Here is a 55060-nt window from a genome sequence, read left to right as displayed (position 1 = left end):
GATCGATGCCAAAGCGCCGATCAGGATCATGTTGGCGTATTCGGCCAGCATGAACATGGCGTAGGCCATGCCCGAATATTCAACCATGTGACCGGCCACGATCTCCGACTCACCTTCGACCACGTCGAACGGGTGGCGGTTCGCTTCGGCCAGGCCCGAGACCAGGTAGATGACGAACATCGGCAGCAGCGGCAGCCAGTTCCACGAGAGGAAGTTCACGCCTTTTTCAGCGAAGTAGCCGATCTGCTGGCCGCCGACGATGTCGATGAAGTTCAGGCTGCCCGACACCATCAGCACGATCACCATCACGAAACCCATCGGGATTTCATACGAGATCATCTGTGCCGAAGCGCGCATGGCGCCCATGAACGAGTACTTCGAGTTCGAGGCCCAGCCGGCGATGATGATGCCGTAGACTTCCATCGAGGTAATCGCCAGCAGCAGCAGCAAGCCGGCGTTGACATTGGCCAGCACCGCTTCCGGGCCGAACGGCACCACCGACCAGGCGGCCAGGGCCGGCATGATGGTCATGATCGGACCGATCACGAACAGGCCCTTGGCGGCCTTGGACGGGATGATGATCTCTTTGAACAAGAGTTTCAGCGCATCGGCGATCGGCTGCAGCAGGCCCAGAGGCCCGACGCGGTTCGGGCCGACGCGGATCTGGATCCAGCCGATCAGCTTGCGCTCCCACAAGGTGGCGTAAGCAACCAGGCCCATCAGCGGCAGCAGCACGCACAGGATCTTGATCAGGGTCCAGAAGAACGGCCAGGTCACGCCCAGCAGGTTCTGCCCGCCGGTATTGATGACGTTTACGAATTCAGGCAGCGCCATCAGATGTTCCCCTCTGCTTTTTCTACGGTGATGTCACCGAACATGCCGCCAAGCTGGGCGGTCGAGGCATGCGCCGCCGACACTTTCACCACATTGGCTGGCAGGCCGGCATGAATCGCGGCCACCAGGATGGCACTGCCCGCGCCTTGCGCGACCTTGACCTTGTCGCCGGCCTTGATGCCCAGCTTGCCAGCCAGTTCGGCCGACAGATGGGCTTGCGGCGTGGCGCCGTCGGCCGTGCGCAGCAACGGTTCGGAGCGGCGTACCAGTGCGTCGGCAAAGTAGATCGGCACGTCGGCGATGCGCTGCAGTGCAGGCGAAGCCGGTGCGTACGAAGCCGCTTGCGGTGCGTTCTTGGCGATGTTGTTCAGCTGTGCCGACAGGTCGGTCACGCCGACGCCAAACGCTTCGTCGCGGATCGCTTCCGAAGTGTCGTAGTCGAAACCTGGCAGGCCGAGGATATTGCCCAGGACGCGCAGCACTTTCCAGGCCGGGCGGGTTTCGGCCAGCGGTTTCACGGTGCCATTGAAGCTTTGCGCGCGGCCTTCGCAGTTCACGAACGTACCCGAGGTTTCGGCGAACGGCGCGATCGGCAACAACACGTCGGCGTAATCCATGCCGTGCTTGAAGGCGGACATGGCAACGACCATGTCGGCGCTGTCGAGTGCGGCGCGGGCCGCCTGTGGATTGGCGGCATCGAGTTCCGGCTCGGCGTGCAGCAGCACGTAGGCTTTTTTCGGTGCGGCAAATGCGGCTTGCACATTCGTGCGCGGCTTGGCAACCAGGTGCGCGCCGACCGTGTTGGCCGCTTCCGTCAGGTAACCCAGGGTAGCGCCAGTCTGTTCGGCGATCCATTGCGCGGCAGCGTGCAGCTGCGACGCTTGCGGGTGCTGCGTTGCCGCATTGCCCAGCAGGATGGCGCCATGGTCGCCGGCCATCAGGCTGGCGGCGATATTGACGGCCACATCGGATGCGTTGACGGCATCGAAACCGGCAGGAGCTGCAACTTCTTTGGCTTTCGCCACCGCAACCACCACTTCCGACAAGGCAGCCAGCCAATCACTTGGCGCTAGAATCATCTTGTTGGCGATATTGATCAGCTGCTCGTCGTCGGACGCGTGCAGGATCGACAGCTTGGCACCGCCCTTGACGGAGGCGCGCAAACGCGTGGCCAGCAACGGGTGGTCCTTGCGCAGGAACGAGCCGATGACGAAGGCGCGCTTGATCTGGCCAAATTCGTTGATCGGCATGCCCAGCCAAGGTTTCACGCTCGCGTCGAGCGCGAAGTCGGTCTGGCGCAGGCGGAAGTCGACGTGCTCGGAACCGAGGCCGTTGACGACTTTTTGCAGCAGTACCAGTTCTTCCACGGTCGAGTGCGGCGTGGCCAGCGCGGCGATGGCGTCAGCGCCATGTTCATGCTTGATGTTTTTCAGGCCGTGCGCCACGTATTCCAGCGCGGTTTGCCAATCGACTTCTTTCCACTCGTTGCCCTGCTTCAGCATTGGCGAGGTCAGGCGTTCGGAACTGTCCAGCGCTTCATACGAGAAACGGTCCTTGTCCGAGATCCAGCATTCGTTGACGGCTTCGTTTTCCAGCGGCAGTACGCGCTTGACCTTGCCAGCTTTCACTTGCACGATCAGGTTGGCGCCCAGGCCGTCATGCGGGCTGACCGATTTGCGGCGCGACAGTTCCCAGGTACGGGCGCTGTAGCGGAACGGCTTCGAGGTCAAGGCGCCGACCGGGCACAGATCGATCATGTTGCCCGACAGTTCGGAGTCGACCGTCTGGCCCACGAAGGACACGATTTCCGAGTGTTCGCCGCGGCCGATCATGCCCAGCTCCATCACGCCGGCCACTTCCTGGCCAAAGCGTACGCAGCGGGTGCACTGGATGCAGCGCGCCATCTCTTGCATCGAGACCAGCGGGCCGGCTTCCTTCGGTTTCACGACGCGCTTGTCTTCCTTGTAGCGCGATTCGCTCTTGCCGTAGCCGACTGCCAGATCCTGCAACTGGCATTCGCCGCCCTGATCGCAGATAGGGCAATCGAGCGGGTGGTTAATCAACAGGAATTCCATGACCGACTTTTGCGCCTGCACAGCTTTATCGCTGGCGGAGCGCACGATCATGCCGGCACTGACCGGGGTCGCGCAAGCGGGCAAAGGCTTTGGAGCCTTTTCCACTTCGACCAGGCACATGCGGCAGTTCGCTGCGATCGACAATTTCTTGTGATAGCAGAAGTGCGGAATGTAGGTTCCCAATTTGTTGGCGGCGTCCATCACCATGCTACCAGCAGGGACTTCGACTTTTTTGCCGTCTATTTCGATTTCAACCATGGTGATCGTTACCTGACGCAGCTTAGATATATGCGGGCACTAAGCAATGCTTGTGCTCGATATGATATTCAAATTCTTCACGGAAATTCTTAATGAAGGCCCGTACCGGCATGGCAGCCGCATCGCCCAGCGCGCAAATGGTGCGGCCCTGGATGTTGTCGGCGATCGAGTTGAGCATGTCCAGGTCGTCTGGACGACCCTGCCCCTGCTCGATGCGATGCACCATGCGGTACATCCAGCCTGTGCCTTCACGGCAAGGCGTACACTGGCCGCACGATTCCTCAAAGTAGAAGTAGGACAGGCGTTCCAGCGCCTTGACCATGCAGCGTGTTTCGTCCATCACGATGACGGCACCCGAACCCAACATCGAGCCGGCTTTGGCGATCGAGTCGTAGTCCAGGTCGGTCTGCATCATGATGTCGCCGCGGATCACCGGCGCGGACGAGCCGCCAGGAATCACGGCCTTGATCTTTTTGCCACCACGCATGCCGCCTGCCAGTTCCAGCAGTTTGGCAAACGGCGTGCCCAGCGGCACTTCGTAGTTGCCCGGCAATTCCACGTCGCCCGAGATCGAGAAGATCTTCGAGCCACCGTTGTTCGGCTTGCCCATCGCCAGGTATTTCTCCGGACCGATGTTCAGCACGAACGGCACGGCCGCAAAGGTTTCCGTGTTGTTGATGGTGGTCGGCTTGCCGTACAGGCCAAACGAGGCCGGGAAAGGCGGCTTGAAGCGCGGCTGGCCTTTCTTGCCTTCCAGGGACTCGAGCAGCGCGGTTTCTTCGCCGCAGATGTAGGCGCCATAACCATGGTGCGCATGCAACTGGAACGAGAACTCGCTGCCCATGATCTTGTCGCCCAAGAAACCGGCGGCGCGCGCCTCTTCCAGCGCTTCTTCGAAACGCGCGTATTCGGCCCAGATCTCGCCGTGGATATAGTTGTAGCCGACGGTGATGCCCATCGCGTAAGCGCCGATGGCCATGCCTTCGATCAGGGCATGGGGATTGTAACGAATGATGTCGCGGTCCTTGAAAGTGCCCGGCTCGCCTTCATCTGTATTGCAGACGAGGTATTTCTGGCCCGGGAACTGGCGCGGCATGAAGCTCCACTTCAGGCCGGTCGGGAAACCCGCGCCGCCACGGCCGCGCAAGGACGAAGCCTTGAGGTCGGCGATGATCTGTTCCGGCGTGATCTTCTCTTCCAGAATGCGGCGCAGGGCCGAATAGCCGCCGCGGTTCACATAATCTTGCAAATGCCAGTTCTTGCCATCCAGATCCTTCAGGATCAATGGATCGATATGGCGGTTGTGGAGTGACGTCATTTCTTGAGTTCCTCCAGCATGGCGTCGATCTTCTCGTTCGACATCCAGCTGCACATGGTTTTATTACTGACCAGCAAGACAGGCGCATCGCCGCAAGCGCCCATGCACTCGCCTTCGACCAGCGTGAACTGGCCGTCCGGGGTGGTTTCGCGGAAATCGATGCCCAGTTTCTGCTTCAGGTATTCCGCAGCGCGCACGCCGCCCGACAAGGCGCATGGCAGGTTGGTGCACACGGTGATCTTGTGCTTGCCGACCGGTCTCACGTTGTACATATTGTAGAACGTTGCCACTTCCTGCACGGCAATCGCCGGCATGCCGATATAGTCGGCCAGTTCCTTCATGGTTTCCGGCGCCAGCCAGCCCAGTTCATCCTGGGCGTGGGCCAGCGCAGCCATCACGGCCGACTGGCGCTGGTCGCCCGGATACTTGGCCAGCTCGCGGTCAATCTTTTTATAGCACTGCTCTGATAACAACATACTTTTTGCCTCTTAGCGGTCAATACTGCCGAACACGATGTCTTGCGTACCGATGATGGTCACGGCGTCGGCAATCATGTGTCCACGCGCCATTTCGTCGAGCGACTGCAAATGGGCATAGTCGGGTGCGCGCAGTTTCATGCGATACGGCTTGTTGGCGCCGTCGGACACCAGGTAAATGCCGAACTCGCCTTTCGGATGTTCGACCGCGCTGTAGGCTTCGCCCGGCGGTACGTGGAATCCTTCGGTAAACAGCTTGAAGTGGTGAATCAACGATTCCATGTTGGTCTTCATGTCGACGCGGCCCGGAGGCGCCACCTTGCGGTTGCTGGTCATGACAGGACCCGGATTGTTGCGCAGCCACTCGACGCACTGCTTGATGATGCGGTTCGACTGGCGCAGCTCTTCCACGCGCACCAGATAGCGGTCGTAGCAATCGCCGTTGGTGCCCACAGGAATGTCGAAGTCCATCAGGTCGTACACTTCGTACGGCTGCTGCTTGCGCAAGTCCCACTGCACGCCCGAGCCACGCAGCATGGCGCCGGTAAAGCCCATTGCCAGCGCATCTTCGGGCGAGACCACGCCGATGCCGACGGTACGCTGTTTCCAGATACGGTTATCGGTCAGCAAGGTTTCGTATTCGTCGACGTAAGTCGGGAAACGGCGCGTGAAGTCTTCGATGAAGTCCAGCAGGGAGCCCTGGCGGTTTTCGTTCAGCTTGGCAATCGCCTTGGCGTTGCGGATGATCGAGGCCTTGTGCTGCGGCATTGCATCCGGCAGGTCGCGGTACACGCCGCCCGGACGGTAGTATGCCGCGTGCATGCGCGCGCCCGACACCGCTTCGTAGCAGTCGAACAGGTCTTCGCGGTCGCGGAAACAATACAGGAACGGGCCCATGGCGCCGACGTCGAGCGCGTGCGCGCCGAGCCACATCAGGTGGTTCAGCACGCGGGTGATCTCGTCGAACATCACGCGGATATATTGGGCGCGCAGCGGCACTTCCAGGCCCAGCAGCTTCTCGATCGCCATCACGTAGGCGTGCTCGTTGCACATCATCGACACATAGTCGAGACGGTCCATGTACGGCACCGATTGCAGGTAGGTCTTCTGTTCGGCCAATTTTTCGGTGGCGCGGTGCAGCAGGCCGATATGAGGGTCGGCACGCTGGATGACTTCGCCATCGAGCTCGAGCACCAGACGCAGCACACCGTGCGCGGCCGGGTGCTGTGGCCCAAAGTTCAGGGTGTAATTCTTAATCTCAGCCATTATTTCATCCCGTAATGTTCTTCGCGGATCACGCGCGGCACGTTTTCCCGCGGCTCGATCGTCACGGGCTGGTAAATCACGCGTTTCTGTTCCGGGTCGTAGCGCATCTCGACATAACCGGAAACCGGGAAGTCCTTGCGGAACGGATGGCCAATGAAACCATAGTCGGTCAGGATGCGGCGCAAGTCGTTATGGCCTTCGAACAGAATGCCCAAAAGATCAAACGCTTCGCGCTCGTACCAGTTGACCGAACGCCAGATGTTCACCACCGATGGCAGCAGCGGCATCTCGTCGTCGGGCGCGAACACGCGCACGCGCACGCGCCAGTTGTGCTTGACCGACAGCAAATGCGAAACGGCCGCGTAACGCAGCCCGGTCCAGGTGCCGTCGCCATAGGTCAGGTAGTCGACGCCGCACAGGTCGAGCATTTGCTCGAAATGCAGGGTCGGATCGTCGCGCAAGGTCTGCATCACGGCCAGGTAGTCCTCGGCCTTGACGACCAGCGTGACTTCGCCCAGCGCAACGCTGGTGCTGACGCGTTCGCCCAGGGCAGTGCCGAGGGCGTTTTGCAATACTTCTAAATGTGTTGTCATAATCTGAAGCGGCCCGGTTAGCGTGCGATCGTGCTGGTACGCTTGATCTTGTTCTGCAGTTGCATGATGCCGTACAGCAGCGCTTCAGCTGTCGGAGGGCAGCCGGGCACATACACGTCAACGGGAACGATGCGGTCGCAACCACGCACCACGGAATACGAATAGTGGTAGTACCCGCCGCCATTGGCGCAGGAACCCATCGAGATGACCCAGCGCGGCTCGGCCATCTGGTCGTAGACCTTGCGCAGTGCCGGTGCCATCTTGTTGCACAAGGTGCCTGCAACAATCATCACGTCGGACTGACGCGGCGATGGACGGAACACGACGCCGAAGCGGTCCATGTCGTAGCGGGCTGCGCCCACGTGCATCATTTCGACCGCACAGCAGGCCAGACCGAACGTCATCGGGAACATCGACCCGGTACGCGCCCAGTTGATCAGCTTGTCGGCCGAGGTGGTGATGAAACCTTCGCTTAATACGCCTTCAATAGCCATGGCTTATTCCCAGTCAAGGGCACCTTTCTTCCAAATGTACCAAAATCCGACCACGAATTCGGCGATAAACACCATCATCGTGACGAAACCGGCCCAGCCCAGGTCGCGCATTGCCACGCCCCATGGGAAAAAGAATGCCGTTTCCAGATCGAACAAAATAAACAGGATTGCAACCAGATAGTAGCGCACATCAAATTTCATGCGCGCGTCTTCGAATGCTTCGAAACCACATTCGTACGGGGAGAGTTTTGCTGCGTCAGGCCGGTGAGGACCCAGGATGCGGCCCAGGACCTGGGGCGCGATGCCGACACCAAGGCCGACAATAATAAACAGCAGGACGGGGAAGTAATTTTCGAGGTTCACGATTTGATGAGCTTATATTGAACGATCGGTTAAATGAGGACGCCGCGATGATTTGCAGCGTATCTAACGCACGATCCCAATCAGGGCTACGATCAGGATCGAACGACACATCCTCGTAAAAAAAGCCAGCAACTTTGAACGAGCCATGGCTCGTGCGCCGTTGCTGGCTTCTGATTTCTGGTGCCGACGACGAGACTCGAACTCGTACAGCTTTCGCCACTACCCCCTCAAGATAGCGTGTCTACCAATTTCACCACGTCGGCGGTAAGGCCCGTATTCTACTCCGCTTTACTGTCAAAGTTAATACACAAATGCATTAAATACGGATTAAAAACGATAAATTTTTACAGCTAATGACTCTGTACTGCTTTTTCCTACCGCACTGCTAAAACATTGAGCAATATTCTGCCCGTAATGAGAATTACTCTCGACCAGCACGCCAAATTATTTTGGAATCGTGTTTGCCGGCGTTTCGGCAGCTGGCGCAGCCGGCACGGTTGCCGCTGGCACGCCTGTCGACGGCGCCACTGGCGCGGCCGGAGCGGCACCAGGAATGGCGCCAGCGCCGGTCACTGGCACCGGCTTGACAACCTTGTCCATCACGCCGCCGCCCACTGTGGTTGCGCGCTGGTTGGCCATCAGCGACAGCGCCAGGGTGGCGCCGAAAAAGATGGCGGCGGCCACGCCGGTCGACTTCGACATGAAGTTCGACGAACCCGTGGCACCGAACAGGCTGCCGGACGCGCCGGAACCGAATGCGGCGCCCATGTCGGCGCCCTTGCCATGCTGCAGCAATACCAGCGCAATAATCGACAAAGCGGACACTACCTGTACCACGACTACCAGATTGAACATCATGTTCATTGCAATTCCATTCTTAGTTTAAAGTAATTCAATCAGCGGCGTGAATAATCGCCAGGAAATCCGCCGCCTTCAATGCCGCCCCACCGATCAGACCGCCATCGATATCCGGCATTGCCATCAATTCTTTTGCGTTCTCCGGCTTCATGCTGCCGCCGTACAGGATCTGCACGCCGGCGGCCGCTACCGCATTCTTTGCCGCCAGATGGCCGCGCAATAACTGGTGCACTTCCTGCGCCATTTGCGGCGTGGCCGTCTTGCCCGTGCCAATCGCCCAGACCGGCTCGTAAGCCAGTATCAGTTTCGCCACGTCGTCCGCTTGAATCGCTTCGAGCACCGCATTCAATTGTTTGGCCACCACGGCGTCGGTCTGCCCTGCTTCGCGCTCGTCGAGATGCTCGCCGACGCAGACGATGGGCGTGATGCCCGCCGCCAGCGCGGCAACCGTCTTGGCCGCCACTTGCGCGTCGGTCTCGCCATGGTAGGCGCGGCGCTCGGAGTGCCCCAGGATCACGTAGCTGCTGGCAAAATCCTGCAGCATGGCTAACGAGACTTCTCCGGTGTAGGCGCCGCTGGCGTGCGCGGAAACATCCTGCGCGCCCCAGGCCAAAGCTGAGCCTGTCAATTGCGCCTGGCACTGCGCCAGGTAAGGCGCTGGCACACAGACAGCGCTGGCGGCGCCATCGGCGGCCAAACCAGCAACTATTTCAGACAATAACACCGCGTTCGAGGTGCGACTGCCGTTCATTTTCCAATTTCCGACGACGAGTTTGCGACGCATAGTAGCCTAAATTTTAATAACCCGTCATTCTAACGCTACCTCTGTTGGCGGTCAAACCGCCAGCTGCTGCTTTCAAGCAACTTGCAACATGATCTTGCCGATGTGGGTGCTCGCTTCCATCAGTGCATGCGCCTCGTTGGCCTTGTCCAATGGGAAGGTTTTATAGATCACCGGCTTGATCTTGCCCGCTTCGATCAGCGGCCAGACGGTCTCGCGCAAATGACGCGCCACGGCAGCCTTGAATTCCACAGACCGCGGACGCAAGGTCGAACCGGTCACCGTCAGGCGGCGGCGCAGCAAGGTGCCCAGGTCCAGCTCGGCTTTCGTACCGCCCTGCACCGCGATCAGGCCGATACGGCCATCGTCGGCCAGGCAGGCGATCTCGCGCGGCAGGTAGTCGCCACCGACCATGTCGAGGATCACGTCAACGCCTTTGCCGCCGGTGAGCTCCTTGACGACGGCAACGAAATCTTCGGTACGGTAATTGATGCCGCGCTCGGCGCCCAGTGCCTCGCAGGCGCGCGCTTTTTCATCGCTGCCTGCCGTGGCGAACACGCGGTGGCCCAGCGCGCTGGCCAACTGGATCGCCGCCACGCCGATACCCGAGCTGCCACCTTGCACCAGCAAGGTATCGCTGCCGGACAGCGCGCAGCGGTCGAACACATTGCTCCAGACGGTAAAGAAGTTTTCCGGCAAGGACGCGCCCTCCAACGCCGTCAAGCCTTTCGGCAGCGGCAGGCACTGGCCAGCCGGTGCGGCGCAATATTCGGCATAGCCGCCGCCCTGCACCAGCGCGCAGACCAGGTCGCCCACCTTGAAAGCGGTACCGGCAAAATCGCCATCGACGATCTCGCCCGCCACTTCCAGGCCGGGCAGGTTGGAGGCGCCGGCAGGAGGCGCGTATTTGCCCAGGCGCTGCAGCACGTCAGGGCGGTTGATGCCGGCCGCGTGCACCTTGATCAGCAATTCGCCGGCCTTCCATTGCGGCTGCGGCCGTTCGGCGATTTTCAGGACATCGGAGGGGCCGGGCTGGCTGATTTCAACTGCGCGCATGGCAAGGCTCTTTCAAAGGGAAAGTGCGATTGTACGCCAAGCTTGCGCGCCTTGCAGACACCGGTCCACGAAGCGACTTAGGCCAGGCGCGCCTATTCTGCGCCGGTTTTCGAGGTGCGCGGCAAGGGCGTGCCGGGCTTCCATTTCGCCGACAGCGCCTGCCCTTCCTCCACCTGCTCGTGCGTCATCTTGCGCACCACGGCGGCACGCTGGTCGGCCGCGTTGGCAGACCCGTTGGCCGCAGCCAGGTTCCACAGCATGTAGGCGATCACGTTGTCCTGCTGCACCCCGCCCATTTGATAGCGGTACATCAGGCCCAGCACCTGTTGCGCTTCGGCATGGTTCTGCTCGGCCGCCTTGCGAAACCAGACCACGGCCTGCTTGTGATCCTGCAACACCGCGTTGCCCGTATAATACATGGCGCCGACCACATATTGCGCATCGGCCTTGCCCTGGTCGGCCGCCTTGCGGTGCCAGAACATGGCCTGTTTATAGTCTTGCGGCAAGCCGCGGCCCATGTAATACATCAGGCCCAGCAAATGCTGGGCGTCCGCACTGCCGGTCTTGGCAAGCGGTAAAATCTCCTTGTAAGCCAGGGCATAATTCTTGTTGTTGTAGGCACTGGCGCCTTCGGTAAAGCCGGCCCGTGCGCTCTGCTGGAAAGCCAGCAGCACGAGTAGTGTAATGATCAGTTTTTTCATCGGAATGGGATGGGGTCTGACTGCTTTTTTCTTGTCCTGGCTGCGCAGCGCGGCGCAGTCTGCTTATTATTTCCTTATTATTTCCAGCTGACTTTGCCAAGGCCGTCGACGCTGACATCGCGGTTGGCCGGCTTGCCATACACCACTACCGAACCGAGTCCGCTCAGGCTCAGCTTGGCATTGCTGCGGGCATTGACAATCGCGTTGCCCAGGCCGCTCAAGTCCAGATTGACCGCATCGGTCTCGAATTGTTGCGCATTCAAGCTGCCCAGGCCGCCCAGGGACGCCTTGAGCACCCTTCCGTGCCCGCCCAGCACCACCGAACCGGCCCCTTGCAGGTCGAGTTCGGCCTTGTCGTTATTGCCGATCCACAGTTGCATGCTGCCCACGCCACCGAGGGTGGCGCGCAATTTACGGTAGTCGCCCACCACTTTCACGCTGCCCGCCCCTTCCAGCGACAAGGTCAGCTCGTCACCCGTAAAACCGGACACGTCGGTGCTGCCGAAGCCTTCCGAGCTGACTTCGCGCAGATTGGGCAAGACCAGGTCGGCGCGGATCGAGCCCGGATTGAGCTTGAAGCCACGCACTTCCGTTTCGATATGCAATGTGTCGCCGCTTTGCGCCGTGCTGATGTCGGCGATATAGCGCTTGTCGGCCGTGATGCTCAGCGACGCGACATTGCCCTGGCGTATGCGTACTTCCATCACGCCATCGAGCTTGACACGCACCACGCGCGCATCGACGGTGCGCATTTCCAGGGTTCGCGGTTCGGCGGACACGCCGCGCAGCAGGCCAAAGGTGGCCAGGAAAGCCAGCGCAAAGTGCAGGGTTTTTTTCATCGTATTCCTCGGTATCTTGTTTTTATGTGCGACGGCAAGCGGCCACTCTAGCAGCGGCAAATATTGCTGGCAATCACTTATGCGAAGAAGGCTTTTTCAATAGCCGTGAGGCGCTTGGCCTTGACCTGCACGATATGCGCGTCAGGCACGTTGGCGGCGGAGGTGGATTGCATGCTCGAATGCGCCACTTGCAAGGTGGGCGCAGGCGCGGTGGGGTAGCAGCTGGCGCCGAGCAGGACGGCGGCGGCGATGACGATGGCTTCCATGTGTTTGGCGACGTTCATGTTGATCTCCTCGGGGTGTCTGGCATTGGTTGCGGTATGTGATCACTATAGCCATACCGCCTGCGCCAGACACGCCGATTGCGACGAACTGCAATTTTGGCGGCATGGCCGGACAAAATCGCCGATGAGCGCGCAAAAGCCAAGAGCGCGCAAACATTCGATCTACATCAGAACTCTTCCCATTCGTCGGCGGCAGGTTTCGACGCCTTCAGGGGTTTCGCTGCACGGGCGGCAGGCAATACCTTGGCCACGGCGGGACGCGCCCTGACGACAGGCGGCACTGGCGTGGCAGCGACCGTATCGCCCAGGCGGAACATGCCGACCGCCTGCGCCAGATCGACCGCCTGCTCCTGCAGGCTTTCGGCGGCAGCGGCCGCCTGCTCCACCAGCGCCGCATTTTGCTGCGTCATGGTGTCCATGTGCGTGACGGCCGTATTGATCTCGCCGATGCCGGCGCTCTGCTCGCGGCTGGCCACCGTGATCTCGCTCATGATGGCGGCCAGTTGCTGCACCGACGCTACCACCTGGCTCATGGTCTGGCCCGCTTCATCGACCAGGCGCCCCCCGGCGCCGACTTTTTCAACCGAATCGCCGATCAGCTCCTTGATCTCCTTTGCCGCCCCGGCCGAGCGTTGCGCCAGATTGCGTACTTCCGAGGCCACCACCGCAAAGCCACGGCCCTGCTCGCCGGCGCGCGCCGCTTCCACGGCCGCATTCAGCGCCAGGATATTGGTCTGGAAAGCGATGCCGTCGATCACGCCGATAATATCGACGATCTTGCGCGAGCTTTCCTGGATGCCGGCCATGGTGCCCACCACCTGCTGTACCACCGCGCCGCCCTTGGCGGCCACTTGCGAAGCGGACACGGCCAGCTCATTGGCCGCATGCGCGTTTTCCGCATTCTGCTTCACGGTGGAAGTGAGTTCATCCATCGAGCTGGCGGTTTCTTCCAGTGCGCCGGCCTGCGCTTCCGTGCGCGACGACAGGTCGGCATTGCCGGCCGCGATATCGGCCGACTCGCTGCGCACCAGGGCGCTGATGCTGCGGATCTGCACCAGCACGGTGGCGATCTTTTCCACGAACAGGTTGAAGGCCTTGGCGATCTGCGCCAGCTCGTCCGTGCCAGTGGCATCGAGGCGGCTGGTCAGGTCGCCGTCGCCGGTGGCGATCGCATCGAGCGCGTCGCGCACCAGGCCCAGGCGGCGCAAGGCGCGCGCCACCATCACGGCCAGCACGCTGGCGGCCAGAATCAGCACCAGCAAGGCCGTCAATGCCGAGGCGCGCAACATGGCCGACAGCGCCTGTGTCGCTTCGGCGCGGTCCAGCACGGTCGCCAGCAGCCAGTCGCTGCCGGGCACTTTACTGACATGCAAGATGCCGTCGCGCTCGCCCAGGCGAATATCGGCGCCATCGCCGCTCTTTTCGATATCGGCCAGCGCCTGCGCCGTCAGTTTGCTGTCAAGGTCGGACAAGGGTTTGAGGGTCAGCTTGCCGTCCGGATGGGCAATGATCTTGCCGCCGCCATCGACCAGAAAGGCGTAGCTCGCTGGCGTCGGCTTGATCGAGGCGACGTTCTGCACCACCATGTCCATCATCACGTCGGCGGCCAGCACGCCCGTCACGCTGCCCTTGCCACCAAGTGCTTCGGCAAACGTCACCACCAGCTTGCCGGTGCTCGCGGCGATATATGGCGCCGTGATGACAGGGGTGCCCGCATCGGCTGCGAGCTTGTACCAGGGGCGCGCCGTGGGATCATAGTCGGCCGCGCGCTTGCGTTCCTGCGAGAAGACGGCATGCTTGTCGGCAAAGCCGATATAGGCCATGTCGAACATGCCGGCCTGCTCGGCAGCTTTCAGCGATGGCAACGGATCGGCGTCTTGCGCACCGAGCTTCATCGATCCCACCACGGCCTGCTTGGCGCGCAGCCATTCCCCAATCGCGGCTGCATGGCTGTGCGACAGCTGCAACATCTGCGTATCGAGCGCGGCCAGGGTACTACTGCGGGTGGTGAAAAAGTTGGCGATGGCGACAGCCAGCATGGCCAGCACGACGATGGAAACGGCGATCGCGATCAAGCGCGCCTTGAGGGAGGACAACATGGGGCATCCAATAAAAAGGAAATCAAAGGGGATGCGCCATCGTCAGCGATTACTATTTTGCCGTCAAGAAATACCGACTCTCGATTACCGTGAAACAACAAAAATAACGATAAAAAAACCGCCAGGGCTTGCGCGCTGGCGGTTTTGACAAGCTTGCCGGGCTAGCCCGGCGCTGCTTGATACTATATTTGATACTGACTATTACGCTGCTGGCGCTTCGCCTTCGGCAGCTTTCATCGACAGTTTCAAACGGCCGCGGTCGTCGGTTTCCAACACCTTGACGCGGACCAGCTGGCCTTCTTTCAGGTAGTCGGCGACGGCATTGACGCGCTCGTTGGCGATCTGCGAGATGTGCAGCAGGCCGTCCTTGCCTGGCATGACTTGCACGATGGCGCCGAAGTCCAGCAGTTTCAACACGGTGCCTTCGTAGGTCTTGCCCACTTCGACCGAGGCGGTCAGCTCTTCGATGCGGCGCTTGGCTTCCTGGCCGGCAGCAGCGTCGACCGAAGCGATGGTGACCACGCCTTCGTCGCTGATGTCGATCTGGGTGCCGGTCTCTTCGGTCAGCGCGCGAATCACGGCGCCGCCCTTGCCGATCACGTCACGGATTTTTTCCGGGTTGATCTTGATGGTGATCAGGCGCGGTGCGAAATCGGACAGTTCGGTTTTCACGTGCGGCATGGCTTTTTGCATTTCGCCCAGGATATGCTCGCGGCCTTCCTTGGCTTGCGCCAGCGCCACTTGCATGATTTCCTTGGTGATGCCCATGATCTTGATGTCCATCTGCAGCGCGGTGATACCGTTGCGGGTACCGGCTACCTTGAAGTCCATGTCGCCCAGGTGATCTTCGTCGCCCAGGATGTCGGACAGCACGGCAAACTTGCCGCCTTCCTTGATCAGGCCCATGGCGATACCGGCCACGTGCTCTTTCATCGGCACGCCAGCGTCCATCAGTGCCAGGCAGCCGCCGCACACCGATGCCATCGACGAGGAACCATTCGATTCGGTGATTTCCGACACCAGGCGCACCGAGTAGCTGAACTCTTCGGCGGCTGGCAAGGCGGCGATCAGCGCGCGCTTGGCCAGGCGGCCATGGCCGATTTCGCGGCGTTTAGGGGTGCCGACACGGCCGGTTTCGCCGGTGGCGAACGGAGGCATGTTGTAATGCAGCATGAACGAATCGGTAAATTCGCCCATCAGCGCATCGATCTTCTGGCTGTCGCGGGCGGTGCCCAGCGTTGCCACGACCAGCGCCTGGGTTTCGCCGCGAGTAAACAATGCGGAACCGTGGGTGCGTGGCAGCACGCTGGTGCGGATCGAGATCGGACGCACGGTGCGTGTGTCGCGGCCGTCGATGCGTGGCTCGCCGTCCAGGATCTGGGTGCGGACGATTTTCGCTTCGATGTCGAACAGGATGTTGTTGACTTCAGCGCTGTCGATCGATGCGCCGCCGTTGGCAGCCGCTTCGGCCGTCAGCTCGGCGATCACTGAAGAAGTAGCCGATTTCAGCTTGGCGGTACGTTCTTGCTTGTCCTTGGTCTGATACGCATCATTGATCTTGGCGCTGGCGAAATGGGCCACGCGTGCGATCAGTGCTTCGTTTTTCGGCGCAGGCGCCCATTCGACTTCCGGCTTGCCGCCGTCACGCACCAGCTCGTGGATCGCGTCGATGACAACTTTCATCTGGTCATGGCCAAACACCACGGCGCCCAGCATGATTTCTTCGGACAGCTGTTTCGCTTCCGATTCGACCATCAGCACGGCCGTTTCGGTACCGGCGACAACCAGGTCCATTTCCGAGGTTTTCAGCTGCTGCACCGTCGGATTGAGGATGTACTGGCCGTTGGCGTAGCCGACGCGCGCGGCGCCGATCGGGCCGTTGAATGGCACGCCCGACACGCACAGGGCGGCCGAGGCACCGATCATGGCGGCGATGTCCGGATCGATTTCCGGGTTGACCGACAGCACGTGAATGATGACTTGCACTTCATTCAGGTAGCCTTCAGGGAACAAAGGACGGATAGGACGGTCGATCAGGCGCGACGTCAGGGTTTCTTTTTCGGAAGGACGGCCTTCACGCTTGAAAAAACCGCCCGGGATTTTACCGGCAGCGTAAGTTTTCTCAACATAATCTACTGTCAAAGGGAAGAAATCCTGGCCTGGCTTGGCATCTTTGCGTGCCACCACGGTTGCCAGCACGACGGTATCTTCGATCGACACCAGCACTGCGCCGGATGCCTGGCGTGCGATCTCGCCGGTTTCCAGGGTCACTTGATGTTGACCGTACTGGAAGGTTTTCGTAACTTTATTAAACATGGGGTATCCCTTTTCTATTTGCCGACAGATTTTCAGGGGCTGTCGTTCACCTCACCACAGGCGGCGGAGTCACACTTGCCGCCTTTGCTATTTTGCTTTTAAAACATGGTCATCCGCATAGAATACTGTATCTACGGGAATAAATTCGGAATTTCAAATGACAAAATGCCCGCGACAGCGAACTGGCGCAGGCATTTCTGTATAAACCTTGTACGGCAAAAATTACTTGCGCAGACCAAGTTTAGCGATCAGGTCACGATAACGGGTAGCGTCTTTGGCCTTCAGGTAGGACAACAGGCTCTTGCGACGGTTGACCATCATGATCAGGCCGCGGCGGGAGTGGTGATCTTTCGAGTGGGCTTTGAAGTGGCCGTTCAGTTCGTTGATACGAGCGGTCAGCAGTGCAACTTGCACTTCAGGGGAGCCGGTGTCGTTTTGACCACGTGCGTTGTCCGCGATGATAGCGGCTTTGTTGATGTTCTCTACTGTCATGATAAACCTTTCACATGCGGTGCACAGAGTCTGAACCCTATCCACCGTGAACTACGATTAAAAAAACTGGCTTGAGCTCAAACCAGACGCGCAAGTATATCGGAAAAACGCCTGCCTGTATCCAGTCGTGCGCGCTTTTCTCGGTGCATGATAGGATTTTCCGGTCTTTCGGAGTCGAACCATGAAAAAAGCATTCAAAATAGCAACGCTTCTACTACCCCTGGCGCTGGCAGCCTGCGCCAATATGGGTGGGCCGCCGCCACAGCCGGGCGAATCGCGCGCCGCCATCGAAGCGCGCCTGGGTCCACCGACCAATATCTACCAGTTGCCCGACGGCCCGGAACTCGAATACGCCACCGGGCCGTATGGCCAGAGCACATGGATGGCCCGCTTCGGCCCCGACCAGCGTTTGATTTCCTACGAACAGGTATTGGATGCGCCGGGCTTTGCGCGCGTGAAGATCGGCGTCTCGACCCAGGAGGATGTGCTGCACCTGCTGGGCCGGCCAACCGAGAAATCGTACCTGGCACTACCCAAGCTCTACGTATGGTCGTACCGCTACAAGGAGTCCGGCGTGTGGGATTCGATGATGCACGTGCATTTCGACCAGGCCGGCATCGTGCGCCAGATGATGAATGGGCCAGATCCGGACAAGGAGGAAAGAAGGTTTTTCTGGTAATACATACTGTTGCCTTGTTTACATATGTGACAAAATGTAAGTTTCCAATCGACAATTACTCGTTCGACCAGGAACTTGCGGCGGTTTGACATGAAAGTCCGCCATTCACATTGCATACAAGGAAGCATATGCCGCATCACCAGCACCTGCAGCGCCGCTCGCATGGCCCTGCCCACATCAGCTTTACTCTCACCGTCCTGCTGGCCTCCCTGTTGAGCGCCTGTGGCGGTGGCGGTGGGGGCGAAGCACAATCTCCCGTCACGCCACCGGTGGTGGTGACGCCGCCGGCCAGCAGTGCTCAGACGGCGCTGTCAATAACGGCAAATAATGCCGAGGCGGCAAGCGTGCTGGCATTCAGCAACGCCGCGATAGCGCTGGCCGCGGCGCAGATGACCATCGATCTGGCGGCGACGGCAACTTCCAGCAGCTCCCTGACAAAGCCCTGCGGCAGCAACGGCTCCCAAACCATCATTTTCAGCGACAACGATGGCAACGCCCGCGTCAGCGCGGGCGACAAGCTCGTTGTTACCTACGCTTATTGCTACTCAAAGGAACTTGACGGGATTGTCGACGGCACCATGAGTGCAACATTTGCCACGCCAGCCAATGGCCAGCAGCTGAGCGGCACCCTGAGTTTCTCGCCCGGCTTTGGCGACCATACGTCGATACCGCGTGAAGAACTTGGCGGCAGCCTGCGCTTTGACTATGCCAGCGGTGAAGTGTCGAAGCTGCTGCGCGTCTCTTCCGACGTGCAGGCCTTTAACATGGTGTATACAGATGGCGCCGTCACCAAAACCGACATCATCACGGCGCTCGATGCCCAGCATGAGCTACGCATCGATACGGCGCGCGCCACCACCAGCATGCGTTACCGGCTGGCCAGCAATCTTCTGGGCGGCAGCATTGATGTCAGCACGACGACGCCATTGCGCTCCTGGTTTGACACGCTGCCCGACGCAGGGGAGCTGACGGTGACAGGAGCCGGCAACAGCAAGGCAAGCTTGCGTGTCAATCCCAATCCGGCCATGAACAACTTCAATGTGCTGTTAGGCGACACGGTCGTCACCTCCCTGCCCTCGTCGGGCACGGGCTATTTGTGGAGCAGTGGCTCCTGGCTGGCGCAAAACGCCAGCCTCGCCTCCTATACCACCAAGCCCGATCTGCCCGCCAGCTTCAAGGTCTTGATTGAGCCGGATACGGCCAATATGGCGCCCAACGGCGCCCTGACATGGACTTATACCCGCACTCTGGGAACGCCATTGCTGCGTGACGCACAGTTCCGCGAGGTCGGCAGCGGTTTTGTCAGCATTCCAGGCATTGTCAGCCAGAATGGCGCAATGCTGACAGTCAAGCCGGCCAGCCAGTTGAAGGCGGGCGCCACCTATAACCTGGTGTTCGATCGCATGGCGCCGGATTCGGTACGCGACAACGCAGGCAATGGGCTGTCTACCCCGTTCGGCACGGTCGAAGTCAAAGTGAAGCGCACCATCAGCGCCAGCATCGACATGCTGGATAGCCCCGCTTTATTGCTCGGTCCTGGCGCGACACTGACCGTTGATGCCAGCAAATCATCGGCCAATGGCAGCCCCGTCAGCAGCCTGCAATGGCGACAACTATCCGGACCAGCGCTGACCATCGCCAATCCCGCCGCCGCGCGCCTGACCTTGTCGACCGCCGCCCCGGCCAAAGGTGTGGCGGTCATCGAATTGACGGTAAGCAATGCTGCGAATGAGACAGACAAACAGCAATTCAGTATCGATGTCCTGACAGACCTGTCGACAGCACTGGTCTTCAGCTACAGTAGCGGCAATGGCAAGGTGACAATTGACAGCAATGCCGCCACCGCCGCGCCTCCCTATGCGCGATATGTCGCCGACATCAATGCCATCGATATTGGGTCGACCAAGACCATGCAGCGACTCTTGCTGGGATTGCCTGGCACGCTACGCTGGCAGGCGGGACTGTCCGCCTCTTTTGGAACAGGCAACAGCGATGGCGTCAGCGGCCGCTATCTCGGCGAGTACAGCTGCTCGTCTTCCAACGGCAACTTCCGGGTCCTTGATTTCGCCCTGGATACGGCCGGCAATCTTTCCAAGGTCGCGATTGACCTTGATGAAAATTGTGCAGGCGGCACAGTCAATAAAGTGTCCATACGCTACGGCAGCGATATGCCTTTGCGCAAATAAGAAACAGGCGCCGCGATGCCAGAAGCATGGGCGCCTGTATCAAGCGATGGGTCGGACGGTGAGCCAGCGCCCACCGTCCGCATTAATGCTCGTGATCGGTCTGCACAATGCTGACCGGCTTGCCCTTGGCCATGCGCCAGAAGAACACGGCATAGCCTGACAGGCCATACGCAACAAAGATCGGGAACAGCACTTTCGGCGGATCGATCGAGATCAGCGCGAAGAACAGCGCCAGCAGGAACACCACGATGAACGGTACCGACTTGCGGAAGTTGACGTCCTTGAAACTGTAGAACGGCACATTGGTAACCATCGTCAGGCCAGCGAACAGGGCAATCGCCCACGAGACCCAGGCCAGTTGATTGCCTGCAAACTGCAGGTCATTCATCATCAGGATAAAGCCGGCCACCATGGCTGCCGCCGCCGGGCTGGGCAAGCCCTGGAAGAAGCGCTTGTCGACTACCGCGATATTCGTGTTGAAGCGGGCCAGGCGCAGCGCGGCGCCGGCGCAATACACGAAGGCGGCCAGCCAGCCGAGTTTGCCCATGCCTCGCAGCGACCATTCATAGATTACCAGCGCCGGCGCGGCGCCGAACGACACCATGTCGGACAGGCTGTCGTACTGGGCGCCGAACTCGCTCTGGGTATTGGTCAGGCGCGCGATGCGGCCATCGAGGCCGTCAAGGATCATGGCGATAAAGATGGCCCACGCCGCATGTTCGAATTTCTGGTTCATGGCCATCACGATGGCGTAGAAACCGCAGAACAGGGCCGCCGTCGTAAAGGCATTCGGCAACAGGTAAATACCACGGCGGCGCAAGGTTTTCTTGCCTGCGCCATCGGCCGGTGGCACCCGCACGAATTTACTGAAGCGCGATGCCTTCGATGTTGCCGGGTTGCCGTTCTTGCCTCGACGACGGGGGAAGTTTGCCATGTTGATCCATTTCTTGTGTGCTGCAGGGTAATCGGAACCGAAAGGCGCACCTGCTTCGGTGCGCCGGTATTGCCATTATAGAGGAGACAAGGCCAAAGAAAAGCCGTGCTGCGCCAGCAGGCTTTACTTGAATTTCACCTTTGCCACCAGGCCCAGGCTCAAACTGGTTTCACCCGGCTCAAAGTTCGGCTCTTCCACCTGCACGCCCTCGCTTTTCGGCGCGGCGCGCAGATTGGCCGAGCCCGTGACATTGAGGCGCTGCGCATAATTGCCCGAGCCTTCGAAATCGATGGTCTCGATCACCGCGTCATTGACATTGCGGCCCATGGTGCCGGCAATCGACGTCACGCGCTGGTTCAGGTTTTTATAGGCGGCCACGATGCGTTCATCGTCGAGCTTGCGGATAGTCTCGGGCGCCAGGCCAAAGTTCAGGCGGTTCAGGGTCAATACCGCCTGCGCCGCCGCCACCGTTTTCGGCAAGGCGGCCAGGTTGGTGGTTTTCACCTGCAAATACTGGCCCACGCGCCAGCCGGTTGGCAGCCTTGGTTTGGCCACGCTGCCGGCCGGCAAGGGCGTCGCTTCCGGGTACACGGCATAGGTGTAATAGCCCTGGGTTTTCAGCACGGCCTGCGGATCGGCCTTTTTCACGATGGCCACGCCCTGGTTCATCTTCTGGTTCACGCGCGAGGCGGCCGCCGCCTTGTCCTTGTCCTGCTCCTCGATCGCCAGGGTAATGATCACCTGGTCATTCACATGCACCACTTCGCCACTGGCAGGCACCACCACCAGGGTGCCGGCGGTGGGCAGGCCTTGCGCGTGGACGGTAACAGCGGTGGACACAGTCGCGGCAAACAGCAGCGATTTCAGGACAGTCATGAAAAACCCTTTCAAATGGTGGCGGCAAAAACAATCATGGGGCCAAATAGCCCCATGATTTTTTAGTAAGTCATTCTAACGTGGAAATATTTACTTTGTCGCCAATATCGCCATGCCGAAATTATTTGAACTTCACCTTGCCCACCAGGCGCATGTCGAGCGTGGTTTCGCCCGGCTCGAAGCTTGGTTCGGCCACCTGGCCATCATCGGCCATCTTGCTGCGCATCATCATCGGCGCGGGGGCGGCGGCGCGGCTTTCGCCAGCGTAATTACCGGAGCCTTCGAAGTCCACCGTATCGAGCACGGCGTCCGACACGTTGCGACCCATGGCGCGCGCGATCGAGGCGATGCGCTCGTTGAGGTTTTTATACGTGGCGGCAATGCGCTGGTCGTCGAGCAAACGGATGGTTTCCGGCTTCAGGCCGAAGTTCAGGCCGTTCAGGGTCAGCACGCCCTGGGCGGCCGACACGGTTTTCGGCAGGCTGGCCAGGTTGGCGGTCGTCACTTCCAGGTACTGGCCGACGCGCCAGGCGGTCGGCACGCGCGGCTTGGCCACGGCGCCGGCTGGCAGCGGACGGTCTTCCGGATACACGGGATAGGTGTAATAGCCGTACGATTTCAGCACCGCCGACGGATCGGCCTGCTTGACGATGGCGACGCCCTTGTTCATCTTCTGGTTGACGCGCGAGGCGGCGGCGGCCTTGTCCTTGTCCTGCTCTTCGATGGCCAGGGTGGCGACCACCTGGTCATTGGCATGCCTGACCTCGCCAAAGGCGGGCACGACCACCAGGGTGCCGGTAGTCGGCAAGGTTTGCGCCTGGGCGGAAAGGGCAACGGTGGCTGCGGCGGCAACAAGTACGGATTTGATCATGGGTACGACTCCTCGGTGGTTGGCTGCAAACAGGGTCTGTATAGCCCTGTTGCTTATTGAACTAGCCTGATTCTAACGTCCACAAATTTGCCGTGGCGCAAATTAACAAATCGTCACACTTTGTCTCCGCTGCTCACATCCGGACACACTTTAGTGGCCTGCAACAACCCCACCCGTGCGACGGCCCGGCTTGAAGCTGCGGCGCGCCATGCAGGCGGTCGCCAGCGCCGCCAGCAGCAGGCCCAGCATCACCCATGGGAACGCCGTCACGCCATGGGCGTCGAGCAGCATGCCGCCCACCATCCCGCCGCCGGCAATCGCCACGTTCCAGATGGTGGCCACCATCGCCTGCGCCACATCCATGCCATCGCCCGCCGCGTCCGCAGAAGCCGTCTGCAACAAGGTGCCGGCGCCGCCAAAGGTCACGCCCCAGACCGCCATGCTGATATAAATGACAGCAGGGCTGTCCATGCCGATGCCCAGCGCCACCACGACCAGCGCAAACGCACCGATGCTGCCCAGCACCAGCTTGCGCAGCCAGCGGTCGATCAGCCTGCTGATCAGCCAGATGCCGGCCAGCGAACCCACGCCATACACCAGCAGCACCAGGTCAATACGCGCGCGCAGTCCCGACGGCGCCAGGAACGGTGCGATATAGGTGTACAGAATGTTATGCGCCAGCATCCAGGCAACGATCACCGCCAGGATGGGCCGCACGCCCGGCGTCATGAAGACCTGGCGGATGCTCAGGCGCTCGCCGCTCTTCTGGCCCGGATAATCGGGCACGGCCACCAGTATCCACGCCACCAGGATGATCGCCAGGCCGGACATGATGCCAAAGATGCTGCGCCAGCCCAGCACGCCACCCATCAAGGTGCCCAGCGGCACGCCCAGCGACAGGGCCAGCGGCGTGCCGATCATGGCGACCGCCATCGCCCTGCCCTGCTGCGCCACGCTGACCATGCGCCGCGCGTAGCCGGCCATCAATCCCCAGGCCAGCCCGGCGGCCATGCCGGCCAGGAAGCGTGAAACCAGCGCCACCATGTAATTGGGCGCCAGCGCGGTGGCGGTATTGAACACCAGGAAGCCGACGACGGCCAGCAACAGCACCTTGCGGCGGCGCCAGCCGCTGGTCATGGCGGTCAGCGGAATCGCCGTCAGGATCGAGCCGATCGCAAATACCGTGACGAGCTGGCCGGTCATGACTTCGGATATGCCGAGGCCTTGAGCAATCTGCGGCAGCAAGCCGGCCGGCAGGGTTTCGGCCAGGATGGCGATAAAGCTGGTCATCGCCAGCGCCAGCAAGGCGGCCAGCGGAAAGCGTTGCGAAATGGAAGTAGCAGCAGGGCCTGAAACAGGCACTGTGGCGGTCAAACGGTCAGTCATGTGAATACCTCGGGTTGCGCAGGCGGCGTTTAAAAGAGCCTGGCGTGCTCGCCTGGAGCGGTAATGCGCGTTGCGGTCGGCAGAAACCGAAACAGATGCAGTTGCGAGCGCAACTGCAAAGGAAGGGCGGAATTCTACAGCAAACGCACCAAAAGCGTGCGCACGAAAAACAGTCGTGCTCAGGCCGCCATCATCGAGGCATCATTGGCTGCCTTGCGCGGCGAAAACCAGGCATTCGATTTCGGACTGAACAGGACGGCGCAAATCACTGCAAATGTGAGTGTGCCAGGCAGGACGACGGTTTTGTCGGGCACGGTTGCCAGGCTGATGGCGATGTCGATCACGCCCCACGCCACGTAGATCATGCGCGCGCCACGATGCCTTTGCAGCATGGCCACCGCAGTTGCCAGGGTGATGCCCAGGCTGGCCAGCAAAATCGCGTATTGCGCCTCGACGGGAATCGCGCTGCGCGCCATCCACGCCAGCATGGCGGGATCGTTGCGGCCCAGCCAGGCCGTCACCAGCGACGACAGCGAACCGAAGATCAGAAACCAGCAACTGATGGCCAACACCACAGGGCGCTTGACGAGATGAAGGTTTCCAACGAAAACTTTAGAAAAAACAAGCATGGCTCAACCGGTATTTTGAATGGCACTGATTGTAGCGGATCGCCAATATGCGGTGCAGTACGCACAAAAAAAGCCGGCTTGCGCCGGCTTTGCTGTGCAACAGACTGCTTAGTTCTTCGACTGGTCGACCATCTTGTTCTTGGCGATCCAAGGCATCATGGCGCGCAGCTTGGCGCCGACTTCTTCGATCTGGTGCTCGGACGTCAAACGGCGGCGCGAGATCAGGGTCGGTGCGCCGGCCTTGTTTTCCAGGATGAAGCTCTTCGCGTATTCGCCGGTCTGGATGTCTTTCAGGCACTGGCGCATGGCGTCCTTGGTGGCCGAGGTGACCACTTTCGGGCCGGTCACGTATTCGCCGTATTCGGCGTTGTTCGAGATCGAGTAGTTCATGTTGGCGATACCGCCTTCATAGATCAGGTCGACGATCAGTTTCAGTTCGTGCAGGCACTCGAAGTACGCCATTTCCGGAGCGTAACCAGCTTCGGTCAGGGTTTCGAAGCCAGCCTTGATCAGTTCCACGGCGCCGCCGCACAACACCGCCTGCTCACCGAACAGATCGGTTTCGGTTTCTTCGCGGAAGTTCGTTTCGATAATGCCGGCACGGCCGCCGCCGTTGGCCGACGCGTACGACAGGGCGATATCGCGGGCCACGCCCGATTTGTCCTGGTAGACGGCGATCAGGTGCGGCACGCCGCCACCCTGGGTGTAGGTGGCGCGCACGGTGTGGCCCGGCGCTTTCGGCGCGATCATGATCACATCGAGGTCGGCGCGTGGCACGACCTGGCCGTAGTGCACGTTGAAGCCGTGGGCAAAGGCCAGTACCGCGCCTTCCTTGGCGTGCGGGGCGATGTTTTCGTTGTAGACCTGGGCGATGTTTTCATCCGGCAGCAAGATCATGATGACGTCGGCAGCTTTCACTGCCTCATTGACTTCCGCCACTTTCAGGCCGGCTTGCTCGACCTTGTTCCACGAAGCGCCGCCCTTGCGCAGGCCGACGGTGACGTTGACGCCCGAATCGTTCAGGTTTTGCGCGTGGGCATGGCCTTGCGAACCGTAGCCGATGATGGCAACGTTTTTACCTTTGATCAAGGAGAGGTCGGCGTCTTTGTCGTAAAAAACTTTCATGGTATTTCCTATTTAATTTAATTAACTGCGTTGTATGGGAGTGCGGCCGGGGCCGCGTGCTGCAATTTTTTATACTTTGAGGATGCGCTCGCCGCGGCCGATGCCCGAGCCGCCGGTACGGACGGTTTCCAGGATCGAGGCGCGATCGATCGAATCGATGAACGCGTCGAGCTTGACCTTGTTGCCCGTCAGCTCGATCGTGTAGGTCTTTTCGGTCACGTCGATGATGCGGCCGCGGAAGATATCGGCGGTGCGCTTCATTTCCTCGCGCTCCTTGCCGACGGCTCTTACCTTGATCAGCATCAGCTCGCGTTCGATATGCTGGCCTTCAGTCAGGTCCACCACCTTGACCACCTCGATCAGGCGGTTCAGGTGCTTGGTGATCTGCTCGATGATGTCGTCCGAGCCGCTGGTGACTATCGTCATGCGCGACAGCGTTGCGTCTTCGGTCGGCGCCACGGTCAGCGTTTCAATGTTGTAGCCACGGGCCGAGAACAGGCCCACCACGCGCGACAGGGCGCCGGCTTCGTTTTCCAGCAAGACAGAAATAATATGGCGCATGGTTACAGGTCCTCCGAGCCGAGCATCATTTCGGACAAGCCTTTGCCGGCTTTCACCATCGGCCACACGTTTTCGGACTGGTCGGTAATGAAGTTCATGAACACCAGCCGGTCTTTCATCGCGAACGCCTCTTTCAGGGCGCCGTCGACGTCGCCCGGTTTTTCAATTTTCATGCCGACGTGGCCATAGGCCTCGGCCAGCTTTTCAAAGTCGGGCAGCGAATCCATGTAGGACTCAGAATAGCGCGAGCCGTAATCGATTTCCTGCCACTGGCGCACCATGCCGAGGAAACGGTTGTTGAGCATGATGATCTTCGGCGTCAGGTGATACTGCTTGCACGTGGCGAGCTCCTGGATGCACATCTGGATCGAGCCTTCGCCGGTGATGCAGGCAACGGTGGCGTCCGGATTGGCCATCTGCACGCCCATGGCGTACGGCAAGCCGACACCCATGGTGCCCAGGCCACCGGAATTGATCCAGCGGCGCGGCTTGTCGAAGCGGTAGTATTGCGCGGCCCACATCTGGTGCTGGCCCACGTCGGACGTGATGAAGGCGTCGCCCTTGGTGATCTGGAACACTTTTTCCACCACCGATTGCGGCTTGATCACCAGGTCGGAAGTCGGGTATTTCAGGCAGTCGCGGCCACGCCATTCGGCGATCTGCTTCCACCAGTTGCTCAATGCACTGACATTCGGCTTGGCTTCGGCCGCGTCCAGTTGCGCCAGGAATTCGATCAGCACATCCTTGACGTTGCCAACGATGGGGATATCGACTTTCACGCGCTTGGAGATCGACGACGGATCGATGTCGACATGAATGATCTTGCGCGGATGCGAGGCGAAGTGTTTCGGGTTGCCGATCACGCGGTCATCGAAACGCGCGCCGATGGCGATCAGCACGTCGCAGTTCTGCATCGCCATGTTCGCTTCGTAGGTGCCGTGCATGCCCGGCATGCCGACAAACTGCTCGCTCGATGCACGGTAGCCGCCCAGGCCCATCAGGGTGTTGGTGCACGGGAAACCGAGGCGGTCGACCAGCTTGTTCAGTTCGGGCGCCGCATGCGCCAGGATCACGCCGCCACCGGTGTAGATCATCGGACGTTCGGCTTGCAGCAGCAGCTGCACGGCCTTGCGGATCTGGCCCGAATGGCCCTTGTCGACCGGACGGTAGGAGCGCATCTCGACTTCCTTCGGATAGTCGAAATTGCACTTGTGCATGCTGATATCCTTCGGGATATCGACCAGCACGGGGCCGGGACGGCCGGTGCGGGCAATAAAGAACGCTTTCTTGATCGTCGCAGCCAGGTCTTTCACGTCCTTGACGAGGAAGTTGTGCTTGACCACGGGGCGGGTGATGCCCACGGTGTCGCATTCCTGGAACGCATCCTGGCCGATCGCATGGCTCGGCACCTGGCCGGAAATGACGACCATCGGGATGGAATCCATGTAAGCGGTCGACAGGCCGGTGACGGCATTGGTCACTCCGGGGCCGGACGTGACAATGGCCACACCGACTTTGTTGGAGCTGCGCGAATAGGCGTCGGCGGCGTGCACGGCGGCCTGCTCGTGGCGTACCAGGATATGCTGGAATTTGTTTTGCTGGAAGATGGCGTCGTAGATATACAGTACGGCTCCGCCCGGGTAACCAAAGACGTGCTCGACGCCTTCTTCAGCCAGACAGCGCACGACGATTTCCGCGCCGGTGATGGGACCGATGGCCGGTCCCGAGGCAGATCCTCTTGCTTCGGTATTCATGAAACATTCCTTTCAAGGTCCATTGGAGATTGATCGGATGTTCTTTCCTGACGAGGTACGCCTGACGCTACAGTCTTCCTGCTTCCCTTTTCATGCGGTCACGACATTTCTTTGGGCACCCATAGATACCTTGCAAAACAACGCTTAACGCAACTCGTTTGGCCGGAGTTTCTGTGGCGACTGTACGAACCGCTCGCGCTTGTGGCGCGGGTTAGAACAAACTGCCTACAAATGAAAGCGCGTCTTGTCGCTGGTGGCGTTGTGTGCCAGTTGCAACTTGACCATAGAGCTTTGGGGTGTTCAAAGCGTCCCATACGTTATCGCGTCGCACCATGATGGTCAAGGAAAAAGTATTCCAAAGCCGATATTTGCGCGCCCGCGGTGCAAAAATCATGCGGAAATGCACATTTTTTGCTAGCATGCGCTCAGTTTGCACAATGCAGGCACCTCCCCCCACAGCCCACGCAGCCACCGGCTCGCTCCTTACCGCATGGCAACAGACAAAGAACTATCCGATTTTCTCGAACATGTGGAGCGGCGCGCCTTCAAGCAGGCCGCCTATGCCGTACGCAAGGAAGAATCCGCGCTCGACATCGTGCAGGACGCGATGATCAAGCTGGCCGAAAAATACGGCGACAAACCGGCGGCCGAACTGCCGATGCTGTTCCAGCGCATCCTGCAAACGACCATCCTCGATTACTTCCGCCGCGAAAAGGTGCGCAACACCTGGGTCAGCCTGTTTTCAGGCATGAAACCAGCGGGCGACGAGCATGAGGACTTTGATATACTGGAGACGTATGCATCGGAACAGGGCTCGAGCGCCGCAGAATCTTCGGCCGATCAGGTCGAACGCGCGCAAATGCTTGATTTGATTGATGAAGAGGTACAAAAGCTGCCCGCGCGTCAACGCGAAGCCTTCCTCATGCGTTATTGGCAGGATATGGACGTGGCTGAAACGGCACTGGCGATGGGTTGCTCCGAAGGCAGCGTGAAAACACATTGTTCAAGAGCTACCCACGCGCTCGCCGAATCGCTGAAAGCCAAGGGAATACAATTATGAATACCGACGACCTCAATTTCGCTTACAAAGTGCGCCACGCGCTCAACGAAAAGCTCGACGACCTGCCGGACTCGACCACCGAGCGCCTGGCGGCCGCCCGCAAGGCGGCCATGGCGCGCAAGAAGGCTGATGCGCCGGCGCGCGTGGTGGCGCGGCAGAACGTGCTGGCCGGTATCACGACCCATCTGTTTGCCGAGCCGCTGTCATGGCTGGGCCGCATGAGCGTGGTCGTTCCACTGCTGGTATTGGTGTTGGGCGGCGTCGGCATTTACCAGTTCGAGCAGGAACAGCAGATCGCCGAACTGGCCGAACTGGACGCCGCCGTGCTGTCGGACGAATTGCCGCTGTCGGCCTATATGGACCACGGCTTCAACGCCTACCTGACGAAAAGCGCGCAATAATGGCTGACGCCAACGCAAGCAAGGCACGCAAAAGCTGGATGATCGGCGGCGCAGGCCTGGCCGTCTGCGTGCTGGCAGGCGCGTCCTGGGTGTATGCCAACCAGGACGCCCTGCCGGCCGCACCCGCCGTCACGGCCGTGCCTGCCGCAAAGCCGGCCGCAGCGCAGGCAAAGCCGGCAGCCGGCAAGTCGCAGTGGGCCAATCTGTCGCGCGCCCAGCAGGCGGCCTTGCAGCCACTGGCCGGCGAATGGAACACGCTCGACGCGCCGCGCAAGCAGAAGTGGCTCGACATGGCCAATCGCTTTGCCACCATGAGCCCTGACGAGCAGGCGCGCGTACACGAACGCATGCGCGACTGGATCAAGCTCACGCCCGCACAGCGCCGCACGGTGCGCGAAAACTATGTGCGCGCCAAGAAAATTGATCCCGGTCAAAAGTCGGCGCAGTGGGAGCAGTACCAGCAATTGCCGGAAGACCAGAAGAAAAAGCTCGCAGCCGAAGCCGTGCCCGCCAAGATCCCTGTTGTCAAGCCCGATATCCGTCCGCCCGCCGTCATCGTCGCGCCAGCCGTGCCAGCCCCTGCCGCGCCGGCCAGCCAGCCGCCAGCTCCGCCGTCCACGCCTTCGACCGCCACGCCCAATCCTTTGCCTGACCCCTTGCCCGACTATGCCCGATAACAGCGCCGCCTCGACCACCATCCCCACCATCAAGCGGCGCCTGATCTCGATGGTGTATGAATCGTTGCTGGCGCTGGCCGTGCTTTTCCTGCCTTTTTTGATCTTTGAACTGGCCGTGCAGGGTTCGCATACGCCGCTCACCGAACACCTGCGCCAGTGCCTTGCCTTCCTGGTAATGGGCGCCTATTTCATTCATCAATGGAGCCGCGAAGGACAAACCCTGGCGATGAAAACCTGGCGCCTGAAAGTGGTGCTGCCCGGCCAGGCCCATGTGCCGCTGCGTGTGGCCGCGTACCGCTATGTGCTGGCATGGATGTGGCTGCTGCCCGGCATCCTGGTGTCGTATGTACTGGACCTGCAGCACTGGCAGGCCCTGTCGGCGGTCGGCATCGGCATGCTGGCATGGTCCGCCACCGCGCTGTTTACCGGCAATGGCCAGTTTTTGCACGACAAACTGCTGGGCACGCGCATCGTGCAATTGCCGGCGCCCGTCAAGAAAAGCAAGAAAGCGGCTGCCTGAACCGCTATTTGCAAGCGCTTGACCTGGATCATTGAAGCACACGGGGCGGCTCTGCCATCATGGCATGCCATGAAAACCGCTCCCCCACCCCACGTTCATATCCTCACATCGCGCACGGAAATCTGCACCGAAGAAGAAGTCGCGCGACTCGTCCACACGTTTTATGCGGCCGCCCGCGAAGACGCCATGCTAGGCCCCGTATTTGGCCGTGAAGTCCAGGATTGGGACCAGCATCTGGCGACCCTGGTCGACTTCTGGTCAGGCCTCTTGCGCGGCACCATGCGCTACCATGGCAAGCCGCTGGCGCAGCATGCGCAGATGGAAAACCTGACGCCATGCATGTTCCGCCGCTGGCTGACACTGTTCTTTGCCACCACCGAAAGCATGGGCAATCCTGCGCTGCAGGAAAAGGCCGACGCCATCGCCCTGCGCATCGCCGAGCGGCTATGGAAGAGCTTTGCGGAAAGCCATCTGCCGCAGCAGCCGGCTTAAAAGCGTTCGTAGCCCTGCAAGTAACGCCATTGACCGGATGGCATGGCGCCCATCGAGATGCGGCCGATGCGCAGGCGCTTGATGCCCACCACTTCCAGGCCCACCATGCGGCACATATGGGCCAGCTGGCCCGGCTGCACGTTTTTGAGGGCAAAGCGCAGCCTTGTTTCGTTCTGCCAGCTGACCTTCATCGGCGGCAAAGGCTTGCCATTGAACGGCAGGCCGTGATTGAGCAGCGCCAGGCCACCCTCGGCAATCTGGCCGGAAACTTCGACGATGAATTCCTGCTCCACCGTTTTCGCTTCATCGACCAGTTTGCGGGCGACGCGGAAATCCTGGGTAAATACCAGCAGGCCCGAGGCCATGGTTTCCAGCGGATTCGTCACCGTCAGACCGATCAGATGGCGTTTCAAAAAGCGCGTGATCGAGCTGGGCGCAACGTTATCGGGCGTGAAGATTTCTTCGGGATGCAGGCAGCTGAGGGCCGGCTTGCCGTCGCTGCCGACGCCGCCATTGATCCCGGCCGGCTTGTGCAGCAGGATCGTCACGGGCGGCATTTCATCGAGCGTGGCGTTCGGCAACAGCACCACTTCCTGCTTGTCGGCCACGCGCGCGCCGGCTTCTTCCACCAGTTCGCCATCGACCGTGACCCAGCCGCCCTCGATATACAGCTCGGCCTCGCGGCGCGAACAGGGCAAGTCTTCGGCCAGGCGCTTGGCCAGGCGGACGGTGGGCATATCGAGTGGTGTGGTCATGGGAGGTGCGGAAGGAGGAAAAGCAGGTATTGTAATCGACCCGTTAAATACCGGGGTCGGACCCTGAGGGTCCGACCCCGGCTTTTCGGCAGGGTTACGCCGTGGCCCTGGCCAGTTCCTCGGCAAAGAAACGGTGGCCCATTTCTTCAAGGCCCAGCGTCTGCAGCACTTCCTGCAGGCGTTCGGTGGGGCGCTGGCGCGGCAGGTTCTTGTAGCTGGCGATGATCAGCTCGTTCTTCATCGAATGCTCCCAGCCCACCAGTTCGGTCACGCTGACCTGGTAGCCATGCGCTTCCAGTTGCAGACAGCGCAGCACGTTGGTGATCTGGCTGCCGAATTCGCGCGTATGCAGCGGATGGCGCCACAACTCCGTCAGCACGTTCTTGCCCAGGGTCTTGCCCTTGTTCTTCTTCAGCACGGATGCCACTTCCGCCTGGCAGCACGGCACCAGCACCATGAATTTCGCCTTCTTTTTCAAGGCGAAGTGAATCGCGTCATCGGTGGCGGTATTGCAGGCATGCAGCGCCGTGACGATATCGATCTGCTTGGGCAGCAGGCTCGACTCGGTCGACTCGGCCACCGACAGCGGCAGGAACGACATGCCGGGGAACTTGAATCTGGCGGCCAGCTCTTGCGAGCGCTGCACCAGTTCCTCGCGCGTTTCGATGCCGTAGATATGCGAGCCGTCGTTGCCGTTCTTGAAGAACAGGTCGTACAAAATGAAGCCGAGATACGACTTGCCGGCGCCATGATCGACCAGGGAAACACCCGGATGGTCGAGCTGCACTTCACGCAGCAGCGGCTCGATGAACTGCGTCAGGTGGTACACCTGTTTCAGCTTGCGGCGGCTGTCCTGGTTCATCTTGCCGTCGCGCGTGAGGATGTGCAGTTCCTGCAGCAAGGCGATCGACTGGCCGTCCTTGATTTCGGGCATGTTGCTGGCGGCCGTGATCACGTCTTTCGGCGCGGCGGCTGCCGTGTCAGCACCCTTGGCGGCAGCGGGTGCCGCGCCCTTAGCGCGCTTCATCGATCCACGCCATCTGGATCGCTTCGAGGGCTTTTTCGCCGCCGCGCGTGTGGTCGTCGTCGAAGCCGTCCAGGTTCACGACCCAGTTATGCAGGTCGGTGAAACGCACGGTCAAAGGATCGATATCGGGATGCGCGTCGAACAACGCTTCGGCGATCGCCGTGATGTCGGACCATCTCATCGAAGTGGCCATATTAGTGGCTGCCTTCGCTGACCTGGTTGATCGTGTATTTCGGGATCTCGACGACGAGATCGGCCTCGGCCACGATGGACTGGCACGACAGGCGCGAGACCGCTTCCAGGCCCCAGGCCTTGTCCAACATGTCTTCTTCCAGTTCGGTCGCTTCGTTCAGCGACTCGATCCCTTCGCGCACCAGCACATGGCAGGTGGTGCAGGCGCACGACTTTTCGCAGGCGTGCTCGATGTCGATATCGTTTTCCAGCAGGATGTCGCAGATGGACTTGCCGGCAGGGGCTTCGATCACGGCACCGTCAGGGCAAAGCTTGGCGTGCGGCAGGATAACGATTTGTGGCATGGTGTCTTCTTTCAGTCTGTCATTCGGCGCGCGGCGCATCTTGCCGCCGCGCTGTTCAATAGTTGTTACGCGACCTGGTCGAGCGTTTTTCCGGTCAGCGCGCTGCGCACGCTGCGATCCATGCGGCGCGCGGCAAATTCCTCGGTGCCGTCGGCCAATGCCTCGATCACGCGTTTCAGCACTTGGTGATCGACGGCGCCGGTTTGCGAGTCCACAATCGCCGTGCGCACCTGCGCGATCAAACTGTCGACCGTGGCGCGTTCAAGCGAGTCGAGCAGGCCGCCGTCTTCATCGAGCGCCGACTGGGTGGCCAGCACGATGCGCTCGGCTTCGACCTGCTCTTCGCGCAGCGCGCGCGCCACCATGTCGACATCAGCCGAGGTGTAGGAATCCTGCAGCATGCGCGCGATCTCGTCGTCGGCCAGGCCATAGGCCGGCTTGACGCTGATCGACGCTTCAACGCCCGAGCGCAGTTCGCGCGCCGACACCGACAGCAAGCCGTCCGCGTCGACCTGGTAGGTAATGCGGATGCGCGCGGCGCCCGCCACCATCGGCGGAATGCCGCGCAATTCAAAACGCGCCAGCGAACGGCAATCGGTGACCAGTTCGCGCTCGCCCTGCAGCACATGCACGGCCAGCGCCGTCTGGCCATCCTTGAATGTCGTGAATTCCTGCGCCCGCGCGCACGGTATGGTCGAATTGCGCGGGATGATTTTTTCCACCAGGCCGCCCATGGTCTCGATGCCCAGCGACAGCGGGATCACGTCCAGCAGCAGCCAGTCATCGCCGGCGGCGCGGTTGCCGGCCAGCAAATTGGCCTGGATCGCCGCGCCCAGCGCCACCACTTTATCGGGGTCGATATTGGCGTGCGGGATAGTATGGAAAAATTCGCTGACAACACGCTGCACGTGCGGCATGCGCGTGGCGCCGCCGACCATCACAACGCCGTCGACATCGTCTGCGTCCACGTTCGCGTCGCGCAAGGCCTTCTTGATGGCGTTCATGGTCTTGACCACCAGGTGCTGCGTCATGGCGGCAAAGTCCTGTGCCTTGATGCGCAGGTGAACTTCCTCGCCCGAGTTCAGCACCGCGTCGATGCTGGTTTCCGCCTTGGTCGACAGCAGTTCCTTGACCTCGCGCGCCTTGACCATCAGGATCGCCGTGTCTTCGTCGGACAGCGGCGCCAGCTTGGCCTGCTCGCTGATCCAGCAGAACAGGCGGCGGTCGAAATCGTCGCCGCCGAGGGCCGAATCGCCGCCGGTAGACAGCACTTCGAACACGCCCTTGGAGAGTTTCAGAATCGAGATATCGAAGGTGCCGCCGCCGAGGTCATACACGGCGTACACGCCTTCGGAAGCGCTGTCGAGGCCATACGCGATGGCGGCCGCGGTCGGCTCGCTCAAGAGGCGCAGCACATTGATGCCGGCCAGCTGCGCCGCATCCTTGGTGGCCTGGCGCTGGGCATCGTCAAAATACGCGGGCACGGTGATCACGGCGCCGACCAGGTCGTCACCCAGCGAATCTTCTGCGCGCTGGCGCAGGGTGGCCAGAATCTGCGCCGAGATTTCAACCGGGCTTTTCACGCCGGCCACGGTTTTCAGCTGCACCATGCCAGGCGTGTCCTGGAAATCGTAGGGCAGGTTTTCCGCATAGGCGATGTCGGCCAGGCCGCGGCCCATGAAGCGCTTGACCGAGACGATGGTGTTCTTCGGATCGGTGGTCTGCGCGGCCATGGCCTTGTAGCCGATATTGGCGTGGCCGTTCGGCAGGTAGCGCACCACCGACGGCAGCAGCGCATGGCCGTCTTCGTCGTTGAGCACTTCGGGAATGCTGTTGCGCACGGTGGCGACCAGGGAATTGGTGGTGCCCAGGTCGATGCCGACGGCCAGGCGGTGCTGGTGCGGCGCGGTCGACATGCCTGGTTCGGAAATTTGCAGAAGTGCCATGGTATTCGTGCCTCGATGATAGTTTGCGTGGTGCCGCAGATACTGTAGCGCGCATTATAAAGCGCGCGCAAAACTCACGCTGCTCAGGCTTCCAGTGCCTCGAATGCGAAGCGGACTTCTTCGCCGAATTTGTCGAGGAACATCAGCGCGCGCACGCTTTGCGCGGCGTTCACGTAGTCGGCCGCATCGAGCTGGGCGCCTACTTGCGCCAGCAGCGTCTTGCGTTCGCCGCGCAGCTGGCGGTCGAGCGCGTCAAGCGCATCGGCGTCCTTGCCGGCACGCGCTTCTCCCAGCTCTTCGCGCCACTCCATCTGCTGCATCAGGAAACTGACAGGCATGGCTGTGTTCGACTCCGTCTGCAAGTCGACGCCGTTCAATTCGCACAGGTATTGGGCGCGTTTTTGCGGGCTTTTCAAGGTCTGGTAGGCTTCGTTGGCGCGCGTGGCCCATTGCATCGCCACCCGCTTTTCGGCGCTGCTGGCGTTGATGAAGCGGTCCGGGTGGACCTTGCCCTGCACATCGCGGTAGGCGCTGTCGAGCGCTGCCTGGTCGAGCGCGAATTGCGGCGGCAACTGGAATAATTCGAAGTGGTTTTGCATAGTGTGTCGGTGGTCGCTGTACCTCAATCGATGAGTACAGCGCACCGACCGGGGATCATGCTTGCTTCTTAGATGCGGAAACTCTCGCCGCAGCCGCAGGCGTCTTTTTCGTTCGGGTTGTGAAACTTGAAGCCTTCGTTCAGGCCTTCGCGCGCGAAATCGAGTTCCGTGCCGTCGATGTACGGCAGGCTTTTCGGGTCGACGAACACTTTCACGCCGTGCGATTCGAACACGCTGTCTTCGTCCGCCACTTCATCGACATATTCAAGCTTGTAGGCCAGGCCCGAGCAGCCGGTGGTGCGCACGCCGAAACGCAGGCCCATGCCCTTGCCGCGGCGTTCGATATAACGGTTGATGTGCTTTGCCGCTTTTTCGGTCAGTGTAATCATGTATCTCTCCGCAGGCGCCCGGCCTTGACGGCGCGGGCGCGATGCCAACGTAATTAAGCTGCCGCTGGGTGACGGGTCTTGTAATCCAATACCGCCGCCTTGATGGCGTCTTCGGCCAGGATCGAGCAGTGGATTTTCACCGGTGGCAGCGCCAGTTCTTCGGCGATCTGGGTGTTCTTGATCGACAGGGCCTGATCCAGCGTCTTGCCCTTGACCCATTCGGTCACCAGCGAGCTCGAAGCGATGGCCGAACCGCAGCCATAGGTCTTGAATTTCGCATCTTCGATCAGGCCATCGGCGCCGACCTTGATCTGCAGCTTCATCACGTCGCCGCAAGCAGGCGCGCCCACCATGCCGGTGCCGATGGTTTCATCACCCTTGTCAAAGGCGCCCACGTTGCGTGGATTTTCGTAATGATCGAGTACTTTGTCCGAGTAAGCCATTTTGATGCTCCTTAAATATTCTTGCCGGCCCCAAATGGGGTCAGATTAGTAAAGTGCCTGGAAAACCGTAGCGAGCGGAAGTGAGTTGTGGCCGAGAAGCGGAACTGTGCTTGAGCACAGTGAGCATCGCAGGCCGCAAATCGCGACGCGCAGTAGGTTTAACAGGTACTTTTAGTGGGCTGCCCATTGGATGGAGTTAATGTCGATGCCATCCTTGAACATGTCCCACAGCGGCGACAGTTCGCGCAGCTTGTGCACTTTCGATTTCAGCAGGTTGACGGCGAAGTCGATGTCGGCTTCGGTCGAGAAACGGCCGATGGTGAAACGGATCGAGCTGTGCGCCAGCTCGTCGCTGCGGCCTAGGGCGCGCAGCACGTACGATGGCTCCAGGCTGGCCGAAGTGCAGGCCGAACCGGACGACACGGCGATATCCTTGATCGCCATGATCAGCGACTCGCCTTCGACGTAGTTGAAGCTGACGTTCAGGTTGTGCGGCACGCGGTGATCCATGTCGCCGTTGATATAGACTTCCTCGATTTCCTGCAGGCCGGTGGCCAGGCGGTCGCGCAAGGCCTTGATGCGGCCAATCTCGACATCCATTTCTTCCTTGGCGATGCGGAACGATTCGCCCATGCCGACGATCTGGTGGGTCGGCAAGGTGCCCGAACGCAGGCCGCGCTCATGGCCGCCACCGTGCATCTGTGCTTCCAGGCGCACGCGCGGCTTGCGGCAGACGTACAGCGCGCCCACGCCTTTCGGGCCGTAGGTTTTGTGCGCGGTAAAGGTCATCAGGTCGACCTTGGTCTTTTGCAGGTCGATCACCACCTTGCCGGTCGCTTGCGCGGCGTCGCAATGGAAGATGATGCCTTTCGAGCGGCAGAACACGCCGATCTCGTCGATCGGCTGGATCACGCCGATTTCATTGTTGACCAGCATGACCGATACCAGGATGGTGTCCGGACGCACGGCGGCGGCCAGCTGCTCGACCGTGATCAGGCCGTTGTCCTGCGGTTCCAGATAGGTCGCCTCGAAGCCGATGCGTTCCAGTTCGCGCACCGTGTCGAGTACCGATTTGTGCTCGGTTTTCACCGTGATGATGTGCTTGCCCTTGGTTTTGTAGAACTGCGCCGCGCCCTTGAGCGCCAGGTTGTTGCTTTCCGTGGCGCCCGAGGTCCAGATGATTTCGCGTGGGTCGGCATTGACCAGCGCGGCGACATGGCCGCGCGCTTCTTCCACGGCCTTTTCTGCGGTCCAGCCATACATGTGGCTGCGCGAGGCCGGATTGCCGAACTGCTCGCGCAGGTAGGGAATCATCTTGTCGGCCACGCGTGGATCGATCGGCGTGGTGGCCGAGTAGTCCATGTAGATCGGGAAATGCGGTGCCGTTTCAAAGTGCACCTGGCCTGCGTTTTTTTCTGGGGCGTTCATCAATAACTCCATGCGATCAGCAACTAGTATTTTGGTATTCTTATCCGAGGGTGGCGTGATTACGGTGCATCACCATCACGCTTTGTTCGGCGTTCTTTTGTCTCTGCTGGTCAACCAGGTCCTGCAGCGACACAGAATCCAGATAATCGACCATTTTTTCATTCAGGGTGGACCACAGCTCGTGCGTCATGCAGCGTGCGCCGGTGGCCGCGTCAGCGCCGTGGCAGTGCTCCTTGCCACCGCACTGGGTAGCGTCCAGCGGCTCGTCGACGGCGATGATAATGTCGGCCACCGTCACCTTGTCGGCGCGGCGCGCCAGGCTGTAGCCGCCACCCGGGCCACGGATCGATTCGACGATCTCATGGCGGCGCAGCTTGCCAAACAGCTGTTCCAGGTAGGACAGGGAAATCGACTGGCGCTGGCTGATGCCCGACAGCGTGACCGGTCCCTTGCCCTGGCGCAGGGCAAGATCGATCATCGCGGTCACGGCAAAACGGCCTTTTGTAGTCAGACGCATACATCCTCGGTTCAACTCGGTTAAAATATTGCGGCTTTTCAACTACTCAAACCCTGAGTAGTTGAATGAATTAGTCAAGTATAGCAAATCCGCACAGGTTTGTCAGAGAGGCCCCCATTTCCCGAAGGTGGGCGAGGTCCTGCCCGCCGCGCCAGGCGCGGTGCAAGCAGGAAAACCACAGTGTGTATGTAACAGCAGACCTAGCCGCGCAGCACGGCGCGCACCTTCATCAGCGCGAATCCCAGCAGGTTCAGGCCGTCCCAGGTGGCCGGGTCGGCGATGCGGGCGTTGTCCGACGCCAGGCCCACGCCCCAGATACGGTCGACCGGGCTGGCTTCAACGATGATGCGCTCGCCGGTGGCCAGCAAGAACTTGCGCAGCGCCGGCTTTTGCGAGAACTTGGCGTAATTGCCGTCAAAGACAATGCCGGCGCGCGCCGCCTCCCATACCCTGGCGTCGAAGTTGGCCACTTCGCGGCCCAGTTTTTTCACTTCCGATGGCCGCTCGGCCGCCACGATGCGCGCCTGCACCTGCGTATCGCCAAACAGGGCGGCTTTTTGCGCCATCATGTAATGCTCGGCCGTGGCATAGCACACGCCGGCCAGGCTGAACGGCGACGGAAACCACTGGCTCAGGCAGCTCTTGTCGGCCAGCTGCGCCTGGGCCGGCGTATGCCCCCAGAAGTACAGGTAATCGGGCACGCCGCCGGCGGCGATCCAGGCCTTCAATTCTTCAACGTTATTGATATGCATATTCCTCGAACTTCTGCCAGGCGAGTCCCGGCTGGCGGGCTGGTGGCCGCCCTGGATAAAAGCGAAATTGTAACTGAAGGCGGCGTGAACCTTGCAGAATGCTCAATCCTGACAGTGACTGGAATAATACAAATAAAGCTGTCAAATTATCAAAATAAACATGATCGGTGTCACGGCGCGGCATGACCGACGAACTGGCCCACCCATCACGGAAAACCGCCTGGCGGCGCGCTTTCTGTAACGTCCAAGGCACGGCGGGCGCAATTGTGTCGAGTGGTCCTGACTATTCCGCGTCGGGCTGGCGCGAAGGATGTGCCAGCTGGAACGCAGGCAACTGCGCGCACGCCGCATCGATGCGCGCCAGCGCCGGAAACGGCGCCAGGTCGACCTCGAAGCGCCGCGCGCTGAACAGGTGCGGCACCAGGCAGCAGTCGGCCAGGGTCGGCGTATCGCCATGGCAGTATGGGCCCGTGTTGCCGGCGCGGGCCAGCATCGCGTCGAACGTGACTAGTCCTTCGCGCAGCCAGTGCTGCTGCCAGGCCAGCTTGGCTTCTTCGCTCTGCCCCAGTTCCCCTTTGATATATTTAAGCACGCGCAGGTTGCCCAGAGGGTGGGTGTCGGCCACCAGGGTCAAGGCCAGCGCACGCACGTGGGCGCGCCCGGCCGCGTCGCCAGGCAGCAGCGGCGGGTTGGGACGCGTCTCTTCCAGGTATTCGAGGATGGCCAGCGACTGGCCGATCACCACGCCGTTATCGTCTTCCAGCGTGGGTACCAGCGCCGACGGGTTGACCTTGCGATAGGCGTCGGCCAGTTGCTCGCCGCCGCTGCGCAGCAGGTGCACCGGCACCGCTTCGTAGTCCTGGCCCTTGAGATTGAGCGCGATTCGCACGCGGTAGGCGGCCGAGCTGCGGAAATAGGTATAGAGCTTCATCAGGATTTTTCGCCGTAGTGGGCCACGCCCTGCTCGATGCTGCCGAAGATGCTGGCGCCGGCAGCGTCGCGCATCTCGATCTTGACCGTGTCGCCAAATTTCAGGAAGCCCGTTTTTGGCGCGCCGTGTTCGATGGTTTCATACATGCGCACTTCGGCCAGGCAGCAGTAGCCGACGCCGCCGTTCTGAATACTGGAACCGAACAGATTGCCCTGCTTGTTCGATACCGTACCCGAGCCAACAATGGTGCCGGCGGCCAGTTCGCGCGTTTTTGCCGCATGCGCCACCAGTTGCGCAAAACTGAAGGTCATGTCCTCGCCCGCATTCGGTTTGCCGAACGGCTGGCCGTTCAGTTCCACCAGCAGCGGCAGGTGCAGCTTGCTGCCCTGCCAGTCGCCGCCCAATTCGTCCGGCGTGACGGCAACCGGTGAAAATGCGCTGGCTGCCTTCGACTGGAAGAAGCCGAAGCCTTTCGCCAGCTCGCCCGGAATCAGGTTGCGCAGCGAGACATCGTTGACCAGCATCACCAAGCGTATCGCCGCAGCCGCCTCAATCACGCCGGCGCCCATGGCGACATCACCGGTGATCACCGCCACTTCCGCCTCCAGGTCGATGCCCCACTCTTCCGACAAGGCATAGACGGGATCGCGCGGGCCGATGAAACTGTCCGAACCGCCCTGGTACATCAGCGGATCGGTGTAGAACGACGCGGGAACGTCGGCGTTGCGCGCCTTGCGCACCAGCTCGACGTGGTTGATATAGGCCGAGCCGTCGGCCCACTGGTAGGCGCGCGGCAGCGGCGAATGGCAGAGGGCCTGGTCGAACGGCTGGGCGCCTGGCGCCTGGCCGGCGTTCAGGCTTGCATACGCCAGCTCCAGTTGCGGCGCGATGGCATCCCAGTCGTCGAGCGCGGCTTGCAGGGTGGCGGCGATGGCCGGTACCGGCAGGTACTGGCGCAGGTCGCGGCTGACGAGGATCAGCGCGCCGTCGCGGCTGGCGTTCTTGAGGGTGGCGAGTTTCATGGTGGTGTCCTTGTGCGAGGTTTTTCACCATTAGAATCTTCTTGGGTCTATCATGCAAACAATATTTATTGTTTGATTTATCGGATTACCTCATGAGTCCCAGCCTGCGCCAGATGCGCGCCCTTGTCGCCCTTGCCAAGACCGGCAGCTTTACCCTGGCCGCCGAATACCTGCATGTCACCCAGTCGGCCCTGAGCGGCCTGATCAAGGAACTGGAAAACATTTTGGGGGTGCGCGTGGTCGAGCGCAGCACGCGCAAGACGCAATTGTCCGAGATCGGCCGCGAACTGTATCCGCTGTTTGAAAAGATGATCGAGGATCTCGACGGCGCCATGGCCGGCATCGCCCAGCGCAAGGCCCTGAAGACCGGCATGGTGCGCATCGCCGCGCCGCAGATGATGTCGTGCACCCTGCTGCCCGAAGTAATCGCCGCCTACCGCCAGGCGCACCCGGAGGTGCAGTTGCGCCTGGTCGACTGCCCGGTGGAGAATGTACCGGGCCGCGTGTTCAGCGGCGAAGTCGATTTCGGCATCGGCCCCGAACGCGATCCGACGGCGGAAATCGCCGCGCAAGTGCTGTTCGAAATGCCTTTCGTGCTGGTGTTTCCCGAACAGCATCCGCTGCGGCACAAGGAAAAAATCACCTGGGCCGACGTCGGCGACTACCCGTTCATTTCGCTGCAGGGCCAGTTCACCGAGCGGCTGCTGCGCGACATGCACGGCGCGTTTCGCGAGCAGTCGCTGAACCCGTATAACGAAGTGACCTTCATGACCACCGCGCTGGCCATGGTCAGCGCCAACCTGGGTGTGACGGCCTGTTTGCCTTATGCGGAACCGATGGTGAAATTATATAAACTGCAGATGCGCACCCTGCACGAACCGGAACTGACGCGGCGCTTTTTCGTCTACACCAAAACCGGCCGCTCGCTGTCGCCGGCGGCCGAAAGCTTCATGGCCTTTCTGTTCAGGTTCGTCGAGACGCACGAATGGAACCTCGGCAGCGGCGCGGGGGCGGCGCCCGTATAATCGCGGATCATCCCCATGCCTCTACCACCATGAGCCAGCCTGCCATCACCGACCTGTCGGACATCGACGCCGCCACCATCGCCATCAACCAGCGCATGAAGCACTTCGACGGCCACCGCGAAGTCTGGCTGTTCGGCTATGGCTCGCTGATCTACAAGGCCGATTTTCCGTTTATCGAACGGCGCCCGGCCAGCATCGCCGGCTGGACCCGGCGCTTCTGGCAGGGCTCGCACGACCACCGCGGCACGCCGCTGGCGCCCGGCCGCGTGGCGACCATCGTGCCGCAGGCCGGCGCCATCTGCGACGGCATGGCCTACCTGATCACGCCGGAAGTGTTCGCCCACCTGGACCACCGCGAAAAGAACGGCTATCTGCGCCTGGCCACGGCCATCACCTTTGACGATGGCGGTGCCACCGAAGGCCTGGTCTACATCGCCAACGAGGAAAACGCGGCCTTTCTCGGCGCCGCCCCGGAACTGGACATCGCGCGCCAGATCGCCAGGTCCAGCGGCCCCAGCGGCCCGAACAGCGAGTACCTGCTGCACCTGGCCAGCGCGCTGCGCGAACTGGGCAAGGTTGATGCGCATGTGTTTGCGATCGAGCAGCATCTGGCGCAACTGGCGCAAACGGACTGAGAGTCTATCCCAGTAGATGAATACGCCCCCTGCTGGCGCCCATCAGAAGCGGGGACTGCGTTGATCGTCGTTGCATGGCTCGCCATGCGGCCTCCTCACGCCTTGTCCGCGCTCCCGATGAGCTGCAAGCAGAAGACGCTCCCTACTGGGATAGGCTCTAAGTGCAAAAAACCATCACGCTAAAAATTTTCCGCATAAAGGTCATAAAACTGACCTATAATACTTTCAGCGTTTTTGCCGGCGTGCCATCGAACCCTCTGTTCACGGCCGCCCCCATCATGATAAAAATAAAAACCAGACCCTGGAGATACCAATGACTACAGCCGATACAGTCCGGAACGCGCACGCGCAGCCGGTCTCCGATACCAGCGCGCGCGACCTGGAGGCCAATGCGGTCTACCGCAAGGTCCTGTGGCGCATCATGCCGTTCCTGATGTTGTGCTATATCGTGGCCTTTATCGACCGCGCCAATATCGGTTTCGCCAAACTGCATTTCATCACCGACCTCGGTTTCAACGACGCCATCTACGGCATCGGCGCCGGCATTTTCTATGTGGGCTATATCCTGTTCGAAGTCCCCAGCAACATGGTGCTGCACAAGAACGGCGTGCGCCAGACCCTGCTGCGCATCATGCTGCTGTGGGGCGTGTTCTCGGCCGGCATGGCCTTCATGCAGACCTCGACCCATTTCTATGTGATGCGTTTCCTGCTGGGCGCGGCCGAAGCGGGCATGTTCCCCGGCATGCTGCTGTATCTCACCTACTGGGTGCCCTTGAACCGCCGCGCGCGCTTCAACGCCCTGTTTACCGCCTCGATTCCGCTGGCCGGCATGCTTGGCGGCCCGCTGTCCGGCTGGCTGATGCACACCTTCGAAGGCGTGGCCGGCATGAAAGGCTGGCAGTGGATGTTCATCATCGAAGGCTTGCCGGCATGTGCCCTCGGCCTGGTGGCGTACTTCTACCTGCAGGACGGCCCTGCCTCGGCAAAATGGCTGACGCCGGCGCAGAAAAACATCATCACGGAAGACCTGGCAAAAAGCGTCAGCGTCAAGAAAAACGGCGGTGAACACTCCTACATGGACGCCATCCGCGATCCGAAACTGTACTGGCTGTCCGGCATGGGCATCGCGGTGCTGGTCAGCACAGGCGGCGTGTTCTTCTGGCTGCCGACCATCATCCGCAAGTCCGGCATCGACAACGTGATGACCATCGGGATTTTGTCCGTGATTCCGTTCCTGATCGCGCTGATCGTGCAGTACCTGAACGCCCGCCATTCCGACCGCACCGGCGAACGCCGCTGGCACGTGGCCATCCCGGCCTTCTGCGCCGCCATCGGCTGGGCCAGCCTGCCTTCGGTACAGGGCAACGTGCCGCTGTCGCTGCTGATGCTGACCCTGGCCACCGCCGGTACGCTGGGTTTGACGGGACCATTCTGGACCCTGCCATCGTCCTTCCTGAGCGGCAAGGCGGCCGCCGGCGGCATCGCCCTCCTGAGCACCTTTGCGGGCCTGGGCAGCGTGTTCAGCCCGATGCTGGTGGGCTGGCTGTCGTCCACCACCGGCAGCCTGGCGATGGGCCAGTACTACTTTGCCGCCCTGATGCTGTTCGGCGCCGTGACCCTGCTGATCGGCGTCAAGCCCGAAGCGCTGGTCAAGCCGGCCGCCGCGAAATAATTTCAAACATCAAGCGAAGAAGATATGAGCGCATTACAAGCAACTGATTTGATCGGCGTGATCGGCGCCGGCGCCATGGGCAGCGGCATCGTCCAGGTGGCGCTGAACGCCGGCCACCACGTGGTGCTGCACGACGCGGCGCCGGCCGCGCTCGATCGCGGCATCGCCTCGATCGCCGACGCCTACCAGCGCCTGCAGGCCAAGGGCAAGATCGACGAAGCCACCCGCCTCGACCGTCTGGCGCGGCTGCAGCGCGGCGCCCACCTGGCCGACCTGGCCAAGGCGGCGCTGGTGATCGAAGCGATCGTGGAAAACATCGACATCAAGGCCAAGGTACTGGCCGAGGTCGAGGCGCTGCTGGCGCCGAACGCCATTATCGCCAGCAATACCTCGTCGCTGTCGGTGACCGCGATTGCGGCCCGCCTGCAGCGCCCGCAACAGGTGGCCGGCCTGCACTTCTTCAACCCCGCTCCCGTGCTGCCGCTGGTGGAAATCGTCAGTGGCAAGGTCACCGCGCAGGCCGTGGCCGACACCCTGTTCGCCACCGCGCTGGCGTGGGGCAAGGTGCCGGTGCGCTGCGCTTCGACGCCGGGCTTTATCGTCAACCGCGTGGCCCGTCCGTTTTACGGCGAGGCGCTGCGCCTGCTGACCGAACGCGCGGCCGATGTGACGGCGATCGACGCCATCCTGCGCGGCAGCGGCGGCTTTCGCATGGGCGCCTTCGAGCTGATGGACCTGATCGGCCACGACGTCAATTACGCCGTCACCCGCTCGGTCTACGACGCGCTGTACAGCGACGCGCGCTACACCCCGTCCTTGCAGCAAAAAGAACTGGTCGACGCGGGCTGGCTGGGCAAGAAAACCGGCAGCGGTTTTTACCAGTATGGCGCTGATGCGGTCAACCCGGCCGTGCCGGTTGCCGCGTTTGAAGCGGCGCCCGCCGCCATCGTGGTCGAGGGCGACCTCGGCGTGGCGGCGCCGCTGGCCGCGCTGGCGCAAGCGGCCGGCATCGCGGTCAATTTCGTTGCCGGCCCCGGCCTGCTGCGCATCGCCGGCCATGCCGTGGCCTTGAGCGATGGCCGCAGCGCCACCGCCCGTTACGCTGCCGACGCTGACGCCGATGTGGCCGTGCTGTTCGACCTGGCGCTCGATTATGCGAAAGCGACCACCATTGCGATTGCCTGCGCCGACCAGGCGCCAGCCGGCGCGCTGGCTGCTGTCACGGGCTTTTTCCAGGCACTGGGCAAGCAGGTGATCGTGATCGACGACGCGCCCGGCATGGTGGTGATGCGCACCGTGGCCATGCTGGCCAACGAAGCGGCCGAGGTGGTCCAGCAAGGCATCGCCAGCGTGCAGGATACCGACCTGGCGATGGTCAATGGCGTCAATTATCCGCGCGGGCCGCTGGCCTGGGCCGACACGATCGGCCCCGCCGTACTGCAGCGCGTGCTGGCCAACCTGACGGCAAGCTATGGCGAAGAACGCTATCGCAGCTCGCCCTTGCTGGCGCGCCGCGCGCTGACCGGCCAGCCGTTTTACCGGGAGCAGGCACTATGATCCAGGCACCCGTCAGTTTTTCGATCGCCGCGCCGGGCGTGGCCGTCATCACCATCGATCGCCCCGCGCGCCGCAATGCGCTGAACCTGGAAGTCAAACGCCTGTTGACCGACTTCGTGCTGGCACTGGGCGCGGACGATGCCGTCAAGGTGATCGTGCTGACCGGCGCCGGCAGCTATTTTGTCGCCGGCACCGATATCGACGAGATGCTGGACATGACGCCCACCAGCCATACCCTGAACGCCACCGACCAGGTGTTCACCACCCTGCGCCACAGCGGCAAACCGCTGATCGCGGCGGTCGAAGGCTATGCGCTGGGCGGCGGTTGCGAACTGGCGCTGGCCTGCGACCTGATCGTGGCCGCCGAAGGCGCGCGCTTCGGCCAGCCGGAAATCCGCGTCGGCATCATGCCCGGCGCCGGCGGCACGCAGCGCTTGCTGCGCACCATCGGCAAATACCAGGCGCTGCGCATGATGCTGACCGGCGAAGCGATTACCGCGAGCCAGGCATTCGCCTGCGGGATGGTGTCGGAACTGTGCCCGGATGGCGAGGCACTGGCACGCGCGCTGGCGCTGGCCACCACGATTGCCGCCATGCCGCCGCTGGCGGTGCGCGCGATCCGCGAAGTGGTGCAGCAAGGCCAGGACGCGCCACTGGAAAGCGCGCTGCTGCTCGAGCGCAAGGCTTTCCAGCTGTTGTTCGATACCGAGGACCAGCAGGAAGGCATGCGCGCTTTCCTGGAAAAACGCACGCCGCAATTCCAGGGCGCCTGACAGGAAAACGGTCCGATAGTTCAAAAAGCTGGTTCATCAACTGATTGGGTCATAATAACAACACTGTGTTATCCCCTTTGAGAGAGTTTGATGAAAGCAGCCCCAATACCCGGCACCGGCGGCGCAGCCGGCGCCATCGATTTCAGCCGCAGCGCGGCGTCGCGCTATGTGCAGCTGGCCAGCCTGTTCCGGCGCCGCGTGGAATCGGGACAGTGGCAGGTAGGACAGCAGATCCCGACCGTCGATGAACTGGCGGCCGAGTGCCAGGTGGCGCGCGCCACGGTACGCCAGGCGCTCGATTTGCTGGAGGAAGAAAAGCTGATCGCCCGCTACCGCGCCAAGGGCACGTTCGTGATCGGCAAGCCGCAGGAACAGTTCTGGTGCGAAGTGGCGTCGGACTGGTCGGGCCAGCTGATTGCGCCCGATGGCGTGACGATTGAAATTTTGACGCAGCGCCAGCGGCTGGCGCCGGCGCCGCCCGATCCGATGGTCGGCAGCATGGCGCCGTTCTACCAGCACTGGCGGCGGCGCCACTGGCGCAACGGCAAACCGTATTACCTGGGCGACGTGTATATCGACGAGCGCCTGTGCGAGCGCATCGCGCCGGAGTCGTTCGAGACCAAGACCTCGATGCGCATCCTGCGCGAGTTGCCGGGGCTGGAAATCGCCGAGGCGCACCAGACGCTGACCCTGGGTTCGGCCGATCCGGACCTGGCCGCGCTGCTGCAGCTGCCGCTGAACGCGCCGGTGGCCCACGTGGCCCGCTCGGCGGTCGACCGCGACGGCTGCCTGGTGTTTGTCGGACAAGGAATTTACCGGGGCGACGTGGTTCGCCTCGACATTAAACTGAAGTGATGGTCGAGGCCATCGCTTTTCTACACTGAAAAGGAATGGCATGAAACTTCACTGGTCCCCAAGATCGCCGTTTGTCCGCAAGGTCACCGTCCTGCTCAAGGAAACCGGCCTCGAAGCGCGCGTCGATTATGTACGCTCGGTGGCCGCGATGGCCACGCCGAATCCCGTCATCCTGGCCGATAATCCCCTGAGCCAGATCCCCACGCTGGTGCTCGATGACGGCCAGCCCCTGTACGACTCCCCCGTGATTTGCGAATACCTGGACGGCCTGCACGACGGCGCGCCGTTCTTCCCGCCGGCCGGCCCCACCCGCTGGCTGGCCCTGCGCCGCCAGGCACTGGCCGACGGCATGCTGGCGGTGCTGCTGCTGTGGCGCCAGGAACGCATGAAAACCACCGTGCAGCAGCTGCCCGAGTGGCTGGCCGCGTTCTCGCTGAAGATCAATGGCTCGCTCGATCGCCTGGAGCAGGAAGCCGGCGCGCTGGCACAGGACGGTTTCGACATCGGCCACGTCAGCGTCGGCTGCATGCTGTCGTATATCGACTACCGTTTTCCGGACCTGGGCTGGCGCGCCACGCGCCCTGTGCTGGCGGCCTGGCACGCCGTGTTCGAGCAGCGCCCGTCCGTGATCGCCACCGCGCCCGACGACGCGCAAACCTGATTCTTAACGGCCGGGCGATACCGCCCGCCGCACACCCCCAATACAGGAGTTTTCCATGGCTGGTCCACTATCCCATATCAAAGTGCTCGATCTGAGCCGCATCCTGGCCGGCCCGTGGTCGGGCCAGGTCCTGGCCGATCTCGGCGCCGACGTGATCAAGGTCGAACGGCCGAAAGTCGGCGACGACACGCGCAGCTGGGGCCCGCCGTTCCTGAAAGACCAGGACGGCAACGAGACGCGCGAATCGGGCTACTACCTGTCCGCCAACCGCGGCAAGCGCTCGGTCACGGTCGACCTCAATACCAGCGAAGGCCAGCAGATCGTGCGCGCGCTGGCGCTGCAGTCGGACATCCTGCTGGAAAACTACAAGGTGGGCACCCTGGCCAAGTTCGGCCTCGATTACGCCAGCCTGAAGGAAATCAACCCGCGCCTGATCTACTGCTCCGTCACCGGCTTTGGCCAGGGTGGCCCAAAGGCGGACAACGCCGCCTACGACTTCATGATCCAGGCCATGGGCGGCCTGATGAGCGTGACGGGCGAGCGCGACGACCTGCCCGGCGGCGGCCCGCAAAAAGTGGGCGTGCCCATCGTCGACCTGATGACCGGCATGTACACCTCGGTGGCGGTGCTGGCCGCGCTGGCGCGCCGCAGCGAATCGGGCCTGGGCGACTATATCGACATCGGCATGCTGGACGTGATGGTTGGCTCGATCGCCAACCAGGGCATGAACTACCTGGTGTCGGGGAAAACGCCGAAGCGTACCGGCAACAAGCATCCGAACATCCAGCCGCAGGACGTATTTGCCTGCGCCGACGGACATATCGTGCTGGTGGTCGGTAACGACTCGCAGTTTGCCAAGTTCTGCCAGGTGGCCGGCTGCGAACAATGGGTCAGCGACGAACGCTACGCCAGCAACGGCGCGCGCGTGCGCAACCAGGCCACCTTGCTGCCGCAGATGGCCGAACTGTTCCTGCAAAAGCCGATGCAAGCCTGGGTCGCGCTGCTCGACGAAGCGGGCGTGCCGTGCAGCCCGATCAACACCATCGCCCAGGTGCTGGAAGACGAACAGGTCAAGCACCGCAAGATGCGCATCGACCTGCCGCACCCGACCGCCGGCACGGTGCCGCAGATCCGCAGCCCGATGCGCTTCACGCAGGCCGAACTGGTGTTCGAGCGCGCCGCGCCACTGCTGGGCGAGCACACGCAGGAAGTGCTGTCCGGTCTCGGCTTTGACGAACAGCGCATCGCGCAATGGAAAAACGACGGCGTAATCTGACGTCGCAGCCCAACACAAGGATCCAGAATTTATGACACGCATTTCCTTTCCTACCCCGGAGACCATGAACGCAGAACAGCTGCGGGTCTACCAGGACATCATCAAGGGCCCGCGCGCGCGCCTGGTCGGGCCGCTGCGCGCCGCCCTGCACAACCCCGAGCTTGCCGACCGCTGGCAGAAAATGGGCGCCCTGCTGCGCTTTGGCACCAGCATCTCGCCACGCGCCAGCGAACTGGCGATCCTGGTCGCCGCGCGGCGCTGGAACAGCCAGCTCGAATGGCATATCCACGCCGCCGCCGCGCAGGACGCCGGCCTGCCGCAGTCCATCATCGACGCGCTGCTGGTGGCGGCGCCGCCGCTCTTTGACGATATCAAGGACGGCGCCGTGTACGAATACGCGCGCCAGCTGCTGCAGCGCGGCATGGTTGGCGAAGCGGCCTACCAGGAAGTGCTGGCCCTGTTCGGCGAAGCCGGCACGGTGGAACTGACGGCCATCATCGGCTACTACTCGATGGTGGCGATGACCCTGAACGCCCACCATATTCCGCTGCCCGACATCGATACACCGCTGCCGCTGCATCCGGTGGACGGCAACGAAGACGGCGTGCTGACCGAACTGCCGCAGGCGCAAGCATGAACACGCCATTCGAGACCGTCACGCCGCGCCGGCCCAATCCGCCACGCCAGCCCTTGCCGCCCGGCGCCTGCGACACGCACGCCCACGTGTTTGGCCCCTACGAGCAGTTCCCGCTGGCCCATCCATCGAGCTACGCGCCGCCGCTGGCGCCGGCCCCGCTGCACCTGGCCATGCTGGACATCCTGGGCGCCGCGCGCGGCGTGCTGGTGCAGCCGGCACCGTATGGCAGCGATGCCAAACCGATGCTCGATGCGATCGCCGCCAGCCATGGCCGCCTGCGCGGCATCGGCGTGGCCGGCAGCGATGCCACGCCCGAACACCTGCAGCAGCTGCATGACGGCGGCATCCGCGGCCTGCGCTTCGTCGAAGTGCGCGACCCGCAGGGCCAGCCTTACCTGGGCAGCGTCGGTGTCGACCAGCTGCTGGCGATGGCGCCGCAGATGAAAGCCATCGGCCTGCACGCGCAGCTGTGGGCGCCGCTCGACGATTACGCACGCTTGCTGCCGCCGCTGCTGGCCAACGGCGTACCGCTGGTGCTTGACCATATGGCCTGTTTGAAGACAGAGCGCGGCGTCGATGATCCGGCGTTTCAATATGTATTGAAGGCGCTGGAAGCTGGCGATATCTGGATCAAGCTGTCGCTGTGCCGCGTGTCGAAAATGGCGCCCGATTATACCGACCTGAAACCGTTCCACGAGGCGCTGGTGGCGGCCAATCCGCAGCGATTGCTGTGGGGTTCGGACTGGCCTTTCGTGCGCATGGGCGAGCAGTCGCCGGACGCCGGCCAGCTGCTCGACCTGTTTGCCGAGTGGGTGCCCGATGCGGCCATTCGCCACACCATCCTGGTCGACAATCCGGCCGCGCTGTACGGCTTCGACACCTGAACCAAGGAAACTGACATGTACAACATGGATAACTACACCCAGCTGAACGTGCGCATCGACGGCCATGTGGCCGTGCTGACGCTGGACAGCCCACCCGTCAACGCGCTGACGCGCATCCTGAACGATGAGTTGACGCAGGCGCTCGACATCATCTCGGAAACGCCGGAGATCCGCGCCGTGGTGCTGACCGGCGCCGGCAAGGTGTTTTGCGCCGGCGCCGATCTGAAAGGCCGTGCCGAGAACATCAGGCATCCGGGCGACCTGATGGCCCACTCGCGCCGCACGCGCGAATGCTTCCATGCGATCCGCGAATGCACCAAGCCCGTGATTGCCGCCATCAACGGCGCCGCGCTCGGTTCCGGCCTGGCGATGGTGGCCTCGTCCGACATCCTGATCGCCTCGAACAAGGCGTCCTTGGGCTTGCCGGAAGTGGACGTGGGCCTCCTGGGCGGCTGCCGCCATGCGATGCGGCTGTTCAGCCACTCGCGCCTGCGCCGCATGGCCCTGACCGGCTACCGCGTCGGCGGCGAAGAGCTGTACCGCCTCGGCATCGTCGAGGAATGCACCACGCCGGAAGAACTGCTGCCGGCCGCCCTGGCGCTGGCCGCCACCATCGCCGCCAAGAGCCCGGTCTCGACGCGCATGGGCAAGCACACGATGAACGTCATCGAAGACATGAGCCTGCGCGATGGGTATCGGTATGAGCAGGACATGACGGCGGCGATCGGCTTGACGGAGGACGCGAAAGAGGCGCAGGCGGCATTCAGGGAAAAGCGTGCGCCGGCATTCCAGGGACGGTAAAAAATACATCGAAGGACGTAGTTCGGATTAGCGCATAGCGCGTAATCCGACACCACCCGCGGCGCCAACAATGTTGTCGGATTACGCGAGGCTGCGCCTCGCTAATCCGACGTGATTAACGAGGAATGCTGGCCGCCCAATCGGCAATCGCTTTCGCGACGGCCGCCGGCTGCTCCACCGGCAGCGCATGGCTGGCATGCGGCAGCACCACCACCGTCGCCTTTTCCTTCAGCGCGTCCTTCACTTCCGACGCGCTGGCGCGCGGGCGCCAGGGGTCGTCTTCGCCTTGCAGGTCGAGCACGGGCGCATGGCTGACCGGCCACCACGTCGAGCGTGCGGGGGTCTTGGCGGCCTTGCGGTACAGCGCCGCCAGTTCCGGCTGCCAGCCTTCCAGCCACGGGCGCGGATCGTTGCCGGCCGCAAAAAAAGCGCGGCGCAGGGCATCGAGGCGCAATGCTTCTGGCTGGGCGCTGTCGGCGGCGACGTCCAGCGCCTTGGGCAGCGTGGCGTCGGCGCTGGCGCTGGCCGAGGCCAGCATCACCACGCCGCGCACCAGTTGCGGATGGTCGAGATCCGCCACCCGCGCCACATAGTGGCCGTAGGCGTGGCCGGCGACGATGGCGCGGCCGGCGCAGAGCTGGACTATGATGGTGGCGACATCTTGCGCCAGCACGTGCAGGGTCAGGTCCTTCATCTCGCCCCGGCTGGCGCCAAAGCCGCGCGGCTGCGGGCGCAGCACGCGCATGCCGCGCGCCGCCAGCTGTTCGGCCACCGCATCGAGATCATCGCTGCCGCGCTGCGACGAGGGCAGCAACACGATGGCGTCGCCCTCGCCGTCTGCCCTGCCGTCCACAATCACGTCGATCCGCGTTTCGCCCTCCTGCAGCAGCACGCGGCTGCGCTCCGCCTGCGCTGATGAAGCAGCACCGATGGTGAGCATGAGCATCCCTTTCAACAGCATTCTTCTAGACATAGTCCACCCCACAGCCCGGGCCGGATGGCAGGCTCATTTCGCCGCCGATCACCGGCAGTGGCGTAAACGGATCGTCGCGCAAGTGCAGGTGCTCGGCCAGCTCGCAGCCATACGGCAGGCTGGCGACGCAGGACGCGGCCTGCAGGGCAACCGACTGCAGCAGCGCCGGGCCGAAGGTGGCGCCGACGCGGCAGGCGACGTTGCCCGTTTCGCAGATCTGCACGGCCGCCAGGAAGTTGCGCAGGCCGCCCAGCTTGGTCACTTTCAGGTTGATCACGTCGACCATGCGATCGCTGACCAGCGCCAGCACGTCGGCCACTGTCACGGCGCTTTCATCGGCCTCGATCGCCACCGGCAAGGTGTCGGTCAGCAGCTTCATGCCGGCCCGGTCAGACGCCGGCAAGGGCTGCTCGATCAATGCGATGTCGTGCTTTTCCATGCGCGCAAACGCCGCCATCATCTGTTTCACGCGATACGACTGGTTCGGGTCAAGCGTCAGCGTGACTGCCGCGCCAGCGGCCGCCCGCACTTCGGCCACGCGCGCCACGTCGAGCGCGCTGTCGCCACTGAGTTTCAGTTTCAGCTGGCGGTAGCCCTGTTCGGCCAGCCTTGCCGCGTTTGCCGCCATTTCCAGAGGCGGCTTGATGGCCAGGATGCGCGCCTGGAGCACGCTCTCGCGCACGGCGCCGCCCAGCAGCACGTGCAGCGGCACGTTCAGGCGGCGCGCCAGCAAGTCGTGCAACGCCATGTCGACGGCCGCCTTGGCAGAATTGGAGAACGCCAGGCGCGCGTCAACGTCAAGCATGATCTGGCGCAGCGCCGCCGGATCGCGGCCTATCAAGTGCGGCAGCAGCAATTCCAGCGCGGCGCGCACGGTGTCGCCCGAACCGGTAATGGCCGGGATGGCGTGGGCATAGCCCAGGCCCCGCATGCCATTGTCGTCCTCCAGCACCAGCACCCAGCCATCGAGCTGCGGCACGGTGGCGCGGGCAAACGTCCAGGTGGGGTCGGCCAGCGGCTGCACGCAGGGGCGCAAGGTGGCGGAAAGAATCGTCATCGCAGGCCTCCGGTCAGAACAAATGGCGCATGCCAAGGTTGAAGGCACGGTTGCCGGAACCGGTGTCGATGGCCGAATTGACGGTGTAGGAAGCGCCGTTTTCGTTGCTGATCTTGCCGTAGGCGGCGTACAGGTCGGTGCGTTTCGACAGCAGGTAGCTGTAGCCGATCGCGTACTGCGAGGCGTCCTGGTTGAAGGTGCTGCGGTCGTCCTTGTGGATATACGAGGCGATCAGGCGGCCAGGGCCGACAGGCACCGTGACGCCGACCAGCAGGTCGCGGCTGTCGGTGCTCGGGCGCGCCGCCACCGCCATGCCGTAGGCGTTCGGGTTCGACAGTTGCGAGCTGTTCAGGCCCTTGTTGATGCCATAGGCGAAAAAGCCCTTGACCACCTTCCAGTTGTAATTCATGGCCAGCAGGGTATTGCGCGCCGCGTCCTGGTTTTTCAGGGTGGCAGTGTCGTTGTCGCGGTGGTGGTAGCCGACACGCATATTGAAGGCGCCCGCGCTGTAGGCCAGTGCCGCGCCGGCCACGCTGGAAGCGGAATTGTCGCCCGCCACTTCGCCGGCGCCGTACACCACTTCGCCGCTCAGGCCATTGAATTTGGGCGAGACGTATTTGACGGCATTGTTCATGCGCGCGCCGGAGTTCGCAAA

The 55060-nt window shown here is 61.8% G+C and carries 59 protein-coding genes and 1 tRNA gene (2 of these 60 only partly in view); 18 read left to right on the top strand and 42 right to left on the bottom strand.

The features are described from left to right. From nuoH to rpsO, 18 genes are all read right to left on the bottom strand, one after another. A protein-coding gene (gene nuoH, locus AC0Z42_RS07180; RefSeq protein WP_485467545.1) for an NADH-quinone oxidoreductase subunit NuoH crosses the window boundary here: on the bottom strand, positions 1–834 show its 5' portion. The gene continues 249 nt to the left of window position 1, outside the view; 834 of the gene's 1083 nt are visible here — the first part of the coding sequence; its start codon is at positions 832–834; its stop codon lies off the left edge, out of view. Beyond that, positions 834–3167 carry an NADH-quinone oxidoreductase subunit NuoG gene (nuoG, locus tag AC0Z42_RS07175; protein WP_485467544.1) on the bottom strand — a complete coding sequence of 778 codons (2334 nt, stop codon included), beginning with the start codon at positions 3165–3167 and terminating at the stop codon, positions 834–836. Before nuoG ends, nuoH begins: the two co-directional genes overlap by 1 nt. Before the next feature lie 22 nt (positions 3168–3189). Beyond that, the gene (gene nuoF, locus AC0Z42_RS07170) at positions 3190–4485 is read right to left on the bottom strand and encodes an NADH-quinone oxidoreductase subunit NuoF (RefSeq protein WP_426086353.1); all 1296 of its coding nucleotides are present in this window, start codon (positions 4483–4485) and stop codon (positions 3190–3192) included. After that, on the bottom strand, positions 4482–4961 hold the full coding sequence (nuoE, locus tag AC0Z42_RS07165) for an NADH-quinone oxidoreductase subunit NuoE (RefSeq protein WP_485467543.1): 480 nt from the start codon (positions 4959–4961) through the stop codon (positions 4482–4484). The genes nuoF and nuoE overlap by 4 nt, the downstream gene beginning before the upstream one ends. A 12-nt stretch (positions 4962–4973) precedes the next feature. Then, positions 4974–6227, bottom strand: coding sequence for an NADH-quinone oxidoreductase subunit D (locus AC0Z42_RS07160; RefSeq protein ID WP_065310655.1), 1254 nt, complete (start codon positions 6225–6227; stop codon positions 4974–4976). Next, positions 6227–6820: an NADH-quinone oxidoreductase subunit C gene (locus AC0Z42_RS07155; RefSeq protein WP_485467542.1), complete on the bottom strand. Its 594-nt coding sequence runs from the start codon at positions 6818–6820 to the stop codon at positions 6227–6229. Before AC0Z42_RS07155 ends, AC0Z42_RS07160 begins: the two co-directional genes overlap by 1 nt. Positions 6821–6837: 17 nt before the next feature. After that, positions 6838–7314: a NuoB/complex I 20 kDa subunit family protein gene (locus AC0Z42_RS07150; protein WP_010399733.1), complete on the bottom strand. Its 477-nt coding sequence runs from the start codon at positions 7312–7314 to the stop codon at positions 6838–6840. Positions 7315–7317: 3 nt separating this feature from the next. Next, entirely contained in the window at positions 7318–7677 is a 360-nt protein-coding gene (locus AC0Z42_RS07145) for an NADH-quinone oxidoreductase subunit A (protein ID WP_485467541.1), read from the bottom strand. Between the two features lie 178 nt (positions 7678–7855). Further along, a tRNA-Leu gene (locus AC0Z42_RS07140) sits at positions 7856–7940 on the bottom strand. 181 nt (positions 7941–8121) lie between these two features. Then, positions 8122–8541 carry a preprotein translocase subunit SecG gene (gene secG / locus AC0Z42_RS07135; protein ID WP_485467540.1) on the bottom strand — a complete coding sequence of 140 codons (420 nt, stop codon included), beginning with the start codon at positions 8539–8541 and terminating at the stop codon, positions 8122–8124. 28 nt (positions 8542–8569) lie between these two features. Then, positions 8570–9319, bottom strand: coding sequence for a triose-phosphate isomerase (gene tpiA, locus AC0Z42_RS07130; protein ID WP_485467539.1), 750 nt, complete (start codon positions 9317–9319; stop codon positions 8570–8572). Between the two features lie 72 nt (positions 9320–9391). After that, on the bottom strand, positions 9392–10372 hold the full coding sequence (locus tag AC0Z42_RS07125) for an NAD(P)H-quinone oxidoreductase (protein WP_485467538.1): 981 nt from the start codon (positions 10370–10372) through the stop codon (positions 9392–9394). 92 nt (positions 10373–10464) lie between these two features. Further along, entirely contained in the window at positions 10465–11073 is a 609-nt protein-coding gene (locus tag AC0Z42_RS07120; RefSeq protein WP_485467537.1) for a tetratricopeptide repeat protein, read from the bottom strand. 77 nt (positions 11074–11150) lie between these two features. After that, entirely contained in the window at positions 11151–11912 is a 762-nt protein-coding gene (locus AC0Z42_RS07115) for a GIN domain-containing protein (protein WP_485467536.1), read from the bottom strand. Positions 11913–11989: 77 nt separating this feature from the next. Next, complete coding sequence (locus tag AC0Z42_RS07110; protein WP_485467535.1) at positions 11990–12196, bottom strand: hypothetical protein; 207 nt, start codon at positions 12194–12196, stop codon at positions 11990–11992. 167 nt (positions 12197–12363) lie between these two features. Further along, positions 12364–14295 (bottom strand): methyl-accepting chemotaxis protein, encoded by a 1932-nt coding sequence (locus AC0Z42_RS07105; protein WP_485467534.1) that lies wholly within the window; start codon positions 14293–14295, stop codon positions 12364–12366. Between the two features lie 201 nt (positions 14296–14496). Then, positions 14497–16611 carry a polyribonucleotide nucleotidyltransferase gene (gene pnp / locus AC0Z42_RS07100; protein ID WP_485467533.1) on the bottom strand — a complete coding sequence of 705 codons (2115 nt, stop codon included), beginning with the start codon at positions 16609–16611 and terminating at the stop codon, positions 14497–14499. Between the two features lie 222 nt (positions 16612–16833). Beyond that, positions 16834–17103 (bottom strand): 30S ribosomal protein S15, encoded by a 270-nt coding sequence (gene rpsO, locus AC0Z42_RS07095; RefSeq protein ID WP_010399743.1) that lies wholly within the window; start codon positions 17101–17103, stop codon positions 16834–16836. Between the two features lie 181 nt (positions 17104–17284). On the opposite strand from rpsO, the gene bamE reads away from it, so the two are divergent. Together bamE and AC0Z42_RS07085 are read left to right on the top strand one after the other, a co-directional pair. After that, positions 17285–17782, top strand: coding sequence for an outer membrane protein assembly factor BamE domain-containing protein (gene bamE, locus AC0Z42_RS07090; protein ID WP_485467532.1), 498 nt, complete (start codon positions 17285–17287; stop codon positions 17780–17782). 128 nt (positions 17783–17910) lie between these two features. Next, positions 17911–19968: an Ig-like domain-containing domain gene (locus tag AC0Z42_RS07085; protein ID WP_485467531.1), complete on the top strand. Its 2058-nt coding sequence runs from the start codon at positions 17911–17913 to the stop codon at positions 19966–19968. An 82-nt stretch (positions 19969–20050) separates the two neighbouring features. Here the strand turns inward: AC0Z42_RS07085 and pssA are convergent, their stop codons facing one another. The 8 genes from pssA to AC0Z42_RS07045 form a co-directional block, all read right to left on the bottom strand. Then, positions 20051–20902: a CDP-diacylglycerol--serine O-phosphatidyltransferase gene (gene pssA, locus AC0Z42_RS07080; RefSeq protein ID WP_485467530.1), complete on the bottom strand. Its 852-nt coding sequence runs from the start codon at positions 20900–20902 to the stop codon at positions 20051–20053. A gap of 123 nt (positions 20903–21025) precedes the next feature. Beyond that, positions 21026–21778 (bottom strand): SIMPL domain-containing protein, encoded by a 753-nt coding sequence (locus AC0Z42_RS07075; RefSeq protein ID WP_485467529.1) that lies wholly within the window; start codon positions 21776–21778, stop codon positions 21026–21028. Between the two features lie 121 nt (positions 21779–21899). Next, positions 21900–22649: an SIMPL domain-containing protein gene (locus tag AC0Z42_RS07070; protein WP_485467528.1), complete on the bottom strand. Its 750-nt coding sequence runs from the start codon at positions 22647–22649 to the stop codon at positions 21900–21902. Between the two features lie 150 nt (positions 22650–22799). After that, a complete protein-coding gene (locus AC0Z42_RS07065) occupies positions 22800–24035 on the bottom strand; it encodes an MFS transporter (protein WP_485467527.1) in 1236 nt (411 codons plus the stop codon). Between the two features lie 179 nt (positions 24036–24214). Beyond that, positions 24215–24607, bottom strand: a complete 393-nt coding sequence (locus AC0Z42_RS07060) for a hypothetical protein (protein ID WP_485467526.1) — start codon at positions 24605–24607, stop codon at positions 24215–24217. 165 nt (positions 24608–24772) lie between these two features. Further along, on the bottom strand, positions 24773–25789 hold the full coding sequence (gene ilvC, locus AC0Z42_RS07055) for a ketol-acid reductoisomerase (protein ID WP_485467525.1): 1017 nt from the start codon (positions 25787–25789) through the stop codon (positions 24773–24775). A gap of 69 nt (positions 25790–25858) precedes the next feature. Continuing rightward, positions 25859–26350: an acetolactate synthase small subunit gene (gene ilvN, locus AC0Z42_RS07050; RefSeq protein ID WP_065310638.1), complete on the bottom strand. Its 492-nt coding sequence runs from the start codon at positions 26348–26350 to the stop codon at positions 25859–25861. Between the two features lie 2 nt (positions 26351–26352). Further along, complete coding sequence (locus tag AC0Z42_RS07045; protein WP_485467524.1) at positions 26353–28104, bottom strand: acetolactate synthase 3 catalytic subunit; 1752 nt, start codon at positions 28102–28104, stop codon at positions 26353–26355. Between the two features lie 490 nt (positions 28105–28594). Here AC0Z42_RS07045 and AC0Z42_RS07040 point away from each other — a divergent pair, with 490 nt between their 5' ends. The 5 genes from AC0Z42_RS07040 (at position 28595) to AC0Z42_RS07020 (ending at position 31254) form a co-directional block, all read left to right on the top strand. Further along, positions 28595–29164 (top strand): RNA polymerase sigma factor, encoded by a 570-nt coding sequence (locus AC0Z42_RS07040; protein ID WP_485467523.1) that lies wholly within the window; start codon positions 28595–28597, stop codon positions 29162–29164. Beyond that, complete coding sequence (locus AC0Z42_RS07035) at positions 29161–29565, top strand: DUF3619 family protein (RefSeq protein ID WP_485467522.1); 405 nt, start codon at positions 29161–29163, stop codon at positions 29563–29565. The genes AC0Z42_RS07040 and AC0Z42_RS07035 overlap by 4 nt, the downstream gene beginning before the upstream one ends. Continuing rightward, the gene (locus AC0Z42_RS07030) at positions 29565–30242 is read left to right on the top strand and encodes a DUF3106 domain-containing protein (protein WP_485467521.1); all 678 of its coding nucleotides are present in this window, start codon (positions 29565–29567) and stop codon (positions 30240–30242) included. Before AC0Z42_RS07035 ends, AC0Z42_RS07030 begins: the two co-directional genes overlap by 1 nt. Then, positions 30232–30762, top strand: coding sequence for an RDD family protein (locus tag AC0Z42_RS07025; protein WP_485467520.1), 531 nt, complete (start codon positions 30232–30234; stop codon positions 30760–30762). The genes AC0Z42_RS07030 and AC0Z42_RS07025 overlap by 11 nt, the downstream gene beginning before the upstream one ends. 69 nt (positions 30763–30831) lie before the next feature. Continuing rightward, positions 30832–31254: a group III truncated hemoglobin gene (locus tag AC0Z42_RS07020; protein ID WP_485467519.1), complete on the top strand. Its 423-nt coding sequence runs from the start codon at positions 30832–30834 to the stop codon at positions 31252–31254. On the opposite strand, the gene AC0Z42_RS07015 is transcribed toward AC0Z42_RS07020, so the two are convergent. The 13 genes from AC0Z42_RS07015 to AC0Z42_RS06955 form a co-directional block, all read right to left on the bottom strand. Then, positions 31251–32009 carry an rRNA pseudouridine synthase gene (locus tag AC0Z42_RS07015; protein ID WP_485467518.1) on the bottom strand — a complete coding sequence of 253 codons (759 nt, stop codon included), beginning with the start codon at positions 32007–32009 and terminating at the stop codon, positions 31251–31253. The two genes, AC0Z42_RS07020 and AC0Z42_RS07015, sit on opposite strands and share 4 nt — an antisense overlap. Positions 32010–32103: 94 nt before the next feature. Then, the gene (locus AC0Z42_RS07010; RefSeq protein WP_485467517.1) at positions 32104–33036 is read right to left on the bottom strand and encodes a class I SAM-dependent methyltransferase; all 933 of its coding nucleotides are present in this window, start codon (positions 33034–33036) and stop codon (positions 32104–32106) included. Next, a complete protein-coding gene (gene iscX, locus AC0Z42_RS07005; RefSeq protein ID WP_485467516.1) occupies positions 33023–33217 on the bottom strand; it encodes a Fe-S cluster assembly protein IscX in 195 nt (64 codons plus the stop codon). The genes AC0Z42_RS07010 and iscX overlap by 14 nt, the downstream gene beginning before the upstream one ends. A gap of 13 nt (positions 33218–33230) precedes the next feature. Next, positions 33231–33572 (bottom strand): ISC system 2Fe-2S type ferredoxin, encoded by a 342-nt coding sequence (fdx, locus tag AC0Z42_RS07000; RefSeq protein WP_034750070.1) that lies wholly within the window; start codon positions 33570–33572, stop codon positions 33231–33233. Between the two features lie 65 nt (positions 33573–33637). Further along, entirely contained in the window at positions 33638–35518 is a 1881-nt protein-coding gene (gene hscA, locus AC0Z42_RS06995; RefSeq protein ID WP_485467515.1) for a Fe-S protein assembly chaperone HscA, read from the bottom strand. Between the two features lie 83 nt (positions 35519–35601). Further along, the gene (hscB, locus tag AC0Z42_RS06990; protein WP_485467514.1) at positions 35602–36117 is read right to left on the bottom strand and encodes a Fe-S protein assembly co-chaperone HscB; all 516 of its coding nucleotides are present in this window, start codon (positions 36115–36117) and stop codon (positions 35602–35604) included. Positions 36118–36185: 68 nt separating this feature from the next. Next, positions 36186–36506 carry an iron-sulfur cluster assembly protein IscA gene (gene iscA, locus AC0Z42_RS06985; protein ID WP_485467513.1) on the bottom strand — a complete coding sequence of 107 codons (321 nt, stop codon included), beginning with the start codon at positions 36504–36506 and terminating at the stop codon, positions 36186–36188. A 53-nt stretch (positions 36507–36559) separates the two neighbouring features. Beyond that, positions 36560–36949 (bottom strand): Fe-S cluster assembly scaffold IscU, encoded by a 390-nt coding sequence (gene iscU, locus AC0Z42_RS06980; protein WP_038493869.1) that lies wholly within the window; start codon positions 36947–36949, stop codon positions 36560–36562. A gap of 171 nt (positions 36950–37120) precedes the next feature. Then, positions 37121–38377: an IscS subfamily cysteine desulfurase gene (locus tag AC0Z42_RS06975; protein ID WP_485467512.1), complete on the bottom strand. Its 1257-nt coding sequence runs from the start codon at positions 38375–38377 to the stop codon at positions 37121–37123. A gap of 40 nt (positions 38378–38417) precedes the next feature. Next, positions 38418–38894: a Fe-S cluster assembly transcriptional regulator IscR gene (gene iscR, locus AC0Z42_RS06970; protein ID WP_308925381.1), complete on the bottom strand. Its 477-nt coding sequence runs from the start codon at positions 38892–38894 to the stop codon at positions 38418–38420. A 200-nt stretch (positions 38895–39094) separates the two neighbouring features. Then, positions 39095–39646, bottom strand: a complete 552-nt coding sequence (gene ybiA, locus AC0Z42_RS06965) for a riboflavin biosynthesis intermediates N-glycosidase (RefSeq protein WP_485467511.1) — start codon at positions 39644–39646, stop codon at positions 39095–39097. Positions 39647–39929: 283 nt separating this feature from the next. Then, entirely contained in the window at positions 39930–40577 is a 648-nt protein-coding gene (gene maiA, locus AC0Z42_RS06960) for a maleylacetoacetate isomerase (RefSeq protein ID WP_485467510.1), read from the bottom strand. Next, positions 40577–41599, bottom strand: coding sequence for a fumarylacetoacetate hydrolase family protein (locus AC0Z42_RS06955; protein WP_485467509.1), 1023 nt, complete (start codon positions 41597–41599; stop codon positions 40577–40579). The genes maiA and AC0Z42_RS06955 overlap by 1 nt, the downstream gene beginning before the upstream one ends. A 92-nt stretch (positions 41600–41691) precedes the next feature. On the opposite strand from AC0Z42_RS06955, the gene AC0Z42_RS06950 reads away from it, so the two are divergent. The 11 genes from AC0Z42_RS06950 (at position 41692) to AC0Z42_RS06900 (ending at position 52375) form a co-directional block, all read left to right on the top strand. Then, positions 41692–42624, top strand: a complete 933-nt coding sequence (locus tag AC0Z42_RS06950) for a LysR family transcriptional regulator (protein ID WP_485467508.1) — start codon at positions 41692–41694, stop codon at positions 42622–42624. A 62-nt stretch (positions 42625–42686) separates the two neighbouring features. Then, positions 42687–43259: a gamma-glutamylcyclotransferase gene (locus tag AC0Z42_RS06945; protein WP_485467832.1), complete on the top strand. Its 573-nt coding sequence runs from the start codon at positions 42687–42689 to the stop codon at positions 43257–43259. Between the two features lie 313 nt (positions 43260–43572). Next, positions 43573–44931: an MFS transporter gene (locus AC0Z42_RS06940; RefSeq protein WP_485467507.1), complete on the top strand. Its 1359-nt coding sequence runs from the start codon at positions 43573–43575 to the stop codon at positions 44929–44931. A gap of 24 nt (positions 44932–44955) precedes the next feature. Next, the gene (locus tag AC0Z42_RS06935) at positions 44956–46488 is read left to right on the top strand and encodes a 3-hydroxyacyl-CoA dehydrogenase (RefSeq protein ID WP_485467506.1); all 1533 of its coding nucleotides are present in this window, start codon (positions 44956–44958) and stop codon (positions 46486–46488) included. Next, positions 46485–47261: an enoyl-CoA hydratase-related protein gene (locus AC0Z42_RS06930; protein ID WP_485467505.1), complete on the top strand. Its 777-nt coding sequence runs from the start codon at positions 46485–46487 to the stop codon at positions 47259–47261. The genes AC0Z42_RS06935 and AC0Z42_RS06930 overlap by 4 nt, the downstream gene beginning before the upstream one ends. Before the next feature lie 90 nt (positions 47262–47351). Next, positions 47352–48116, top strand: a complete 765-nt coding sequence (locus tag AC0Z42_RS06925; protein ID WP_485467504.1) for a GntR family transcriptional regulator — start codon at positions 47352–47354, stop codon at positions 48114–48116. 40 nt (positions 48117–48156) lie between these two features. After that, positions 48157–48777 (top strand): glutathione S-transferase family protein, encoded by a 621-nt coding sequence (locus AC0Z42_RS06920; protein WP_485467503.1) that lies wholly within the window; start codon positions 48157–48159, stop codon positions 48775–48777. A gap of 55 nt (positions 48778–48832) precedes the next feature. After that, a complete protein-coding gene (locus tag AC0Z42_RS06915; RefSeq protein ID WP_485467502.1) occupies positions 48833–50053 on the top strand; it encodes a CaiB/BaiF CoA transferase family protein in 1221 nt (406 codons plus the stop codon). Positions 50054–50117: 64 nt separating this feature from the next. Beyond that, positions 50118–50690: a carboxymuconolactone decarboxylase family protein gene (locus AC0Z42_RS06910; RefSeq protein ID WP_485467501.1), complete on the top strand. Its 573-nt coding sequence runs from the start codon at positions 50118–50120 to the stop codon at positions 50688–50690. Beyond that, entirely contained in the window at positions 50687–51574 is an 888-nt protein-coding gene (locus AC0Z42_RS06905; protein ID WP_485467500.1) for an amidohydrolase family protein, read from the top strand. The genes AC0Z42_RS06910 and AC0Z42_RS06905 overlap by 4 nt, the downstream gene beginning before the upstream one ends. Before the next feature lie 24 nt (positions 51575–51598). Then, the gene (locus tag AC0Z42_RS06900) at positions 51599–52375 is read left to right on the top strand and encodes an enoyl-CoA hydratase/isomerase family protein (protein ID WP_485467831.1); all 777 of its coding nucleotides are present in this window, start codon (positions 51599–51601) and stop codon (positions 52373–52375) included. Between the two features lie 115 nt (positions 52376–52490). On the opposite strand, the gene AC0Z42_RS06895 is transcribed toward AC0Z42_RS06900, so the two are convergent. The 3 genes in view from AC0Z42_RS06895 to AC0Z42_RS06885 are tightly spaced (at most 25 nt apart) and all read right to left on the bottom strand, a layout consistent with a single transcriptional unit that may run on beyond the window. Continuing rightward, positions 52491–53315, bottom strand: coding sequence for an alpha/beta fold hydrolase (locus AC0Z42_RS06895; protein ID WP_485467499.1), 825 nt, complete (start codon positions 53313–53315; stop codon positions 52491–52493). A gap of 25 nt (positions 53316–53340) precedes the next feature. Then, the gene (locus AC0Z42_RS06890; RefSeq protein ID WP_485467498.1) at positions 53341–54405 is read right to left on the bottom strand and encodes a mandelate racemase/muconate lactonizing enzyme family protein; all 1065 of its coding nucleotides are present in this window, start codon (positions 54403–54405) and stop codon (positions 53341–53343) included. A 13-nt stretch (positions 54406–54418) separates the two neighbouring features. Further along, positions 54419–55060, bottom strand: the 3' portion of a protein-coding gene (locus AC0Z42_RS06885) for a porin (protein WP_485467497.1). It continues 420 nt past the right edge of the window; the window shows 642 of its 1062 coding nt (coding positions 421–1062); the start codon falls outside the window, past its right edge; it ends in the stop codon at positions 54419–54421.

The organism is Janthinobacterium sp. 1L-D-8-B-C4, assembly GCF_057291295.1.
Note: the sequence above shows the minus strand (reverse complement) of the source record. Positions and strands in the feature narration are given on the sequence as shown.

Excerpts from the sequence above, each read along its gene's own strand:
- nuoG (WP_485467544.1), bottom strand. The coding sequence starts at position 3,167 with ATGGTTGAAATCGAAATAGACGGCAAAAAAGTCGAAGTCCCTGCTGGT.
- nuoF (WP_426086353.1), bottom strand. The coding sequence starts at position 4,485 with ATGACGTCACTCCACAACCGCCATATCGATCCATTGATCCTGAAGGAT.
- nuoE (WP_485467543.1), bottom strand. The coding sequence starts at position 4,961 with ATGTTGTTATCAGAGCAGTGCTATAAAAAGATTGACCGCGAGCTGGCC.
- AC0Z42_RS07160 (WP_065310655.1), bottom strand. The coding sequence starts at position 6,227 with ATGGCTGAGATTAAGAATTACACCCTGAACTTTGGGCCACAGCACCCG.
- AC0Z42_RS07155 (WP_485467542.1), bottom strand. The coding sequence starts at position 6,820 with ATGACAACACATTTAGAAGTATTGCAAAACGCCCTCGGCACTGCCCTG.
- AC0Z42_RS07150 (WP_010399733.1), bottom strand. The coding sequence starts at position 7,314 with ATGGCTATTGAAGGCGTATTAAGCGAAGGTTTCATCACCACCTCGGCC.
- secG (WP_485467540.1), bottom strand. The coding sequence starts at position 8,541 with ATGAACATGATGTTCAATCTGGTAGTCGTGGTACAGGTAGTGTCCGCT.
- tpiA (WP_485467539.1), bottom strand. The coding sequence starts at position 9,319 with ATGCGTCGCAAACTCGTCGTCGGAAATTGGAAAATGAACGGCAGTCGC.
- AC0Z42_RS07125 (WP_485467538.1), bottom strand. The coding sequence starts at position 10,372 with ATGCGCGCAGTTGAAATCAGCCAGCCCGGCCCCTCCGATGTCCTGAAA.
- AC0Z42_RS07120 (WP_485467537.1), bottom strand. The coding sequence starts at position 11,073 with ATGAAAAAACTGATCATTACACTACTCGTGCTGCTGGCTTTCCAGCAG.
- AC0Z42_RS07115 (WP_485467536.1), bottom strand. The coding sequence starts at position 11,912 with ATGAAAAAAACCCTGCACTTTGCGCTGGCTTTCCTGGCCACCTTTGGC.
- AC0Z42_RS07110 (WP_485467535.1), bottom strand. The coding sequence starts at position 12,196 with ATGAACGTCGCCAAACACATGGAAGCCATCGTCATCGCCGCCGCCGTC.
- AC0Z42_RS07105 (WP_485467534.1), bottom strand. The coding sequence starts at position 14,295 with ATGTTGTCCTCCCTCAAGGCGCGCTTGATCGCGATCGCCGTTTCCATC.
- pnp (WP_485467533.1), bottom strand. The coding sequence starts at position 16,611 with ATGTTTAATAAAGTTACGAAAACCTTCCAGTACGGTCAACATCAAGTG.
- rpsO (WP_010399743.1), bottom strand. The coding sequence starts at position 17,103 with ATGACAGTAGAGAACATCAACAAAGCCGCTATCATCGCGGACAACGCA.
- bamE (WP_485467532.1), top strand. The coding sequence starts at position 17,285 with ATGAAAAAAGCATTCAAAATAGCAACGCTTCTACTACCCCTGGCGCTG.
- AC0Z42_RS07085 (WP_485467531.1), top strand. The coding sequence starts at position 17,911 with ATGCCGCATCACCAGCACCTGCAGCGCCGCTCGCATGGCCCTGCCCAC.
- pssA (WP_485467530.1), bottom strand. The coding sequence starts at position 20,902 with ATGGCAAACTTCCCCCGTCGTCGAGGCAAGAACGGCAACCCGGCAACA.
- AC0Z42_RS07075 (WP_485467529.1), bottom strand. The coding sequence starts at position 21,778 with ATGACTGTCCTGAAATCGCTGCTGTTTGCCGCGACTGTGTCCACCGCT.
- AC0Z42_RS07070 (WP_485467528.1), bottom strand. The coding sequence starts at position 22,649 with ATGATCAAATCCGTACTTGTTGCCGCCGCAGCCACCGTTGCCCTTTCC.
- AC0Z42_RS07065 (WP_485467527.1), bottom strand. The coding sequence starts at position 24,035 with ATGACTGACCGTTTGACCGCCACAGTGCCTGTTTCAGGCCCTGCTGCT.
- ilvC (WP_485467525.1), bottom strand. The coding sequence starts at position 25,789 with ATGAAAGTTTTTTACGACAAAGACGCCGACCTCTCCTTGATCAAAGGT.
- ilvN (WP_065310638.1), bottom strand. The coding sequence starts at position 26,350 with ATGCGCCATATTATTTCTGTCTTGCTGGAAAACGAAGCCGGCGCCCTG.
- AC0Z42_RS07045 (WP_485467524.1), bottom strand. The coding sequence starts at position 28,104 with ATGAATACCGAAGCAAGAGGATCTGCCTCGGGACCGGCCATCGGTCCC.
- AC0Z42_RS07040 (WP_485467523.1), top strand. The coding sequence starts at position 28,595 with ATGGCAACAGACAAAGAACTATCCGATTTTCTCGAACATGTGGAGCGG.
- AC0Z42_RS07035 (WP_485467522.1), top strand. The coding sequence starts at position 29,161 with ATGAATACCGACGACCTCAATTTCGCTTACAAAGTGCGCCACGCGCTC.
- AC0Z42_RS07030 (WP_485467521.1), top strand. The coding sequence starts at position 29,565 with ATGGCTGACGCCAACGCAAGCAAGGCACGCAAAAGCTGGATGATCGGC.
- AC0Z42_RS07025 (WP_485467520.1), top strand. The coding sequence starts at position 30,232 with ATGCCCGATAACAGCGCCGCCTCGACCACCATCCCCACCATCAAGCGG.
- AC0Z42_RS07020 (WP_485467519.1), top strand. The coding sequence starts at position 30,832 with ATGAAAACCGCTCCCCCACCCCACGTTCATATCCTCACATCGCGCACG.
- AC0Z42_RS07015 (WP_485467518.1), bottom strand. The coding sequence starts at position 32,009 with ATGACCACACCACTCGATATGCCCACCGTCCGCCTGGCCAAGCGCCTG.
- AC0Z42_RS07010 (WP_485467517.1), bottom strand. The coding sequence starts at position 33,036 with ATGAAGCGCGCTAAGGGCGCGGCACCCGCTGCCGCCAAGGGTGCTGAC.
- iscX (WP_485467516.1), bottom strand. The coding sequence starts at position 33,217 with ATGAGATGGTCCGACATCACGGCGATCGCCGAAGCGTTGTTCGACGCG.
- fdx (WP_034750070.1), bottom strand. The coding sequence starts at position 33,572 with ATGCCACAAATCGTTATCCTGCCGCACGCCAAGCTTTGCCCTGACGGT.
- hscA (WP_485467515.1), bottom strand. The coding sequence starts at position 35,518 with ATGGCACTTCTGCAAATTTCCGAACCAGGCATGTCGACCGCGCCGCAC.
- hscB (WP_485467514.1), bottom strand. The coding sequence starts at position 36,117 with ATGCAAAACCACTTCGAATTATTCCAGTTGCCGCCGCAATTCGCGCTC.
- iscA (WP_485467513.1), bottom strand. The coding sequence starts at position 36,506 with ATGATTACACTGACCGAAAAAGCGGCAAAGCACATCAACCGTTATATC.
- iscU (WP_038493869.1), bottom strand. The coding sequence starts at position 36,949 with ATGGCTTACTCGGACAAAGTACTCGATCATTACGAAAATCCACGCAAC.
- AC0Z42_RS06975 (WP_485467512.1), bottom strand. The coding sequence starts at position 38,377 with ATGAACGCCCCAGAAAAAAACGCAGGCCAGGTGCACTTTGAAACGGCA.
- iscR (WP_308925381.1), bottom strand. The coding sequence starts at position 38,894 with ATGCGTCTGACTACAAAAGGCCGTTTTGCCGTGACCGCGATGATCGAT.
- ybiA (WP_485467511.1), bottom strand. The coding sequence starts at position 39,646 with ATGCATATCAATAACGTTGAAGAATTGAAGGCCTGGATCGCCGCCGGC.
- maiA (WP_485467510.1), bottom strand. The coding sequence starts at position 40,577 with ATGAAGCTCTATACCTATTTCCGCAGCTCGGCCGCCTACCGCGTGCGA.
- AC0Z42_RS06955 (WP_485467509.1), bottom strand. The coding sequence starts at position 41,599 with ATGAAACTCGCCACCCTCAAGAACGCCAGCCGCGACGGCGCGCTGATC.
- AC0Z42_RS06950 (WP_485467508.1), top strand. The coding sequence starts at position 41,692 with ATGAGTCCCAGCCTGCGCCAGATGCGCGCCCTTGTCGCCCTTGCCAAG.
- AC0Z42_RS06940 (WP_485467507.1), top strand. The coding sequence starts at position 43,573 with ATGACTACAGCCGATACAGTCCGGAACGCGCACGCGCAGCCGGTCTCC.
- AC0Z42_RS06935 (WP_485467506.1), top strand. The coding sequence starts at position 44,956 with ATGAGCGCATTACAAGCAACTGATTTGATCGGCGTGATCGGCGCCGGC.
- AC0Z42_RS06930 (WP_485467505.1), top strand. The coding sequence starts at position 46,485 with ATGATCCAGGCACCCGTCAGTTTTTCGATCGCCGCGCCGGGCGTGGCC.
- AC0Z42_RS06925 (WP_485467504.1), top strand. The coding sequence starts at position 47,352 with ATGAAAGCAGCCCCAATACCCGGCACCGGCGGCGCAGCCGGCGCCATC.
- AC0Z42_RS06920 (WP_485467503.1), top strand. The coding sequence starts at position 48,157 with ATGAAACTTCACTGGTCCCCAAGATCGCCGTTTGTCCGCAAGGTCACC.
- AC0Z42_RS06915 (WP_485467502.1), top strand. The coding sequence starts at position 48,833 with ATGGCTGGTCCACTATCCCATATCAAAGTGCTCGATCTGAGCCGCATC.
- AC0Z42_RS06910 (WP_485467501.1), top strand. The coding sequence starts at position 50,118 with ATGAACGCAGAACAGCTGCGGGTCTACCAGGACATCATCAAGGGCCCG.
- AC0Z42_RS06905 (WP_485467500.1), top strand. The coding sequence starts at position 50,687 with ATGAACACGCCATTCGAGACCGTCACGCCGCGCCGGCCCAATCCGCCA.
- AC0Z42_RS06900 (WP_485467831.1), top strand. The coding sequence starts at position 51,599 with ATGGATAACTACACCCAGCTGAACGTGCGCATCGACGGCCATGTGGCC.
- AC0Z42_RS06895 (WP_485467499.1), bottom strand. The coding sequence starts at position 53,315 with ATGCTCACCATCGGTGCTGCTTCATCAGCGCAGGCGGAGCGCAGCCGC.
- AC0Z42_RS06890 (WP_485467498.1), bottom strand. The coding sequence starts at position 54,405 with ATGACGATTCTTTCCGCCACCTTGCGCCCCTGCGTGCAGCCGCTGGCC.